Annotated in this window: 44 protein-coding genes (1 of these 44 running past the window's edge); 29 read left to right on the forward strand and 15 right to left on the reverse strand. The window is 72.6% G+C overall.

The annotated features are described in order from the left end of the window. A partial coding sequence (locus ACWENQ_RS05730; RefSeq protein WP_452412996.1) for an amino acid adenylation domain-containing protein occupies positions 1 to 8,339 on the reverse strand: 8,339 nt, incomplete at its 3' end. Between the two features lie 13 nt (positions 8,340 to 8,352). After that, positions 8,353 to 8,559, reverse strand: a complete 207-nt coding sequence (locus ACWENQ_RS05735) for an MbtH family protein (RefSeq protein ID WP_354923334.1) — start codon at positions 8,557 to 8,559, stop codon at positions 8,353 to 8,355. A 446-nt stretch (positions 8,560 to 9,005) separates the two neighbouring features. Between ACWENQ_RS05735 and ACWENQ_RS05740 the strand changes: the two genes are divergently transcribed. From ACWENQ_RS05740 to ACWENQ_RS05775, 8 genes are read left to right on the forward strand one after another with little or no spacing between them, the layout of a single operon-like run. After that, positions 9,006 to 10,103, forward strand: coding sequence for a hypothetical protein (locus tag ACWENQ_RS05740; protein ID WP_452412997.1), 1,098 nt, complete (start codon positions 9,006 to 9,008; stop codon positions 10,101 to 10,103). A gap of 16 nt (positions 10,104 to 10,119) precedes the next feature. Further along, positions 10,120 to 11,454, forward strand: a complete 1,335-nt coding sequence (locus ACWENQ_RS05745) for a DUF6002 family protein (protein ID WP_452412998.1) — start codon at positions 10,120 to 10,122, stop codon at positions 11,452 to 11,454. Continuing rightward, a complete protein-coding gene (locus tag ACWENQ_RS05750) occupies positions 11,454 to 13,145 on the forward strand; it encodes a beta-ketoacyl synthase N-terminal-like domain-containing protein (RefSeq protein ID WP_452412999.1) in 1,692 nt (563 codons plus the stop codon). Before ACWENQ_RS05745 ends, ACWENQ_RS05750 begins: the two co-directional genes overlap by 1 nt. After that, positions 13,142 to 13,873, forward strand: a complete 732-nt coding sequence (locus tag ACWENQ_RS05755; RefSeq protein ID WP_449915487.1) for a thioesterase II family protein — start codon at positions 13,142 to 13,144, stop codon at positions 13,871 to 13,873. Before ACWENQ_RS05750 ends, ACWENQ_RS05755 begins: the two co-directional genes overlap by 4 nt. Beyond that, complete coding sequence (locus ACWENQ_RS05760) at positions 13,870 to 16,194, forward strand: lantibiotic dehydratase (protein WP_452413000.1); 2,325 nt, start codon at positions 13,870 to 13,872, stop codon at positions 16,192 to 16,194. Before ACWENQ_RS05755 ends, ACWENQ_RS05760 begins: the two co-directional genes overlap by 4 nt. Then, positions 16,191 to 19,580, forward strand: coding sequence for an amino acid adenylation domain-containing protein (locus ACWENQ_RS05765; protein WP_452413001.1), 3,390 nt, complete (start codon positions 16,191 to 16,193; stop codon positions 19,578 to 19,580). Before ACWENQ_RS05760 ends, ACWENQ_RS05765 begins: the two co-directional genes overlap by 4 nt. After that, positions 19,577 to 24,868 carry an SDR family NAD(P)-dependent oxidoreductase gene (locus ACWENQ_RS05770; protein ID WP_452413002.1) on the forward strand — a complete coding sequence of 1,764 codons (5,292 nt, stop codon included), beginning with the start codon at positions 19,577 to 19,579 and terminating at the stop codon, positions 24,866 to 24,868. Before ACWENQ_RS05765 ends, ACWENQ_RS05770 begins: the two co-directional genes overlap by 4 nt. Positions 24,869 to 24,872: 4 nt before the next feature. Next, the gene (locus ACWENQ_RS05775) at positions 24,873 to 26,675 is read left to right on the forward strand and encodes an AMP-binding protein (RefSeq protein ID WP_449915496.1); all 1,803 of its coding nucleotides are present in this window, start codon (positions 24,873 to 24,875) and stop codon (positions 26,673 to 26,675) included. Positions 26,676 to 26,730: 55 nt separating this feature from the next. Here ACWENQ_RS05775 and ACWENQ_RS05780 read toward each other — a convergent pair whose 3' ends face one another. After that, on the reverse strand, positions 26,731 to 27,183 hold the full coding sequence (locus ACWENQ_RS05780) for a MarR family winged helix-turn-helix transcriptional regulator (protein WP_452413003.1): 453 nt from the start codon (positions 27,181 to 27,183) through the stop codon (positions 26,731 to 26,733). A gap of 62 nt (positions 27,184 to 27,245) precedes the next feature. Here ACWENQ_RS05780 and ACWENQ_RS05785 point away from each other — a divergent pair, with 62 nt between their 5' ends. From ACWENQ_RS05785 to ACWENQ_RS05840, 12 genes are all read left to right on the forward strand, one after another. Continuing rightward, positions 27,246 to 28,376: an FAD-dependent oxidoreductase gene (locus tag ACWENQ_RS05785; RefSeq protein ID WP_452413004.1), complete on the forward strand. Its 1,131-nt coding sequence runs from the start codon at positions 27,246 to 27,248 to the stop codon at positions 28,374 to 28,376. A gap of 267 nt (positions 28,377 to 28,643) precedes the next feature. Next, positions 28,644 to 29,255 (forward strand): hypothetical protein, encoded by a 612-nt coding sequence (locus tag ACWENQ_RS05790; RefSeq protein WP_449915503.1) that lies wholly within the window; start codon positions 28,644 to 28,646, stop codon positions 29,253 to 29,255. A 5-nt stretch (positions 29,256 to 29,260) separates the two neighbouring features. Next, entirely contained in the window at positions 29,261 to 30,457 is a 1,197-nt protein-coding gene (locus ACWENQ_RS05795; RefSeq protein WP_452413005.1) for an SRPBCC family protein, read from the forward strand. Positions 30,458 to 30,497: 40 nt separating this feature from the next. Then, a complete protein-coding gene (gvpJ, locus tag ACWENQ_RS05800; protein ID WP_452413006.1) occupies positions 30,498 to 30,959 on the forward strand; it encodes a gas vesicle protein GvpJ in 462 nt (153 codons plus the stop codon). Between the two features lies 1 nt (position 30,960). After that, positions 30,961 to 31,752, forward strand: coding sequence for a GvpL/GvpF family gas vesicle protein (locus ACWENQ_RS05805; protein ID WP_452413007.1), 792 nt, complete (start codon positions 30,961 to 30,963; stop codon positions 31,750 to 31,752). Continuing rightward, complete coding sequence (locus ACWENQ_RS05810) at positions 31,752 to 32,009, forward strand: gas vesicle protein GvpG (protein ID WP_449915511.1); 258 nt, start codon at positions 31,752 to 31,754, stop codon at positions 32,007 to 32,009. Before ACWENQ_RS05805 ends, ACWENQ_RS05810 begins: the two co-directional genes overlap by 1 nt. 4 nt (positions 32,010 to 32,013) lie before the next feature. After that, positions 32,014 to 32,355: a gas vesicle protein GvpO gene (gene gvpO / locus ACWENQ_RS05815; protein ID WP_452413008.1), complete on the forward strand. Its 342-nt coding sequence runs from the start codon at positions 32,014 to 32,016 to the stop codon at positions 32,353 to 32,355. A gap of 1 nt (position 32,356) precedes the next feature. After that, positions 32,357 to 32,773 (forward strand): gas vesicle protein GvpJ, encoded by a 417-nt coding sequence (gene gvpJ / locus ACWENQ_RS05820; protein WP_449915515.1) that lies wholly within the window; start codon positions 32,357 to 32,359, stop codon positions 32,771 to 32,773. Further along, positions 32,742 to 33,566, forward strand: coding sequence for a GvpL/GvpF family gas vesicle protein (locus ACWENQ_RS05825; RefSeq protein ID WP_449915517.1), 825 nt, complete (start codon positions 32,742 to 32,744; stop codon positions 33,564 to 33,566). The genes gvpJ (ACWENQ_RS05820) and ACWENQ_RS05825 overlap by 32 nt, the downstream gene beginning before the upstream one ends. Beyond that, positions 33,556 to 33,789: a gas vesicle protein gene (locus tag ACWENQ_RS05830; protein ID WP_449915519.1), complete on the forward strand. Its 234-nt coding sequence runs from the start codon at positions 33,556 to 33,558 to the stop codon at positions 33,787 to 33,789. Before ACWENQ_RS05825 ends, ACWENQ_RS05830 begins: the two co-directional genes overlap by 11 nt. A gap of 7 nt (positions 33,790 to 33,796) precedes the next feature. After that, positions 33,797 to 34,099, forward strand: coding sequence for a gas vesicle protein K (locus ACWENQ_RS05835; RefSeq protein WP_354921818.1), 303 nt, complete (start codon positions 33,797 to 33,799; stop codon positions 34,097 to 34,099). A 74-nt stretch (positions 34,100 to 34,173) separates the two neighbouring features. Then, complete coding sequence (locus tag ACWENQ_RS05840; protein WP_452413009.1) at positions 34,174 to 35,337, forward strand: ROK family protein; 1,164 nt, start codon at positions 34,174 to 34,176, stop codon at positions 35,335 to 35,337. 29 nt (positions 35,338 to 35,366) lie between these two features. Here ACWENQ_RS05840 and ACWENQ_RS05845 read toward each other — a convergent pair whose 3' ends face one another. Further along, positions 35,367 to 35,540: a CsbD family protein gene (locus ACWENQ_RS05845; RefSeq protein WP_354921823.1), complete on the reverse strand. Its 174-nt coding sequence runs from the start codon at positions 35,538 to 35,540 to the stop codon at positions 35,367 to 35,369. Positions 35,541 to 35,658: 118 nt separating this feature from the next. Here ACWENQ_RS05845 and ACWENQ_RS05850 point away from each other — a divergent pair, with 118 nt between their 5' ends. Next, positions 35,659 to 36,537 carry an alpha/beta fold hydrolase gene (locus ACWENQ_RS05850; RefSeq protein WP_354921889.1) on the forward strand — a complete coding sequence of 293 codons (879 nt, stop codon included), beginning with the start codon at positions 35,659 to 35,661 and terminating at the stop codon, positions 36,535 to 36,537. On the opposite strand, the gene fxsT is transcribed toward ACWENQ_RS05850, so the two are convergent. The 7 genes from fxsT to ACWENQ_RS05885 form a co-directional block, all read right to left on the reverse strand. Beyond that, positions 36,506 to 40,324, reverse strand: coding sequence for an FxSxx-COOH system tetratricopeptide repeat protein (fxsT, locus tag ACWENQ_RS05855; RefSeq protein WP_452413010.1), 3,819 nt, complete (start codon positions 40,322 to 40,324; stop codon positions 36,506 to 36,508). The two genes, ACWENQ_RS05850 and fxsT, sit on opposite strands and share 32 nt — an antisense overlap. Then, positions 40,321 to 41,403 carry a TIR-like protein FxsC gene (locus tag ACWENQ_RS05860; protein WP_449915526.1) on the reverse strand — a complete coding sequence of 361 codons (1,083 nt, stop codon included), beginning with the start codon at positions 41,401 to 41,403 and terminating at the stop codon, positions 40,321 to 40,323. Before ACWENQ_RS05860 ends, fxsT begins: the two co-directional genes overlap by 4 nt. 12 nt (positions 41,404 to 41,415) lie before the next feature. Then, entirely contained in the window at positions 41,416 to 42,168 is a 753-nt protein-coding gene (locus ACWENQ_RS05865; RefSeq protein ID WP_449915529.1) for an aminoglycoside N(3)-acetyltransferase, read from the reverse strand. Beyond that, complete coding sequence (locus ACWENQ_RS05870; protein ID WP_452413011.1) at positions 42,165 to 44,369, reverse strand: FxsB family cyclophane-forming radical SAM/SPASM peptide maturase; 2,205 nt, start codon at positions 44,367 to 44,369, stop codon at positions 42,165 to 42,167. The genes ACWENQ_RS05865 and ACWENQ_RS05870 overlap by 4 nt, the downstream gene beginning before the upstream one ends. 19 nt (positions 44,370 to 44,388) lie before the next feature. Further along, positions 44,389 to 44,559 carry a hypothetical protein gene (locus ACWENQ_RS05875; protein WP_354921837.1) on the reverse strand — a complete coding sequence of 57 codons (171 nt, stop codon included), beginning with the start codon at positions 44,557 to 44,559 and terminating at the stop codon, positions 44,389 to 44,391. 228 nt (positions 44,560 to 44,787) lie between these two features. After that, a complete protein-coding gene (locus ACWENQ_RS05880; protein WP_452413012.1) occupies positions 44,788 to 45,147 on the reverse strand; it encodes a hypothetical protein in 360 nt (119 codons plus the stop codon). A gap of 138 nt (positions 45,148 to 45,285) precedes the next feature. Beyond that, positions 45,286 to 46,023, reverse strand: coding sequence for a class I SAM-dependent methyltransferase (locus tag ACWENQ_RS05885; protein ID WP_449915537.1), 738 nt, complete (start codon positions 46,021 to 46,023; stop codon positions 45,286 to 45,288). A gap of 334 nt (positions 46,024 to 46,357) precedes the next feature. Here ACWENQ_RS05885 and trpD point away from each other — a divergent pair, with 334 nt between their 5' ends. From trpD to ACWENQ_RS05900, 3 genes are all read left to right on the forward strand, one after another. Further along, a complete protein-coding gene (gene trpD, locus ACWENQ_RS05890) occupies positions 46,358 to 47,374 on the forward strand; it encodes an anthranilate phosphoribosyltransferase (protein ID WP_452413013.1) in 1,017 nt (338 codons plus the stop codon). A 200-nt stretch (positions 47,375 to 47,574) separates the two neighbouring features. Continuing rightward, the gene (locus ACWENQ_RS05895) at positions 47,575 to 48,309 is read left to right on the forward strand and encodes a glycosyltransferase family 2 protein (protein WP_449915543.1); all 735 of its coding nucleotides are present in this window, start codon (positions 47,575 to 47,577) and stop codon (positions 48,307 to 48,309) included. Between the two features lie 143 nt (positions 48,310 to 48,452). After that, positions 48,453 to 48,875, forward strand: a complete 423-nt coding sequence (locus tag ACWENQ_RS05900) for a hypothetical protein (RefSeq protein WP_449915546.1) — start codon at positions 48,453 to 48,455, stop codon at positions 48,873 to 48,875. Here ACWENQ_RS05900 and ACWENQ_RS05905 read toward each other — a convergent pair. After that, a complete protein-coding gene (locus ACWENQ_RS05905; protein WP_452413014.1) occupies positions 48,839 to 49,273 on the reverse strand; it encodes a hypothetical protein in 435 nt (144 codons plus the stop codon). The two genes, ACWENQ_RS05900 and ACWENQ_RS05905, sit on opposite strands and share 37 nt — an antisense overlap. 44 nt (positions 49,274 to 49,317) lie before the next feature. Here ACWENQ_RS05905 and ACWENQ_RS05910 point away from each other — a divergent pair, with 44 nt between their 5' ends. Beyond that, positions 49,318 to 51,222 carry a sensor histidine kinase gene (locus ACWENQ_RS05910; RefSeq protein WP_449915550.1) on the forward strand — a complete coding sequence of 635 codons (1,905 nt, stop codon included), beginning with the start codon at positions 49,318 to 49,320 and terminating at the stop codon, positions 51,220 to 51,222. Here the strand turns inward: ACWENQ_RS05910 and ACWENQ_RS05915 are convergent. Continuing rightward, positions 51,195 to 51,668: an NUDIX domain-containing protein gene (locus ACWENQ_RS05915; protein WP_449915553.1), complete on the reverse strand. Its 474-nt coding sequence runs from the start codon at positions 51,666 to 51,668 to the stop codon at positions 51,195 to 51,197. The two genes, ACWENQ_RS05910 and ACWENQ_RS05915, sit on opposite strands and share 28 nt — an antisense overlap. A 92-nt stretch (positions 51,669 to 51,760) precedes the next feature. Here ACWENQ_RS05915 and ACWENQ_RS05920 point away from each other — a divergent pair, with 92 nt between their 5' ends. Beyond that, positions 51,761 to 53,044: an MFS transporter gene (locus ACWENQ_RS05920; protein ID WP_452413015.1), complete on the forward strand. Its 1,284-nt coding sequence runs from the start codon at positions 51,761 to 51,763 to the stop codon at positions 53,042 to 53,044. On the opposite strand, the gene ACWENQ_RS05925 is transcribed toward ACWENQ_RS05920, so the two are convergent. Both ACWENQ_RS05925 and ACWENQ_RS05930 read right to left on the reverse strand, forming a co-directional pair. Then, positions 52,937 to 53,629, reverse strand: a complete 693-nt coding sequence (locus ACWENQ_RS05925) for an MBL fold metallo-hydrolase (protein ID WP_452413016.1) — start codon at positions 53,627 to 53,629, stop codon at positions 52,937 to 52,939. The two genes, ACWENQ_RS05920 and ACWENQ_RS05925, sit on opposite strands and share 108 nt — an antisense overlap. Positions 53,630 to 53,639: 10 nt before the next feature. Then, a complete protein-coding gene (locus tag ACWENQ_RS05930; RefSeq protein ID WP_449915560.1) occupies positions 53,640 to 53,786 on the reverse strand; it encodes a hypothetical protein in 147 nt (48 codons plus the stop codon). A 275-nt stretch (positions 53,787 to 54,061) separates the two neighbouring features. Between ACWENQ_RS05930 and rho the strand changes: the two genes are divergently transcribed. From rho to ACWENQ_RS05945, 3 genes are all read left to right on the forward strand, one after another. Beyond that, positions 54,062 to 55,192 (forward strand): transcription termination factor Rho, encoded by a 1,131-nt coding sequence (gene rho / locus ACWENQ_RS05935; protein ID WP_452413017.1) that lies wholly within the window; start codon positions 54,062 to 54,064, stop codon positions 55,190 to 55,192. A gap of 179 nt (positions 55,193 to 55,371) precedes the next feature. Further along, a complete protein-coding gene (locus tag ACWENQ_RS05940; RefSeq protein ID WP_452413018.1) occupies positions 55,372 to 56,439 on the forward strand; it encodes a putative RNA methyltransferase in 1,068 nt (355 codons plus the stop codon). Between the two features lie 120 nt (positions 56,440 to 56,559). Next, positions 56,560 to 57,671, forward strand: the 5' portion of a protein-coding gene (locus ACWENQ_RS05945) for a prolyl oligopeptidase family serine peptidase (protein ID WP_452413019.1). 664 nt of this gene lie beyond the right edge of the window; the window shows 1,112 of its 1,776 coding nt (coding positions 1-1,112); it begins with the start codon at positions 56,560 to 56,562; its stop codon lies beyond the right edge, outside the window.

Below are 57,671 nucleotides of genomic sequence, written 5' to 3' on the forward strand. Positions count from 1 at the left end.
TGCACCCGCGCCACCAGCGCCGACGGCAACGCCTCACCCGAACACACCACCCGCCGCAACGACGGCACCGCCAGCTCCGGCTCCTCCACCAGCGCATCCAGCATCGACGGCACGAAGTGCACCATCGACACGTTCTGCTCCCGCATGAGTGCGAGCAGCCCGGCGGTGTCCCGCTGCATCCCCGGTGGTGCCACCACCAGCCCGGCCCCCTCCATCAGGGGCCAGAACAGCTCCCACACCGACACGTCGAAGGTGAACGGCGTCTTGTGCAGCACCCGGTCGCCCGCGCCGAGCGGGAACGCCTCGCCCATCCACACCAGGCGGTTCGCGATGGCCGCGTGGGAGACGAGCACGCCCTTCGGGGTGCCGGTGGAACCGGAGGTGTAGATCAGGTAGGCGGGAGCGCTGGGCGGGATCGGGATGCCCGGCGGCGCCGGGTCACCGGACACTCCTGGTTCGACGGCGGTCAGTCCCGGGAAGCGGTCAGGCTGCTCGGTGATCACCACCCGCGCCCCTGCGTCAGCGGCCATGAACGCCAGGCGCTCGTCCGGGTACTCCGGCTCCAGCGGCAGATACGCGGCTCCCGCCGTCATCACCGCGTGCACGGCCACGACCAGGTCGACGCTCCTCGGCAGGCACACACCCACCACGTCACCCAGCCCGACACCCCGCCCCCGCAACACCGAGGCCAGCCCGTTCACCCGCGCACCGAACTCGGCATACGACAACCAGACACCGTCGCCGCCACAGATCGCCGGAGCGTCCGGCACCTCGGCCACCCGCCGCGCCACCACCTCCGGCAACGCCACGAACTCCCGCGCCCCACCCGTCGCGTTCCACCCCTCCACTGCCGCCACGTCGGCGGCCAGGAGCGGAAGCCGGGAGACGGGAAGGTCGGGGTCGGCGACGGCGGCGGAGAGAAGAGCGACGAAGTGCTCGGCCATCCGCGCGATCGCGTCGGCGTCGAACAGGTCGGCGCGGTACTCGAAGATGCCGCCGAGCTGTCCGGGGAAGCGCTGCAGGTACAGCGACAGGTCGAACTTGGCGGTGGTCGTGCCGGAGGTCACCCACTCGGCCTCCAGGTCGCCGAGGCGCGGTTCGGTCCGTTCGGCGTCCTCGAGGCTGAACAGCGCCTGGACCAGCGGCGTGCTGCCGAGGTCGCGACGCGGCTGCAGGTCCTCGACCAGCGCCTCGAAGGGCACCTCCGAGTTGGCGAAGGCGCCGAGCGTGGTGTTCCTGGCCCGGCCGATCAGCTCACGGAAGGTGGGGTCGCCGGAGCAGTCGGTGCGCAGCACGAGCGTGTTGAGGAAGAAGCCGATCAACGGCTCCAGCTCGGGCCGGGGCCGCTCGGCCGCGGGGGTGCCGACCACGATGTCCCGCTGGCCGGTGTGCCGCGCCAGCAGGACGGTGAAGGCGGCCAGGAGCGTCATGAACAGGGAGGCGTTCTCGGCGGCGCCGAGCAGCCGGAGGCGTTCGGAGACCTCCGGGGAGACCATGAACGGGACGTTGCCGCCCTCGTGGCCCCTGCGGGCCGGGCGGGGCCTGCTGGTCGGCAGCTCCAGGCGTTCGGGCATGCCCGCCAGCCGCTCGCGCCAGTAGGCCAGCTGGGTGTCGCGCAGCTCACCCTCGACCCGGTCATGCTGCCAGGCCGCGTAGTCGGCGTACTGCACGGTCAGTTCCGGCAGCGCCGCGCCCCGGCCCGCGTAGCACTCGCCGAGCTCCCGGGCGAACAGGACCGCCGACCAGGCGTCGTTGGCCACATGGTGAATCGTCACCAGCAACTCGTGGTCGTCGGCCGCGTGCCGTACCAGAGCGGCCCGGAGCGGGGGCTCCGCCGTCAGGTCGAAGCGGCGGGCGGCGAACGCCTCCAACGCGCCCTGCTCCACCGTCTCCAACGGCACGTCCGCCTCGGCCGCCACCGTCACCAGTACGTCGTCGTCACGCTGGACGAACCGCGACCGCAGCACCTCGTGCCGGGCGGCCACCATCGTCAGCGCCCGTTCCAGCGCCGCCACGTCCAGCGGACCGCGCAACCGCAGCCGGACGTGCGTGTTGTACACCGCCAGCTCCGGCTCCAGCTGGTCCAGGAACCACAGCCGCCGCTGGCCGTACGACACGGGCAGCAGCCCGTCGCGCGGGACCGGCACCACCTCGGGAACCGGGGTGGCGGCTTCGAGCCGCGCGGCGGCGATGCGCTCGGCCAGACCGGCCACGGTCGGCGCTTCGAACAGCGCCCGGACCGGGAGGTCGATCCCGAAAGCGCTTCGCAGCCGAGTGACGATCTTGATGGCGAGCAGCGAGTGGCCGCCGAGGGTGAAGAAGCCGTCCTCCCTGCCGAGGGGACCGCTCTCGAGCACCGACTCGAACAGTGCCGCGACCAGCTCCTCCACCGGGCCCTGCGGCGGCGTGCCCGCGGAGTCCTGCCGCGCCTCCCCTGGCTCGGGCAGGGCGGCGCGGTCGAGCTTGCCGTTGGCGTTGGTCGGAAGCTCGTCGAGGAAGGTGAACGACGCCGGGATCATGTGGTCGGGCAGCCGCTCGCGCAGCAGGCCGGCGAGCGCCGCCGGGTCGGCCCGGCCGTCCCCTGACGGCACGACGTAGGCGGCCAGCGTGCCCCGCACGGGCTGCACCACCGCGGTCCTGACCGAGGGGTGGGCGGCCAGGAGCGACTCGATCTCGCCGGGCTCGACGCGCATGCCCCGGATCTTGACCTGGCCGTCCATCCGGCCCAGGTAGTCGACCTCACCCTCCGGCAGCCAGCGGGCCAGGTCGCCGGTGCGGTACATGCGCGCGCCGGCCGGGCCGTACGGGTCGGGCACGAACTGCTGCGCGGTCAGCCCGGGCCGCCGCGCGTAGCCGTGGGCCACGCCGATGCCGGCGATGCACAGCTCGCCGGGCGTGCCGACGGGCACGCGGCGCAGGTCGGCGTCCAGGATCTCGATCCTGATGCCCCTGATGGGCGCGCCGATCGGGGTGCGGGACTCGCCGGGCTCGCACCTGTGCCAGGTCACCTCGATGGCGGCCTCGGTGGGGCCGTAGAGGTTGTGCAGTTCGACGCCCGGGAGCCGCTCGTGCAGGCGGGCCGCCAGCGTGGCCGGGAGGGCCTCGCCCGAGCAGTACACCCTGCGCAGCGCGGGCAGGTCGAGGACCGCTTCGTCCAGGAGCGCGTCCAGCATCGACGGCACGAAGTGCACGGTGGTGACGCGGTGGGCGGCGAGCAGCCGCACCAGCGCGGCCGGGTCGCGGTGCGCGTCGGGGGTGGCGACCACCAGACCGGCTCCGGCGATGAGCGGCCAGAACAGCTCCCAGACCGACACGTCGAAGGTGAAGGTCGTCTTCAGCAGGACCCGGTCCTCGGCGGTGAGCGTGAAGGCGTGATCGGTCCAGGTCAGCCGGTTGCCGATGGCTTCGTGGGAGACGAACACGCCCTTCGGGGTGCCGGTGGAACCGGAGGTGTAGATCAGATAGGCGGGCGCGCTGGGCGGGATCGGGACGCCCAGCGGCGCGCCGTCTCCCGGCACCGCGGGATCGACGGTGGTCGTTCCCGGGAAGCGGTCCGGCTGGTCCGTGACCACCACGCCCGCTCGGGCGTCCTCGGCCATGAATGCCAGCCGCTGGTCGGGGTATCCGGGGTCGAGCGGCAGGTAGGCCGCTCCGGCGGCCACCACCGCGTGCACGGCCACGACCAGGTCGACGCTCCTCGGCAGGCACACGCCCACCACGTCACCCAGCCCGACACCCCGCTCCCGCAGCACCGAGGCCAGCGCGTTCACCCGCGCGCCGAACTCGGCATACGTCAACCAGGCGCCCTCCGCGTCACAGATCGCCGGGGCGTCCGGCGTCCGCGCCACCCGCCGCGCGAGCAGTTCGGCGAGGGAGGCGTACCCCTCCGGCGCGCCCGTGTCGTTCCACCGCTCCACCAGCGCGTCGTCGGCGGCCGGCAGCGAGGGCAGGCCCGACATCCGCTGCTCAGGGCCGGCCGCGACGGCGGTCAGCACCTCGGTGTAGAGCGCCGCGATGCGCTCGGCGGTGGCCTCGTCGAACAGGTCGGTGCGGTATTCCAGGATGCCGCCGACACCGCCGGACTCCCGGCGCAGGTACATGGTGAGGTCGAACTTGGCCGTCGAGGTGCCGACGCCCCGCCACTCCATGGTCAGGCCGCCCGCGCTGACCGCCGGACGGTCCGCGTCCTCCAGGCTGAACAGCACCTGGACCAGAGGCGTCGCGCCCAGGTCGCGCTCGGGCTGCAGCTCCTCGATGAGCGCCTCGAAGGGCACCTCGGAGTTGGCGAAGGCCTCCAGTGTTGTGGCCCTGACCTGCTTGAGCAGATCACGGAAGGTGGGGTCGCCGGAGCAGTCGGTGCGCAGCACCAGCGTGTTGAGGAAGCAGCCGATCAGCGACTCCAGCTCGGGCCGGGGCCGCTCGGCCGCGGGCGTGCCGACCACGATGTCCCGCTGCCCGGTCGCCCGGGAGAGCGCGACCGAGAGCGCCGCGGCCATGGTCATGAACAGGGAGGCGTTCTCCTCCGCGCCCAGGGACCGCAGCCGCTCCACGACCTGGCCGGGGACGGTGATCGGGACGTACGCGCCGACGTAGTCGCGGCGCGCCGGGCGCGGGCGGTCTGCCGGGAGCTCCAGGCGTTCGGGCATGCCGGCGAGCCGCTCGCGCCAGTAGGCCAGCTGGGTGTCGCGCAGCTCGCCCTCGACCCTGTCACGCTGCCAGACCGCGAAGTCGGCGTACTGCACGGCCGGCTCGGGCAGCGCCGCGCCCCGGCCCGCGTAGCACTCGCCCAGCTCCTGGGCGAACAGCACCGCGGACCACGCGTCGGTGACGACGTGATGGATCGTCACCAGCAGCTCGTGGTCGTCCGCGGCGTGACGCGCCAGAGCGGCCCGCAGCGGCGGCTCGGCCGTCAGGTCGAACCGGCGGGCGCCGAAGGCCGCCAGCGCCTCCGGCTCCACCACCTCGAACGGCACGAACGCCTCGGCCGCCACCGACACGAACAGGTCGTCATCGCGTTGCACGAACCGCGACCGCAACACCTCGTGACGAGCGGCCACCATCGTCAGGGCGTGCTCCAGCGCCGCCACGTCCAGGGCGCCGCGCAACCGTAGCCGCACATGGGTGTTGTAGACGGCCAGCTCCGGCTCCAGCTGATCCAGGAACCACAGCCGGCGCTGCGAGTAGGAGGCGGGGAGCAGGCCGTCGCGTGGCACCGGGAGGACCGGCGGGATCTGGTCGGCGCCCCTGCCCTGTGCCGCGGCCACCAGGTCGGCGATCCCGGCGACGGTGGGCGACTCGAACAGCGCCTTGGGGGAGAGCCCGACGCCGAACGCCTTGCGCAGGCGGCCCATCAGCTTGATGGCCAGCAGGGAGTGGCCGCCCAGCGCGAAGAAGCCGTCGTCCCGGCCGACGGGACCGCTCTCGAGCAGCGCCTCGAACAGGGCCGCCACCAGCTCCTCCACCGGGCCGCGCGGGGGCACCCGCTCGGCCTCCACGGTGTCCGGCGGGTCGGGCAGCCTGGATCGGTCGACCTTGCCGTGCGCGGCCAGGGGCAGCGCGGGCAGCTCCACCAGGTGGGCGGGAATCAGGTAGGTGGGCAGGCGCTCGGCCAGGTAGCCGGGCAGCTGCCGGGTGTCGCCGACGACGTAGGCCACCAGCTCGGGCTTGTCCTGCCCGCGCACGACCACCACGCAGTCGGTGACCGCGGGATGGGCCGCCAGCACGGCCTGCACCTCTCCGGGTTCGACCCGGTGCCCGCGGATCTTGACCTGGCCGTCCGCGCGGCCGAGGAACTCGATGGCGCCGTCCGGTAACCGCCGCGCCCGGTCGCCGGTGCGGTAGATGCGGGCGCCGGGCGCGCCGTACGGGTGGGGGACGAAGGCGGCGGCGGTCTGTCCGGGGCGGCCCAGGTAGCCGCGCGCGACGGTGGTTCCGCCGATGCACAGCTCGCCGACGACCCCGTCGGGTACCGGGCGCAGGTCCTCGTCCAGGATGTAGGCCTCGGCGTGGGGCAGCGGGAAGCCGATGGGGGTGACCGCGCCGGCTCCGGCCGGCTCCTGGTCGCCCGCCAGGCCGAGCACGCCGACGGTGGTTTCGGTCGGACCGTAGTGGTTGACGACCGCGGGGCCGCCGGGGCGCGAGCGCAGCTGCCGTACCCAGTCCCATCGTGACGCTTCGCCGCCGAACACCAGCGTACGGCCGGGCAGCAGGTCGGCCTCGTCGGCGTGCAGGGCGGCCAGGTGTGAGGGCGTGATCTTCATCAGGTCGATGCGGTCGCGCCTGAGGTGCTCGGCGACCCAGGCGGCGTCCGTCGCGTGCTCGCGTGGGACCAGGTGCAGGGTGCCGCCGGTGAGGAGCGCGCCGTGGAAGACGGTGACGCTGAAGTCGAAGGTCAGCGGCTGCAGCATCGAGTGGCGCAGCCCGGGCGCCAGGTCGAGCAGACCGCCGACCCCGGCCACGTAGGCGGTGAGCTGCCGGTCGGCGATGCCCACCCCCTTGGGCCGGCCGGTCGAGCCGGAGGTGTAGATCACGTAGGCGAGCGTGTCCGGGTGCCGGGTGATCTCGGGGGCGGTCTCCGGCTGCTCGTCCGCCTCGCCCAGGTCGATGACCGGAAGTCCGGTCTCGGGCGGGCCGAGCTCCGCCCGGGTGATGACGGCCGTCGCCCCCGAGTCCGCCAGCAGCTCGCGCAGCCGCTCCACGGGATGCTCCAGGTCCAGCGACAGGTAGGCGGCGCCCGCCTTGAGCACGGCGAGGACGGCCACGGCGAGCTCGACGTCGGTGTCCAGGAAGAGCGCCACCGGGGTGTCAGGGCGGGCCACCCCGGCCAGGCGGTGGGCCAGCCGGTTGGATCTGCGGTCCAGCTCGGCGTAGGTCAGGGTGCGTCCCGCGGCGTCGGCCACCGCCACCTGGTCCGGGCGGGCGGCCACCTGGGCCGCGAAGGCCCCGGTCACGGTGTCGGACGCGGGGGCGGACCCGGCGCGGAACGGCGAGGTGGCCGTGGTGAGGCGCTCCTCCTCGCCGGGCAGCAGGAACGGCAGGTCGGCCAGGGACGTCTGCGGCTCGGCCAGCGCGGCGTCGAGCAGGCCGCGGTAGCGGGCGGCGAAGTCCCTCGTCCAGGCCTCGTCGAACAGCGCGGTGGCGTACTCGATGCGCCCGTCGATGCGCCCGTCCACCTCGGCGAGGTCGATCAGCAGGTCGACCTTGGCGGTGCCGTTGCGCACCTGCCCGTTGGTGACCAGGGAGGGCAGGAGGTTGAACACGACCTGGTGCAGCGGCGTGCCCACACCTTCCGCACGGTCCGGCCTGAGCTCCTCGACGAGCCGCTCGTAGGGCACCTCGGCGTGGTCGAGGGCGTCGAAGACCGCGGTCCGCACCCGGTCGACCAGCTCGGCGAAGGTCGCCTCACGCGCGCAGTCGGTGCGCAGCAGCAGGGTGTTGACGAAGTTGCCGATCAGCGGCTCCAGCTCGGGCAGCGGCCGCCCGCCCACCGGGGAGCCGACCACCACGTCCGCCCGCCCGGCCAGCCGGGACAGCAGGGCTTTGAGCCCGGCGAGCAGCACCACGAAGGGCGTGGTGCGCCGCTCCTTGGCCATCCGGTGCACGCCCTGCACGGTGAGGGCGGGCAGCTCGAAGCCGATGTCGCCGCCGGTGTGCCGCGGCAGGCCCGGATCGGGCGCTCGGGGTGACAGGCGCAGCGGCTCGGGCAGGTCGGCGAGCTGCTTGCGCCAGTAGCCGAGCTGGTCGGCCAGCTCGCCGCCGTCCCACCTGCCGCGCTGCCAGGCGGCGAAGTCGCCGTACTGGATCGGCAGCTCGGGGAGCTCGCTCTCCCCGTTCCCCGTGACGGCACGGTAGGCGGCCTGGAACTCCCGCTGGAAGATCGCCACGGAGGCGGCGTCGAAGGCGACGTGATGCACGGTGAAGAAGAGGCGGTCGGCCTCATCCGTGCGGATCAGGCGCGCCCGCCACAGCGGAGCCCGGTCGAGCGGAACAGAGCGGGCGGCCTCGGCGTCATACACCTCGGCGAGCCGTGCCTGCCGTTCCTCGGGTGGGAGCCCTCGCAGGTCCGTGACAGGCACGTCGACCGGCACCTCGGGCAGCACGACCTGGGTCGGCACGCCGTCGCGGGCCTCCAGCGCGGTACGCAGCACCTCGTGGCGGGCGACGACCCTGGCCAGGGCGGCTGCCACCGCGGAGGGCACGGCGGCAGCGTCGGTACCGGCAGGCAGGCGGGTACCGAAGGGGATGTTGTAGACGGCGAGCCCAGGTTCCAGCTGGTCCACAAACCAGAGCCGTTCCTGCGCGAAAGAGGCGGGGAGCTCGAAACCGTTCGCCGGGTCCATAGGCGCGCTCACGCTATTCGGCCCGCTCGTACTCCTGCATGGCCTCGCGCAGGCTGCGGGGCCTCATGTCCGTCCACACCTTGTCGATGTACTCGAGGCAGTCTTTACGGTCGCCCGAAAAGCCTTCCTCGCGCCAGCCGGCCGGGAAGGGGCGGTCGGCTGCCCAGATCGAGTATTGCTCTTCGTGGTTGATCACTACCTTGTAGTCGCCACTGGGCATGGATCCGCCTACTCCCTTTCGCGGCGCCAGGGGTTGCCCGACACGCCAAAGAACAATGTGGGACTTTGGGCCGCAAAATCTGGCAAGTTACGGCCCGTAATGGAGCAGCAGCGCACCTTATCCGGCTCTGACAGCCCCTGTAGTCGTTTTCACAGAAGCGTCGCCGATTGAAGTAGATGGGCGCCCGGCGAGTCAAGACATGTCGGAAGAACAGCATCTAACGATCACTGACAGTGTTCATGACAAGAATCGTGCATTGACACCGCCCCGAGGCTCGGTGAAATATTGGCCGGGCCCAAACTCGTCACCACGACTTGGGCGGCAACAGACCATACGTCCGTTTTACGGGGTTCTCCTTCATTCCGCGCTCACCCAGTGCGGAGAGAGGTTCAGTCCAGCATGGCGGTGCACAGCTCCCTCCCCTACCTGCAGACGACCCGAACGGCATGACCACCCGGCCCTCGCTGGCGGTCATCGGCACCGGCGGCCTGGCCAGAGCCGTCTGCTACGCCCTGGCCGTGATCGGGCCGCCGGCCCATGTCACCGTGATCGGGCGCGACCCGGCCCGTACCGCCGATCTATGCCATGTCGGTATGGCCAGAGCCGCACTGTCCGGCACCGGCGTCAGCTTCCGCCCCCAGACCGCGGACCCTTCCAGCGAGGACGCCCTCGCGGAGGCGCTGGCGGCCGCCGCTCCGGCGGGCGTGCTGCTGGCCGCCTCCAGCCAGTCCCCCTGGGAGTCGCTCAGCTCGCCCTCGGCATGGACCGCCCTGCTGCGGCGCGGAGGTTTCGGGCTCACGCTGCCCTTCCAGGCGGAGTCCGCCGTCCGCGCGGGCGAGGCGCTCGCCTCGGCCTGCCCCGGCTCGTGGTTCGTCAACGCCTGCTTCCCCGACGCGGTCAATCCCGTGCTGGCCGCCGGCGGCACCCAGGTGCTGTGCGGCATCGGCAACGCCGGCCTGCTGGCCGCCAGCCTCCAGGCCGCGCTCGGCCTGCCTGACCAGCGAGAGCTGCAGGTGCTCGCACACCACGCGCACCTGTACACCCCGGCCTCCCCCGAGACCGAGGCGCGGGCCTGGCACCAGGGCCGCCCGCTCGCCGACGTCGGCACGCTGCTGGCCGGCCAGCGGGCCACCTCCCGAACCGAGCTCAACCACGTCACCGGCCTGACCGCCGCCCGCGTGCTGGGCTGCCTGCTCACCGGCGGCGACCTGGACACCTCACTGCCGGGCCCGCTCGGACTGCCGGGCGGCTACCCGGTACGGCTCGCGGCCGGCCGGCTGAGCCTGCGCCTGCCGCCCGGAGTGGACCGTGCCGACGCCGTCGCGTTCAACCAGCGCTCCGCCGTACAGGACGGGGTGGTCGTGGACGGGACGCGCGTCACCTTCGGCCCCGCCGCCCAGCAGGAGCTGGCGCGGGTCGCCCCCGATCTCGCCGACGGCTTCCACGTCGCGGACCTGGCGCCCGTGACCAAGGCGTTCGCCCAGCTCCGGGACCGGCTCCGCGACCTGCCCGCAGACTCACCCAGCCCCGCCGACAACCCGTAACGAGGTGCGCCCGACGATGCACGCAGCGAACCTGCTTATCGACTACTACGACCGCCTCCCCGCCTCGATCGCGGCCTGCGTCGACGACCTGGAGCCGGTCAGGTCCGACACCGGCTTCTCCCCCGGCTACCACCTGCCCGCCCTCGACGCGGACGTGGAACGTTTCCTGTCCGTGGCCACCGCCCGCTGGCAGCCGCTCGGCGCGTACGGCGAGCACCGGCTGACCCTGCTCGACCTCACGGGCAACCCCGCCACGGGAACCACCAAGACCTTCGCCTCGCTGCTGATCGTCGCGCGCGCGGTGGAGTACATCAGGCGGTACGGCGAAGCCGTCACGATCTTCTCGCCCACCTCGGCCAACAAGGGCGTCGCGCTGCGCGACGCGGTGCTGCGCGCGATCGAGGCCGGCCTGGTCGAGGCCGACCAGCTGCGCACGGTGATCCTGGCGCCCCGCTCGTGCCTGGCCAAGCTCCGCTCCAGCCGGCTGTCCACCGATCCCGCGCTGCGCGCGCTCAACCCGATGCTGATCTACAGCGGGCCCGAGCCTGAGCAGGTCAAGGCGCTCGGCCGGGCCTTCGCCGACAAGTTCGCCGGTGACCTGCGGGCCAGGGGCGAGAACCTGTGGTACTCGCTGGACCTGGCCAACTACCTGGTGGCCGACACCGCGAGGGCGTACTTCGAACACGCGGCGGCCCCCGTCACAGGGCCCCGGCTGCACGCGCACGCGGTGTCCAGCGCCTTCGGCCTGCTCGGCTACCACCGTGGCCGGGACGTGCTGGAGGACTCCGGGGCCTCGAGCCCTGAGCACCGGCCGGCCAGCCTGCTCGTGCAGCATCTCGGCACCCCCGACATGGTGCTCAACCTGCGCCACGGCGACTTCGAACGCGCCAACCTGCCCGCCTACGAGGCCCTCGACGGGCTCTACCGGCAGTCGTCCGACCCGCGCTTCCCCCAGGTGACCTACGACCCCGACGAGGTGCTCGACCCGACCTTCTACACCCACCGGCCCGCCACGTCCCCCGCGATGAACGCGATCATCGAGCGGGCCGGCGGCGACGGCATCGTGGTCTCGCTGGCCGAGTGCGTGGCCCGCTATCCGCAGGTGCGCGAACTGCTCGCCGGGTCCGGCTGCGAGCTGCCCGCCGACTTCCGGCAGCTCAGGGAATGGTCCCTGGTCATGGCCATGACGGGCGTGCTCAACGCCGTGGACCGCGGCCTGGCCGACGACTGGCGGGACGTGGTCGTGCACGGGTCGGGCCGCTACACCTCGGCCGAGTACGTGCCGCTCGAACTCGAGGCGATGACCGAGGTGGCGAACGTCGAGGACGTCGCCGCGGTGGTCTGCCGCTGATGTCGCTCCCTGAAGACGCGATCGCCGTCGTCGGGATGGCCGGGCGCTTCCCCGGCGCTCCCGACGTGGCCTCGCTCTGGCGCAACCTGCTCGACGGTGTGGACGCCGTGCACGACCACACCGAGGCCGAGCTGCGCGCGCTCGGGGTGGGCGAGCGCCTGCTGACCGACCCGGCGCACGTGCGGGCCGGCGGGCGGCTGCCCGACGTGACGGCGTTCGACGCCGAGTTCTTCGGCATGCCGATGGACGAGGCCGCCGCCATGGACCCCCAGCAGCGGCTCTTCCTGGAGCAGTCCTGGGCCGCCCTGGAGGACGCGGGCTGCGACCCGGCGGCCTTCGACGGGCTGATCGGCGTCTTCGGCGGAGCCTCGGTCAACAGGCATTTCCTCTACCGGCAGTTCACCGGCGACCCGGACGAGCCGCTGGTCCCGGGTTTCGCGCCGGACTACCTGGCCGCCCAGACGGCCTACCGCCTGGGGCTGACCGGCCCCGCGATGGCCGTGCAGACCGCCTGCTCCAGCTCGCTCACCGCGGTGTGCGTGGCCGCCCAGCACCTGCTCGACTACCGCTGCGACCTGGCGCTCGCGGGCGGCGTGAGCGTCACCGAGCCCCGGTTCCTGCACACGCCCGGCGGCCTGGTCTCGCCCGACGGCCGCTGCCGCGCCTTCGACGCCGCCGGCCAGGGCGGCGCCTACAGCAGCGGTGTGGCCGTGCTGGCGCTCAAGCGCCTGGAGGACGCGGTCGAGGCCCAGGACCGGGTCCTCGCCGTGCTCAGGGGCTGGGCGGTGGTCAACGACGGCGCCCGCCGCGCCGGGTTCGCCGCCCCCGGGCTGGAGGGCCAGGCGAGAGTGGTGGCCGAGGCGCTGGCGGACGCCGGCCTGCCGCCCGCCGCGATCGGTTTCGTCGAGGCGCACGGCAGCGGCACCGCGGTCGGGGACGCGATCGAGCTCACCGCCCTGGCCCAGGCCTTCTCCGACGAACCGCTGCCGCCGGCCTCCGTCGCCCTCGGGTCGGTCAAGACCAACCTCGGCAACCTGGACACGGCGGCGGGCGCGGCCGGGCTGATCAAGGCCGTGCTGGCGGTACGGCACGGCGTCATCCCGGCCAACCTCCACTTCGAGCGGCCCCATCCGGACGTCGACTTCGCCTCGCTGCCCTTCTACGTGCCGGTCAAGAACGTGGCGTGGGACGCGGAGACCCGGCGGGCCGGGGTCAGCTCCTTCGGCCTTGGCGGGACCAACGCGCACGTGATCGTCGAGCAGGCCCCGGCCGGCCCGCCGCGCCCGGCCGCCGCCGGCTGGCGCGTCCTGCCCGTCTCGGCCAGGACGCCCGAGGCGCTGCGCCAGGCCCGCACGCGGCTGGCCGACCACCTGGAGGTGGCTCCCGGCACGGACCTGGACGACGTCGCCCACACGCTGACCGCCGGACGGCGGGCCTTCACGTGCCGGGCGGCGATCGTCTGCCGCGACCTGACCCAGGCCGTCGCCGGGCTGCGCGACCTGGCCGAACCTGTCACCCCGCCGCACGACCCGGCAGGGGGACGCGGCGGCCTGCCGTACGACGCTCCCGATGACCTGCTGCGGGCGGCCGCCGCCTGGGTGAACGGCGGCGGGCCCGCCTGGCCGCCGCCGGGCGGCCGCATCGTCTCGCTACCGGCCTATCCGTTCCAACGGGAGGAGGTCCGATCATGAGACCCGACACCAGCTCGCTCGACCGCTGGTTCTCCACCCCGCAGCCCCGGCCCACGGCGCCCAGGCAGCTGTTCTGCCTGCCGTGGGCCGGTGCGGGGGCGGGAGCCTTCCAGGGCTGGGCCGCGGCGGCGGGACCGGAGCTCGAGGTGTTACCCGTGGTCCTCCCCGGACGGGAAGGCCGCTTCTCCGAACCCTTCGACCTCGACATCGCGGAGCTGGCCGACGCCGTCTCGGCCCGGGCCGACCGCCCGTACGCCTTCTACGGGCACTCCATGGGCGGCAGGCTGGGTTTCGAGGTGATCCGCGAGCTGACAAGGCGGGGCGAGCGGCTGCCGCGGCGGCTGTACCTCGGCGCGTGCCGTCCCCCGGACCTCGTGGAACCGCTGGCGGCGCTGTCGGAGGTGTCCGACGAGGAACTGCTCGGCAGGCTCATCGAGCTCGGCGGTCTGCCGGAGGAGCTGCTGGCCGAACCGGAGCTGTGCGAACTCGTGCTGCCGGTGCTGCGGGCGGACTTCACCTGGCTGCACGAGTACGTCTACGAGCCGGGACCACCGATCGGGGTGCCCATCGAGGCCTTCGCCGGAGCCGAGGACAAGTCGGTCTCCGTCTCGGCCATGCGGGGCTGGTCCAGGCACACGAGCGCCGGATTCACCCTCAGCGTCCAGCCGGGCGGCCACTTCTTCCTGCGCGAGCGGCGGGATCACATCTTGGACAGGGTGCGGGGATGAGCGGAACCGGCACGGGCGGACACCGCATGCCGCTCGGCGAGACCGGCTGGTGGGTGTGGCGCGAGGCGCTGCTGCGCAGCACCGGCTTCCCGGCCGACGGCCTGGACCGGCTGGCCGCCCCCGACTGCGGGCGGGCGGCCGACGCGCTGCTCTCGGGCGAGCTCGGGGACGCCGACTTCGACAAGATCCTCGCGGAGGCCTGCCACGACGTCGCGAGGGAACTGAGCGAGATCGCCGCCGATCCGCTCTTCCGCGAGGCGATCACCTGGCAGAACAGGGGCGCCCTGGTCTCGCTGGACGCCCTGGCGCGGGGCGGGGCCGATCAGCGTCGCGACAGCAGGCGGCGCGAACGCGAGCGCATCGCCGTCAAGTACTGGCAGCGTTACAGCGCCAAGAACGAGACCGTGGGCTTCTTCGGGCCGGTGACCTGGGTGCGGTGCACGCAGGACGAGCCCGCGCTGAGCGTGCGGCCCGGCGAGCGGCTGCTGTCGGAGCGGCGCGTCTTCTTCGAGGACTGGGCGCTGCGCGCGTACGCGGCGAAGCTGGCCGAGGATCCGGCGGTGCGCCGCTGGCTGCCGCCCGCCCTGCAACCCCAGCTGACCTTGGACGGCCGCCAGGTACGGCGGCCGGCGCACCCGCCCGTCCCGGTGTCGGCCGCCGAGGCTCTGCTGCTGTCCCGGTGCGACGGCAGGCGCCGGGCGGTGGACGTGGCCGGCGAGGTGGCGGGACAGGCCGGCATCCGCACCGAAGGCGACGCCTACCTGCTGCTGGACCTCCTGGTCGAGCGCGGCCTGCTGACCTGGCAGGGCGACCTGCCGCAGTCCCCGCACGCCGAGGAGCGCCTGCGGCTGCTGCTGTCCTGCATCGAGGACGCGCCCGTGCGCGAGCGGGCCCAGGCGGGGCTGGAGCGGCTCGCGTCGGCCCGGCGGGAGGTCGCGCGCGCCGCCGGCGACCCGGACGCCCTGCTGGCCGCCCTGGACGCGCTCAGCACGGTGTTCACCGAGGTCACCGGCGCCGGCTCGGTCCGCAGGACCGGCCAGACGTATGCCGGCCGCGGTCTCGTCTACGAGGACACCACGCGCGACGTGACCGTGAGCGTGGGCGGGCCGCTGCTCGACGGCATCGCCGAGCCGCTGGCGCTGATGCTCGGGGCCGCCCGGTGGCTGACGGCCGAGCTGGCCGCGGCCTACGGCCAGGCGCTGCGGGACCTGTACGAGGAACTGCGCGCCGACGGCCCGGTGCTGCTGTCCGACCTGTGGTACCTCGCCCAGGGCATGTTGTTCGGCTCCGGGCCCAGACCCGTCGACGCCATAGCCGAGGAGTTCGCCCGCCGCTGGGCGGAGCTGTTCGGCCTGGACAGCGTGGCGCCGGAGACCGCCGAGCTGACCTTCAGCACCCGCGAGCTGGCCGCCTCCGACGCGTTCGCCGCCACCGGCCCCGGCTGGTCCGCCGGCCGGCTGCACAGCCCCGACCTGCAGATCTGCGCCGACAGCGTCGAGGCGGTCAACCGCGGCGACTACCTGGTGGTCATGGGCGAGATGCACGCGGCCTGGGCGACCTTCGACTGCTCCGTCTTCACCCTCGCCCACCCCGACTCCGGCGCCCTGCGCGACGCGCTGGCCGAGGACCTGGGAACGGGCCGGGTCAGGCCGCTCTACCCGGTGGACTGGCCGCGCTACACCGGCCGCGTGTCGTACTCGCTGGACCACCCGACCGACAGCGAGCTGGCCTGGACCGCCGCCCCCGGCGCGGACCCCGACCGGCTCATGCCCGCCACGGGCGTCCTGGTCGGCGAGGTGGACGGGGAACTGGTCGCCACCGCCCCCGACGGCCGGAGCCGGCCGCTGCTGGAGGTCTTCTCGCAACTGCTGTCCATGCACGCGGTGGACGGCTTCAAGCTCGTCGGGGCCGGACCGAACCAGCACACCCCGAGGATCACCATCGACCGGCTGGTGGTGGCCCGCCGGACCTGGCGGACCACCGCCGACGCGACGGGGCTGACCGACGTCGGCGGCGAGCGCGCCCGCTACCTGGCCGTACGCCGCTGGCGACGCGAGCTCGGCCTGCCCGAACGGGTCTTCGTCAAGCTGTCCACGGAGATCAAGCCGCTGTACGTCGACCTCACCAGCCCGGTCTTCGCCGACCTGCTCTGCTCGATGGTGCGCTCGGCGCGCCTCACCGCCGGGCAGGACGTGCGGCTGGTGGTCTCGGAGATGCTGCCCACCCCCGACCAGACGTGGCTGCTCGACGCCGAGGGCCGCCGCTACTTCACCGAACTGCGCATGCACATGGTCGATCCCCTTCCTGGAGGCGCGGGATGACGCTGCCCGATCTGGTGCTGGCCCACGCCGCGCGCCGCCCGTGGGCGCCGGCCGTACGGCAGTGGCAGGACGTGCTCACCTACGGCGAGCTGGCCGAGCAGGCGGGCGGTCTGGCCGCCCGGCTGCCGGACATGGGGCCGGAACGCCTGGTGGGGGTGTGCCTGCGGCGCACGCCCAGCATGGTCGCCGGGGTGCTCGGCGTACTGCTGGCCGGGGGCGCGTACGTGCCCCTCGACCCCGACGGCCCCGCCGCGCGCCGGGAGCAGATCATCCGGAGCGCGGGCCTCGACGTCGTCGTGGTCGACGAGTCCACCGCCGGCCTGTTCGACGGGGTGCGGGTGGTCCCGGTGGAGGGTCCGCCCGCCGCGCCGGGTCACTGCCCCGCGCTGCCCGACAACGCGGCCTACGTGCTGCACACCTCGGGATCCACCGGCACGCCCAAGGGGGTGGTGATCAGCCATCGGAGCGCGCGCGCGTACGCCACCAGGCAGATCGAAGTGATGGGCCTCGACGAGCACGCGCGCGGCTTCGCCTTCGCCTCGCTCGGCTTCGACGTGTCGGTGCACGACCTGTTCGTGCACCTGGGCGCCGGCGCCACCGTCATGCTGCTGGGCGAGGCGGACCGGCGCGACCCCGTACGGCTGCAGCGCTTCTGCGAGGAGCATCGCATCACGACCGGCTGCGTGCCGGTCTCCCTGCTGCCCGTGCTGGAGCCGGCACGTCTGCCCGAGTGGCGGACCCTGGTCACCGGGGCCGAGGCGCCGGGGCCGGAGCAGGTGGAACGCTGGTCAGGCGCGCGCTTCCTCAACAACTACGGGCCCACCGAGACGACGGTGGCGGTCACCCTCTTCGAGGCCGAGGGGAGCTGGGACCGGCCGCTGCCGATCGGCGTTCCCAAGGGCGGGCACCGCGCGCACGTCGTGGACGAGGAGCTGCGGGAGGTCCCGGCGGGCGTGCCCGGCGAGCTGCTGATCGGCGGGGTGGGCCTGGCCCGGGGGTACCTGGGCCGGCCAGGGCTGACCGCCGAGCGTTTCCTGCCCGACCCGTTCGCCGGCGGCGGTGAGCGGCTCTACCGGACCGGCGACCTGGTGGTGCGCCAGCCCGACGGGAACCTGCTGTTCCTGGGCAGGACCGACCGCCAGGTCAAGATCCGCGGGCAGCGCGTGGAGATCGGCGAGGTGGAGACCGTGCTGCGCGGCCACCCGCAGGTCGGGCATGCCGTGGTGGAGGCCGTCGAGGGGCCGGGCGGGCTCCGGCTGGTGGCCTTCTGCACCGCTGACGGCGCGAGTCCCGGCCTGCTGCGGGAGCACTGCGCGGAGCGGCTGCCCGAGGTGATGGTGCCGGCCGAGGTGCTCGTCCTGCCGAGCCTGCCGATGTCGTCGTCGGGCAAGGTCGACATCCAGGCCTTGCTGGCGCTGGTGCCCGACGCGCCGCCCGCGGGCGGGGGCACACCGCCGGAATCGCCGACCGAGCGCGCGGTGGCCGAGGTCTGGTCGCGGGTGCTCGGCCGGACCCCCGGGCTGGAGGACGACTTCTTCGCCTCCGGTGGGCATTCCATCAGCGCCATGCGCCTGGTCAGCGGCCTGCGCGAGGCGCTGGGGCGGGAGCTGGCGGTGGAGGACGTCTTCGCCGCGCGCACCCTCGGCGCGCTTGCGGCACGGGTGGACGGCGCGCCGCCCGCGGCCGAACGGCTGCCCTCCGGCAGCTCACCCGCGCTGACCGCGTCGCAGCGGCGCCTGTGGTTCCTCGAGCGGCTCTCCCCCGGCAACGTCGCCTACAACATCGCGGTCGCCGAGCGCCTGCGCGGAACGCTCGACGTGGCGGCGCTGGAGCGGGCGCTGTCCGCCGTGGCCGCGCGGCACGAGGTGCTGCGCTGGCGGGTGCCCGACGCCGGCGGCGTGCCCCGCGTGGAGGTGTCCGCGCCCGAACCCGTGCACCTGGAGGTCGAGGCCCTGGACGGCGACTTCCAGGGCCAGGCGCAGCGGCTCCGCGCCTGGCTGGACGAGGCCGCCGCCCATCGCTTCGACCTGGCCCGCGGCCCGCTGTGGCAGGCCAGACTGGCCAGGCTCGGCCCGGACGACCACGTGCTGTCGGTGACCTTCCAGCACGCGGTCTTCGACGGCTGGTCGCAGCGGCCCTTCTTCGACGATCTGGCCCGTGCCTACGTCGGCGAGGTCCTGGCCGAACCCCCGACCACCTTCTCCGACTACGCCGCGTGGCGCGCGGAGCGGAACAGCAGGCGGGCCGAGCAGGACCTGGCCTGGTGGACCCGGTCGCTGTCCGACGCTCCCACGACGCTCGACCTGCCCAGGGACAACCCGCGGCCCGACGTGCAGAGCCATGCAGGGGCCCTGGCCACGGCAGCGCTGACGCCGGAGACCACCGCCGGCATCCGCGCGCTGGCGGTACGCCTGGGCACCACCACCCCGAGCGTGCTGCTGGCCGCCTTCGCCGAACTGGTCCGGCGCATCACCGGCCGCGACGACATCGTGGTCGGCACCCCGGCGGCGGACCGCAGGCACGAGGCGTTCCAGGACCTGATCGGGTTCTTCGTCGACATCGTGCCGATCCGGTTGCGTTCGGCCGGGTCGGCCACCTTCGCCGAGCGGGTGCGTGGCTGCTCGGACGCGGTCATCGACGCGTTGGCCAGGCCCGGCGCCGCCATCGAGGACATCGTCGGCGCCCTGGCGGTACGGCGTGAGCCGAGCCGGGCCCCGCTGGTGCAGGTGCTCTTCAACGTCTACAACTTCCCCGAGCCGCGGCTGGAGCTGAAGGGGCTGAGCTCCACCGGCATCGTGCCCGCGCCCGCCGGCTCCCCGTTCGACCTGACGGTCTACGTCGTGGAGCGGGACGGGCGCTACGCGGTGGACATCGTCTACAACACCGACCTCTACGCCGCCGAACGCATCGAGCTGCTGCTGCGGGCGTTCGCCGACCTGCTCGACCAGGCCGTGGCCGACCCCGGCGCCCCCGCGGCCGGCTTCGAGCTGAGGGGCGTCGACGTGCTCGCGCGGGGGGTGGCCGACGACCCGGCCGACGCCGTACGAGCCGAGCCCGTGGCGGCCGGGGCGCGCGCGGAGCCCGTCACCGACACCGAGCGGCTGCTGGCCGGGATCTGGCGGGACGTGCTCGGCCGGGCCGAGGTGACCGCGACCGACAACTTCTTCGACGTCGGCGGCACCTCCATGGCCGTCGTCGTGGTGCGGGACCGGCTGGCCGCCCTGACCGGGCGACAGGTGACGGTCGTCGACCTGTTCCGCTACCCGACCGTACGCGCGCTGGCCGCCCACCTCGACGGCGAGGCCGCGAATCCGGAACTGAGCCGCGCCGACCGGCGTGCCGACACACGCCGCCAGCTGCGGGACAAGCGCAGGAGGAGACAGTGACAGAGTTGTCGAACGACTCGGGCGCCGAGCCCATCGCCATCATCGGCATGAGCGCCCGCGTGCCGGGCGCCAACGACCTCGACCAGTTCTGGCGCAACCTGGTCGACGGGGTGGAATCGGTGACCTTCTTCACCGACGAGGAGCAGCTCGCCAGAGGGGCGACCCCGGAGCAGCTGGCCAGCACCTCCTTCGTCAGGGCCGCGCCCATCATGATCGACATGGAGGGCTTCGACCACCGCCTGTTCGGCATGAGCGCCCGCGAGGCGGAGCTGGCCGACCCGCAGCAGCGGGTCTTCCTGGAGCAGGCGCACGCCGCGCTGCAGGACGCCGGCTACGACCCGACCACCTACGACGGCGCCATCGGCGTCTACGGCGGCTCGGGGCCCAGCCAGTACCAGTGGCTCAACCTGCAGACCAACCCCGACCTGGACAGCAACGCGCTCAAGCTCGGCATGTCGATCGGCAACAACATCGACTACGTCGCCACCACGGTCTCCTACCGGCTGAACCTGCGCGGGCCGGCCATGACCGTGACCACCGCCTGCTCGTCCTCGCTGGTCGCCCTGCACCTGGCGTGCGAGTCGCTGCGCGGCGGGGAATGCGACATGGCGCTGGCCGGCGGGGTCTGCGTGGAGCTGCCGCACGGCGTCGGATACCCGGCCATGGACGGCTTCACCTCCTCCGACGGGCACGTCAAGCCGTTCGACGCCCGCGCCGACGGCACCATCTGGGGCAGCGGCGTCGGCGTGATCGTGCTCAAGCGCCTGGAGGACGCGCTGGCCGACGGCGACCACATCCGCGCCCTGGTCCTGGGGAACGCCGTCAACAACGACGGCAGCAACAAGATCGGCTTCTCCGCGCCGAGCCACGCGGGCCAGACCGAGGTGATCGTGGAGGCCCTCGGCGTGGCCGGGGTGGATCCGCGCACCATCAGCTACGTGGAGGCGCACGGCACCGGCACCGCCCTCGGCGACCCCATCGAGGTGGCCGCCCTGAGCGAGGTCTACCGGCGCGACACCGACGATCGCGGCTGGTGCGGCATCGGCTCGGTGAAGTCCAACATCGGCCACCTCAGCCAGGCCTCCGGCGTGGTCGGCGTGATCAAGACGGTGCTCGCGATGGAGCACGGGCTGATCCCGCCCAGCATCAACTTCGAGCGGCCCAACCCGGCCATCGACTTCGACTCCAGCCCCTTCTACGTGGTCTCCGCCCCGTCGAAGTGGGAGGGCGACGAGGCCGACCCGCGCCGCGCGGCGGTGAGCTCCTTCGGCATCGGCGGCACCAACGCCCACGTGATCCTCCAGCAGGCTCCGCCGGCCGCCGCCGCCACGCGCGCCGACGGCCCGCACCTGCTGCGGCTCTCGGCCCGGACGGAGAGCGCGCTGGAGGCCATGCGCGCCCAGCTCGCCGACCACCTCAACGCGCACCCCGAGCTCTCGCTCGCCGACGTCGCCCACACGCTGCGGGTGGGCCGGCCGGAACAGCGGCATCGTGTCGCCGTGGTCGCCGACGACGTGGCGGGCGCGGTGAGCGCGCTGACCGACCGCAAGCGTCACCCGGCCGGGTCGGCCGTCGGGGCCCCGCCCAAGGTGGCCTTCCTGTTCTCCGGGCAGGGCGCGCAGTACGCGGGCATGGGAGCCGCGCTCTACGCGGCCGAGCCGTCCTTCGCCGCCGCCGTGGACGAGTGCGCGGAGCTGCTGCGCGCCGAGCTCGGCGAGGACATCAGGCAGCTGATGTTCGCCGAGGGCGGCGACGACAAGCTGCGCGAGACCCGCTTCACCCAGCCCGCGCTGTTCACCGTGGAGTACGCGCTGGCCAGGCTCTGGCAGGAGCGCGGCGTCCGGCCCTCGGGCATGATCGGGCACTCCGTCGGGGAGTACGTCGCCGCCACGCTCGCCGGGGTGTTCACCCTGCCCGACGCGCTGCGCCTGGTGACCGCCCGCGGGCGGCTGATGCAGTCGATGCCCTCGGGTTCGATGCTCGCGGTGATGAAGGACGAGCAGGAGATCGCCGAGCTGCTCGTCGACGGGGTGAGCATCGCCACCGTGAACGGCCCGGGCACCTGCGTGGTCGCCGGGACGGACGAGGCGATCACCGCGTTCGCCGAACTGCTCGACGGCAAGGGCGTCAAGGCCACCCGGCTGCGCACCTCGCACGCCTTCCACTCCCCGATGATGGACCCCATCCTGGCCGACTTCGAGGCCCTCGTGGCGTCCGTGCCGCGCCAGGAGCCCCGCCTGCCGTTCCTGTCGAACGTGACCGGCGGCTGGATCACCGCCGAGCAGGCCGTCGACCCCGCCTACTGGGCCGGGCACATCCGCCGCCCGGTGCGCTTCGGCGACTGCGTCGCCCGGCTGGTGGCCGAGAAGGACTGGGTGATGCTGGAGTGCGGGCCGGGCAAGCAGCTGACCGGGCTCGCCCGCATGCAGCTGCGCGGCGCCAAGGACGCGCTCCCGCCGCTCGCCAGCCTGCCCGGCCCCGCCGAGGGCACCGGCGACCTGCACGTCCTGTACGGCTCCGCCGCCCGGCTGTGGTCGGCGGGAGTGCCGGTCACCATGGCGGACGGCCAGGAGGCCGGCCGCAGGGTGCCGTTGCCCGGCTACCCCTACGAGCGGGAGTACCGGTTCGTCCCGCCGGGCGAGGGCAGGGCCACGCCCGCCGCCCAGCCGTCCGGCCCGCGGGCGCTGGAGGACTGGTTCGAGGTCCCGGCGTGGCAGCAGCTCGCGCCTTCCACGCCCGGCGAGCCGATCACCCGCTGCCTGGCCTTCGTGAGCGGCAGGCGCGGCGAGGAACTGGTGGCGGCGATCCTGGCCGAGGGCGGCGAGGTGGTGACGGTCCGCCCCGGCACGGAGTACGCGGGCGGCGGCGAGTTCACCGTGCGTCCCGGCGAGCGCGCCGACTACGACGCCCTCGTCGCGGCGCTCGGCGACTCCCTGCCCTCGCGCATCGTGCACGCCTGGGCCCTGGACAGCGACCCCGCGCAGGCGCAGGAGCACGGCTTCTTCAGCCTGCTCTCCCTCGTCCAGGCGCTGGCCGCCGAGCAGCGGGCCGACGGGGTCCACCTCGACGTGCTCACCACGGGCACCGAGGACCCGCTGGGCGGCGCCGACGTGACCCGGCCTGAGTACGCGCTCGTCGCGGGCATCGCCCGGGTCGTCCCGCTGGAGGTCGACGGCCTGCGGGTGCGCCACCTCGACCTCGAGCCCGACGAGCTCGGACGCGGCGGCACCCCCGCCGGGAGCGCCCTGGCCGAGCTGCGCAGGGAACCGGCGGGCGACGTGCTGGCCCTGCGGGGCGGGCGCCGGTGGGTCCGCGAGTTCCAGCCGGTCCGGCTGGCCGGCGGCGCGGGCCACTCGGGGCTGCGCGAGGAGGGCGTCTACCTGATCACCGGCGGGCTGGGCGGCATCGGCCTCACGCTCGCCGAGCACCTCGGCACCCGGCTGCGGGCCCGAGTTGTGCTGCTCGGCCGCGGCGGCACGGTGACGCCGAGGGCCGCCCTCGCGATCACACGGATCGAGCAGGCGGGCGGCAAGGTGACCGTCCTGGCCGCGGACGTCACCGACCCCGCCCGGTTGCGCGAGGTCAGGGACGAGGTGGTGGCCACCTACGGCGGGCTGCACGGCATCGTGCACGCCGCGGGCCTGCCGGGCGGCGGCATGGCCGAGATCAAGGAGCGGGCCGTGGCGCAGGCCGTGCTCGACCCCAAGCTGGCCGGCACCATCGCGCTGCTCGACGTCTTCGGCGACCTGGGGCTGGACTTCGTCGCCCTGTGCTCCTCGGTCACCAGCGTCAGCGGCGGGTTCGGGCAGGTCGACTACTGCGCGGCGAACGCGTACCTGGACGCCCGCGCCCGCGCCGCCCACGGCACCCGCGTCCTGAGCCTCAACTGGGGCGCGTGGCTCGAGGTGGGCATGGCCGCCAACGCCACCGGGCTCACCGGCGGCGCCACCGGCCTCACCGCCGCCGTCGCAGGGGGCACGCCCGTCGACCATCCGGTCGTGCGCAGCCGTACCGACGGCAGGGCGTCGGGGCCGCTGGCCGCCGACAGCCACTGGGTGCTGGACGAGCACCGCATCGGCGGCGTGCCCGTGCTGCCGGCGACCGGACAGCTGGAATGCGCGCGGGCCGCCTTCGCGGCCGTCGTGCCGGCGCCGGGCGAAGGCCACGCGGTGGAACTGCGCGACGTGGTCTTCCTCGAGCCGCTCGCCGTACCCGACGACACCACCACCGAGCTCGTCGTCGCCTTCCCCGACGCCCCCGACGGCACGGCCTTCGAGGTGCGCGCGGGCGGGCGGCTGCACACCCAGGGCGCGGCGGCATGGGTACGGCCCGCGCCCGCCGCGGCCGTGGACGTGGCGGAGGTGAAGGCCAGGATGGAGCCGGTGGCCGAGCAGGACGGCGAGTACGCCGGAGTGCTGACCTTCGGTCCCCGCTGGCGCTCGCCCGAGCTCATCTGGCGGGCCGAGGAGGAGGAGCTCGCCTTCGTCGAGGGCACCGAGCAGGTCGCGGAGGAGGTCGGCCGCTGGGGCCTGCATCCCGCGCTCCTCGACGTGGCCACGTCCTTCGGCCGGGGCAACGGCGGCGGCGCCTACCTGCCGCTGAGCTACGGGCGGCTGCTGGTCAGGTCGCCGCTGCCGGACCGCTTCTACAGCCACCTGAAGCGCAGGGGCGACGGCGGCGCCGAGGTCGTCACCGCCGACCTGACCCTGATGGACGAGTCGGGCACGGTGCTCGTGGAGATCGAGGAGTTCGTGCTGCGGCGCATCGACGCCTCGGCGGTGACGGGCTCGCTGAGCGCCGGGGACCCGCAGCCCGGCGCCGGCATCCGCCCCGCCGACGGCGCCGAGGCGTTCTTCCGCGTGCTGGCCGCGGCCGAGCTCGGTTCGCAGGTCGTCATCAGCGCGACCTCGCTCGCCGAGATCACCCGGCGGGAGCGGCTGACCCGCGAGAGCCTCGAAGCCCAGGCCCCGGCGGCCAGGACCGAGGACTTCGTCGCGCCGGAGGGCGAGGTGGAGGCGGCGCTGGCCCGCGTGTGGAGCGAGATCCTGGGCGTGCCCGAGGTGGGCGCCGACGACGACTTCTTCGAGCTCGGCGGCAACTCGCTCATCGCCGTCCAGCTGATCGCGCAGGCTCGGGCCGCGGTCGGCGTCAAGCTGCCGATGCGCACGCTCTTCGAGGCCCCGTCCGTGCGCCAGATGGCCGCCAGGGTCGAGCAGGTCCGCGCGGAGCAGCAGGCCGCCGAGGCCCCCGCGTCCACCACGATCCCGCGCGTGGCGCGAGGAAGGTAGCCCGATGCGCGCCGAGCATCGCGAGTTCCGGGCGGACTGGCTCGAGGAGTCCATCGCCGCCCGGTTCTGGGCCGTCGTCGCCGAGCATCCCGACCGGGTCGCGGTGCTCGGCGAGGAGGGACCGCTCACCTACGCCGAGCTCGCCCGGGAGGTCCAGGCCGTGGCCGCGGCCGTGCACGGGGCCTCCCGGGTCGGGCTCCTGGTCGGTCACGGTCCCAGGATGGTGGCCGCCATCCTGGGGGTGCTCACGGCCGGCGCCACCTACGTGCCCCTCGATCCGGCCTACCCGCGGGCACGCCTGGAGCGCATGGCCGAGCTGGCCCGGCCGGAGCTGGTCGTGACCCTGCCCGAGCACAAGGACGTGCTCGACGGCGACCTCGTCGACCTCACCTCGGTGCCGCCGGCGCCGGGCTTCCGGCCCGTCGCCGTGGACCCGGACGCGCCGGCGTACATCCTGTTCACCTCAGGGTCCACGGGCCGGCCCAAGGGGGTCGTGCAGAGCCACCGGGGAGCGTTGTTCCAGATCCGGACGCATACCAACAACCTGCGTATCGGGCCCTCGGACCGGATCAGTGTCGTCTCCTCCTTCAGCTACGACATGGCCGTGACGGACGGCTTCTCCGCGCTGCTCAACGGAGCCGCCGTGGTGCCGGTCGACCTCCGGCTGCACGGGCTGGGACGGCTGCGGGAAGCCCTCGTCAGCGGATCGGTCACGATCTATCACTCGACCCCGACCGTTTACCGGTATCTGCTCGACTCCCTTTCCCCTGACGAGGTGCTGCCGGACATCCGGGTCGTCGTGCTGGGCGGCGAGGAGGTCGTCCGCCACGACCTCGACCGCTTCCGACGGCATTTCCCCTCCTCCTGCGTCTTCGTCAACGGTTACGGGGCCACCGAGATCTCCTTCGTCGCGCAGAACCACCTGACGGCCGCCGGCCTGGGCGACGACCCGGTCGTGCCCATCGGGCGGCCCCTGGACGGTGTGGAGATCGAACTCCGCGCCCCGCGACCGGACCCGGCGGAGGGCGAGATCGTCATCCGCAGCCGGTACCTGGCCGGCTACCTGGGCGCCTCGGAACGGGACCAGGCCAGGTTCGGCGTCGATCCGGACGGCATGCGGTACTACCGCACCGGCGACCTCGGGCGGTGGCTTCCCGACGGCCGCCTCGCCTACCTGGGCCGCCTCGACCGGCAGGTCAAGATCCGCGGCCACCGCGTCGAGCTGGGCGAGGTCGAAGCCGTGCTGGCCACGCTGGTGCCCCGGGCCGCCGTCGTCACCCGTGAGGTCAGGGGCGAGCCCCAGATCGTGGCCTACGTCCTGGGCGCCGACGCCGCCGGGCTGCGCGAGCGGCTGGCCGAGGAGTTGCCCGACTTCATGGTTCCCTCCGTGATCGTCCAGGTCGACACCCTGCCCCTGACCCCGACCGGGAAGATCGACACCGCCGCCCTGCCGGACCCGAGCCCCGGACCCGCCCCCGTGCGAACGGCGAGCCTGCCGCGGCCCGTGGCCGAGCTCGCCACCCAGATCGCGGGCGCCTGGGGAGCCGTGCTCGACCTGCGGGAGGTCGACTGGGAGCGGTCGTTCTTCGACCAGGGAGGGCACTCGCTGCTCATGGCGAAGGTCCAGCAGCGGCTCGAAAGCGTCCTGGGCCGGCGCGTCCCGCTGACCACCCTCTACGCCCATGCCACCGTCGAGTCCCTCGCGCGCCACCTCGCGTCAGGGGACGAGCGGGCGGCCGAGGCGGGCGCGCCGAGCGACGCCCCCGCCGTCCGCGCGGCCCTGCGCCGCCGGCGCCGCCGGCCCTGACCAGGCTCCTGCCCGCCCGCGCGCGAGGAAAGGGCCGGTCAGGACGGGCAGGCGTTCAGGACGCGCCCTCTCGCAGTTCCCTGGCGGCCGCCCGATAGCCCTGGGCGACGCGGCCGAACATGTCCAGCAGTACCCCGACCTGTTCCGGCCGGTAGTCCAGGCTGACCGCCTCCAGGTGGCGCCTGGACGACGCGCAGGCGGCGTCGTAATCGTCCATGCCGCCCTCGACCAGTTCGACGGTGACCGTACGCCGGTCACGTTCCCCGCGCACCCGGCGCGCGTAGCCGGCCTTCTCCAGCCTGTCGATCAACCGGGTGGTCGAGGCGGACGGCAGCCCGAGCTCATCGGAGATCGCCCCCACGGCGAGCGGTCCGCGCGTCTCCAGCAGCATGAGGGCGGCGACGTCGGCCGGTTGCAGGCCGAGCCGTTCGGCGACCGCCTCGTTGTGCAGGAGGACCGCGATCAGGAACTCGCGGAACCCGGCCTCTCCCGGGTGTTTATGGGCCACTTTCACAACCTACTCCACGGCGATATATCTTCATATCGGAGATACTCCGATTTGGAGGAGATATGGAGATCCTTGTCATCGGCGCCGGCGTGGGCGGACTCGCGGTGTCCCGCGCGTTACTGGCCGCCGGGCACCGCGTGCGGGTTTACGAGCAGGCTCCGGCCCGGCGGACAGGAGGTAAGGCGCTGCTCGTCTGGAGCAACGGCAACGCCGTCCTCGACGATCTCGGCATCAGCCTGGACGGCGTCGGCGCCCGCATCGACAGGATCGACGCGATGACCGACGACGGGCGGCTGCGCACCAGCATGGACATCGCCCACGCGGCCGGCCGCTTCGGCTTCGCCACCCAGGCGATCCCCCGCCGGCACCTGCTGGAACGCCTGGGTGACGGGCTGCCCGACGACCTCGTCCGCTACGGCACGAGCTGCCAGGGCGTGAGCCAGGACGACGACCGGGTCACGGTGACCTTCAGCGACGGGTCGACGGCCACGGGAGACCTGCTCGTCGGAGCCGACGGCCACCACTCGGCCGTCCGGCGCCACCTGTGGGGCGACGGCTCGGTCCAGCCGGCCACCTTCGGCACGTGGCAGGGCCTCAGCCCGATCGACATCGACCTCACCGGCACGCACCGCCATCTCATGATCACCGGGCCGGAGGGCGCGTGCGGGCTCATGCCCGCCGGCGACGGTCTGCTGCAGTGGTGGTTCGACGTGCGGTGGTCACCCACCGACCCCCGGCCCGCCGCCCCGCTGGCCGAGCTGCGGCGCAGGTTCGGGCGGTGGGCCTCGCCCGTCCCCGAGGTGCTCGCCGCCGCCACCGAGGACGACCTCGAGTTCTTCGGCCACCACTGGAACAAGGTCCGCCCGGTATGGGGAGAGGGCCGCATCACCCTGGTCGGCGACGCCGCCCACACCATGCCGCCCACCCTGGGACAGGGCGCCAACCAGACCCTCGAGGACGCGTGGGTGCTCGGCCGCGAGCTCGCCAGGGGCGGCGACCCTACGGTACGGCTGCGCGCCTACGAGAAGGCCCGCTACCCGCACATCTCCCTGGTGTCCAGGCTGGCCAAGCGCAACCCCGCCAACTGGCGCATCCCGCCGCTGCTCGGCCGGCTGATCCCGGAAACGTCCCAGACGGGAATGCTCGCCCGCTTCAGCAACCGCCTCACCACGCCTGCCGTCCGATCCGCCTGACGCGGCCGCCGGTCGCGCCGTGCCGCCCGCCCCTTCCGCGACGAACCTGCCGGTGTCCGGCGCCCACCAGGCCGGATAGCGATCGTCAAGTTTGTACCTCTTTTTCGGCTATATGCGTGTTTGTCAGATTTTCGGGGCAGAAGGGGGACCGATTCACGGCTCGGGAGAGGCGCCTCCAGGAGCAGATCGCCGTTCGAGCGGATGCTTCGCCGGTGCGGCCCTGCCGGGTGGTCGAGGTCGAGGCAGGAACGGCAAGGAGCGCTCATCATGAAGGACCGAACACGGGTAGCGCTGGCTGTGATCGCCGGCTACTACCTCGGTCGGCGGCACAAGCTGGGGCTGGCCATGGCGCTGGCGGCCGCCGGGCTGGCGAGCGGGATGACTCGGGGCGAGGGCGGCGGCGGACTGCTCCAGCTGGGGAGCAAGCTGCTCGGCGAAAGCCCCGAGTTGCAACAGCTGACCGGACGCCTGCGGGGCGAGCTGGTGGAGGTCGGCAAGGCCGCGGCGGTGGCCGCGACCAGCAGGCAGATCGACTCGTTGAGCTCGCGCCTGCACGACCGCGCCGAATCCCTGCGGCAGCCCGGCGGCGGCAGGGGCGCCGGCGAGCAGGCCGGTGCCGAGGAGCAGACCGGCGACGGAGAAGGCGAGCGGACCGCCGGCGGAGCGGGCAGGAGCCGCGGCGCGGAGGAGACAACGGACCGTGGCGCGGGCGGCCGGGCCGGCCCGGAGGCCGACGAGGAAGACCAGTACGACGAGGACGAGTACGACTACGTCGAGGAGCCCTACGACGAGGAGGAACAAGAGCCTCCTGAGGAGGAGCCCACACCACCGCCGAGGCGTCAGCGTCCCGTCCGGCCGGTCTCCAGGACGCGGAGGTGACGTCGATGGCCGCGCCGAAGACAGCAGTCACCGAGAAGGTGGCGGAGAAGATCGCGCAGGCCGTGCCCACGGACCGGCTCGCCCAGGAGATGCAGAACCTCGTCCAGGCCATGGCCGAGCGGGCGCTGCTTTCCCTGACCGGCAAGGTCGAGGGCATGGCCGGCCGGCTGACCGACTTCGCGGCGGGGGGCGGAACAAGCCTGATCAGCGCCATCACCGGGTCGGAACCCGGCGGTTCCGGGCTGGCCAAGGCGGCTGAGGCCGTCAAGGGCGGCATCGGGAGCACGGGCCAGAAGCTCGGGGGCGTGAGGCAGAAGCTCGGGAAGGCGGGCCAGAAGAGCGCCAAGCCCAAGATGACCAACATCGTCGAATCCGTCGACGTCGGTGCTCCCGTGCGCGTCGTCTACAACCAGTGGACGCGCTTCCAGGACTTCCCCGGCTTCATGAAGAAGGTCGAGAGCGTCGAGCAGGAGTCCGAGGAGCAGGTGAGCTGGAAGGCGCAGATCTTCTGGTCGCATCGGACGTGGCAGGCCAAGGTGATCGAGCAGGTGCCCGACAAGCTGATCATCTGGCGTTCGGAGGGAAACAAGGGATATGTCGACGGCGCGGTGACCTTCCACGCGCTCACCCCTGATCTCACCCGCGTGGTGCTCGTCCTCGAGTACCACCCGCAGGGCGTGGTCGAGCGGGTCGGGAACATGTGGCGCGCGCAGGGGCGGCGGGCGCGGCTGGAGCTCAAGCACTTCGTCCGGCACGTCATGACGCAGACGATGCTGCACCCCGAGGAGATGGCCGAGGACGGCTGGCGGGGCGAGATCCACGACGGCGAGGTGGTGAAGGACCACGAGACGGCGCTCCAGGAGGAGCAGGAGCGGGAGGAGCCCGCGGACGAGAGGGCCGAGGAGAAGCCCGCGGAGGAGCCCGAGGAAGAGCCCGAGGAGGAACGCGAGGACGAGAGGGCCGAGGAGGAACAGCCGGAGGAGGAACCCGAGGAAGAGGAGGAGGAAGAAGAGGAAGGACCCCAGCGGGAGACCGCCGAGGAGGAGGAAGAGGAGCCCGAGGAGGCTTCCCGGCCCGCCGTCGCCAGGGAGCGGTCGACGGGAACGGGCGCCGCGCGTCCGGTACGGCGGCGCCGCGAGGCTGAGGAGGACCAGCCGTCCTCCCCGGCGCGCAGAAGGACGGGCTCGACGCGCACCAGGTGACGGGCCACGCAAGCAACGACCATCAAGGAAGAGGCAGGGCATGACGGTGCAGCCTGCGGGAGGCGGCGGGGTGACCAGCCGTCCTTCCGGAACGAGTCTGGCCGATGTCGTCGACACGATCCTCGACAAAGGGCTCGTCATCGACGCCTACGTCAGCGTCTCGCTGATCGGCATCGAGATCCTGAGCATCGACGCGCGGATCGTCGTGGCGAGCGTCGACACGTATCTGCGTTTCGCCGAGGCGACGGATCGGCTGGATCTCACCAAGTCCAGGAAACCTGGGCTTCCGGAGGTCGTGCAGAGCGTGACGGGCGGCGGGGACCAGCAAGCGGCGGCGGAGCAGATCCAGGCCGAACAGGTGCAGGCGGAGCAGGTGCCGTCCGAGGACGACGAGCGCCCCTCGCTGGAGGCCGCCGGCAAGAGGCTGGAGGACCTGATCGGCGACCGCGACGAGGAGCGGGAGCCTGCCCGGTCGCGCGGGAGCAAGAAGGAGGAGGGCTGACATGGGCCAGACCACCGAGACGACCGAACAGCCCGCCACCGAGCAGAAGACCGGGTGCTACCTCTACGGCATCGTGCCCGCGGACGTGGAGGTCGACCCGGAGGCCCAGGGCGTGGCGGAGGCGCGGATACGCACGGTACAGCACGGCGACCTGGCCGCGCTGGTGAGCGAGATCACCCTCGACCGCCCGCTCGGCACCCCCGCCGACCTGCGCGCGCACGAGCAGCTGCTCGACGCGACCGCCGCCGAGGTGCCGGTGCTGCCGATCCGCTTCGGCGCCGTGCTGGCGACCTGCGACGCGGCGGTCGAGGAACTGCTGGCCCCCTATCACGACGAGTTCGCCGCCGCGCTGCGGGAGCTGGAGGGACGCGCGCAGTTCGCGGTGAAGGGCCGCTACGCCGAGGAGACGGTGCTCGGCGAGGTGCTCGAGGAGAACCCCGAGATCGAGCGGCTCCGGGAGGAGATCCACGGCCTGCCGGAGGACGCCACGCGGAACCAGCGCATCCAGCTCGGCGAGCTGATCAACACGGCGGTCGCCGCCAAGCGCGACGCGGACACCGCGGCGCTGCTCGAAGCCGTCAAGACGGTCGTCGTCATGTCGTCCCTCCGCGAGCCGTCACACGAGCTGGACGCCATGAACGTGGCGCTCCTCGTCGAGACCGACCGCGAGGGCGAGCTGGCGCAGGTCGTGGAGGAGCTCGGACGGCAATGGGCCGGGCGGGTCGAGCTGCGCCTGCTCGGGCCGATGGCGCCCTACGACTTCGTGGTGAGCGGCGGCCAGGGTGGTGGGTGATGGGACTGCTCACCATGGTCGTGGGCCTTCCGCTCGCGCCGCTCAAAGGACTGATCAAGCTCGCGGAGGTGCTGCGGGACGAGGCGGACCGCCAGCTGTACGACCCCTCGGTGGCCAAGCGCGAGCTCGAGGAGATCGAGAACGCCAGGGACGCCGGCGAGATCTCCGAGGAGGAGGCGGAGGAGGCCATGGAGCGGGTCCTGCTACGGATCACCGGCCAGGCCACCGACCCGCCCGATGACACGGAGGGGAGGTGACTTCGTGCCTGCCAAGCGCAGGGTCGCACGTCCCGAGGAAGACCGGAACGACCGGCCCGCCGCGCGCCGTACAGGTGACATGACGGCCGCGTCGGCGGGCCAGGCAGGCCTGCGCCACATCATCGACCTGACCGGGCGAGAAGCCGAGGGCGTCACGATGGTGGAACCGGCGGAGGACGGCTGGGTGGTGGAGGTCGAGGTCGTCGAGGACCGCCGCATCCCCTCGGCCGGCGACATCCTGGCCCTCTACGAGGTGGACCTCGACGAGGAGGGCAACCTTCTCGCCTACCGGAGGAAGGGACGGTACCGGCGGGGCACAGGCGACAGAGCGTACGAGGAGTCATGACATGACCGATCCGCGTTCCGCGCCTGCCGTACGACCGATGTCCTCTCCCGCGCGACAGGGCGGGCGCGAGCCCGCCAACCTCGGCGACATCCTGGAGCGCGTGCTCGACAGGGGGGTGGTGATCGCGGGCGACATCCGGGTGAACCTGCTGGACATCGAACTGCTCACGATCAAGTTGCGGCTGGTGATCGCCTCCGTCGACACGGCCAGGGAGATGGGTATCGACTGGTGGGAGCACGACCCATGGCTCACGGGCGACAGCCGGGGCCTCCTGGAGGAGAACCGCAGGCTGCGCGCCAGGCTCGAGGCGCTGGAGGAGCGCGAGTCCCTGGGCGCGGGCCGAGAGGAGCGCCAGTCCCTGCGGGCCGGACGATCGGACGAGCAGCGTGAACGACACAGCCAACGAGACACCGAATGACACCCTGCGGGACACGGGGACCTACCTCTACGCCGTGACCCGCGACCTCGGTCTCAAGGTGCCTGAGGGCCTGGTCGGTGTGGCCGGCACGCCGGTGCGGGCCGTCGCGCACGCCGGGCTGGTGGCCTACGTGAGCACCGTCCCGCTGAGCCTGTTCGGGGCGGAGCCGCTGCGGCGGTCGATGGAGGACCTCGACTGGCTCGGCCGGACCGCGAGGGCCCACCATCACGTCGTGGAGGCGGTCGCGGAGGGCTGCCCGGCCGCGCCGGTCCGGCTGGTCACCGTCTACAGCGGCGACGACCAGATCAGGCAGCTCCTCAGCCGCAGGCACGACGACTTCGTGGAGGTGCTCGCCCGCATCGCCGACCGGCAGGAGTGGGGCGTGAAGGCCTACGTCGACCTGTCCGCCGCCGCTCCCCCCGAGGAGGAGACGGTGCAGGCGGGCGGCCCGGGAGCGGCCTACCTCAGGCGGCGCCGGCAGAGCATTCGCGGTCGCGAGGAGTCGTGGCGCAAGGCCGCCGCGCGCGCGGAGGAGATCCACGAGGCGCTCTCGTCCCTCGCCATCGGGAGCCGGCGGCACCGCGCCCAGGACCCGCAGCTGTCGGGCCGCAGCGAGCTCATGATCCTCAACGGCGCCTACCTCGTCGAGCGGGACCGCGCCGGCGAGTTCACCCGCGCCGTCGAGGGGTTGCGCGGGCAGGGTGTGGACGTCGAGCTGACCGGTCCTTGGGCGCCCTACTCCTTCACCGATCTGGCCGATCCGGCGGAGCCGGAGGTGCTCGGTGACGCTTGAGGAGCCGCGCGGTGCCCAGCTGGCCAGGGAGGGCCGCCTTCCCCCCGAACGGGTGGCGCTGGTCGACCTGCTGGACCGGCTGCTGGCCGGCGGGGTGGTCGTGAGCGGCGACCTGGTCCTGTCCATCGCCGACATCGACCTCGTCCGGATCTCCGTACGGGCGTTGATCATGTCCGTGCGGGAGTGCGACACGACGGCGGGCGACGACACCGGCTGGAGGTGAGAACGCGATGGAACCACGTCATACGGCGCGCACGAGCAGGGTGCGCATCGAGACCGACCGCGAGGCCATGGAACGCGACCTCTCCCGCCTGGTGCTGACCCTGGTCGAGCTCGTCCGCCAGCTGGTGGAGCGCCAGTGCGTGCGGCGGATGGAGCAGGGGGACCTGTCGGACGAGCAGATCGAGGTGCTCGGGCTGACGCTGATGCGGCTGGAGGAGGCGATGACCGAGCTGTGCGACCGGTTCGGCCTGACCCCGGCCGATCTCAACCTCGACCTCGGACCGCTCGGGACCCTGCTTCCCGAGGACTGATCAGGTGCCGCTCACGCGCCGCCGGCGACTAATAATGGAGTCCTGCATTAGTGGGCCGGTCGGCGAGGTGGGCTGTGAACATCGGTGGCGGAGATCTCCGGCGGCTGCGCCATCTCAACTCGCTGGCCTGCCTCCGGGTGCTGCGCGGGACCGATCCGCTGACGCTCGCCGAGGTGGCCAGGCGCACCGGGCTGTCCAGGGCGTCGGCCGTCGAGGTGGTCGCCGACCTGTGCGAGCGCGGCTGGATCATGGAGGTGCCGCCCACGCGGGGTGCCATGGGCAGGCCCGCGCGCCGCTACCGCTTCCGTTTCGAGGCCGGTCACGTCCTCGGGCTCGACATCGGCGTGCACAAGGTGCTGGCCGCGATCACCGACCTGGACGGCCGGGTCGTCGCCAGCGGCAGGACCCCGGTCAGCCCCGACGTGCCGCGCCCTGAGCGGCTGGCCGCCGTGGACCGTGCCGTCGCCGCCTGCATGGAGACGGCGGGCCTGGCGCCCGGCGAGGTCTGGGCGGTCACCGCCGGGACGGTGGGCGTGGTCGACCGTAAAGGCCAGGTGACCGCCGTCCACGCGATACCCGACTGGGCGGGCGTGGACCTGATCGCGCACCTCGGGGCCACCTTCGACGCGCCGGTCCTGGTGTGCAACGACAGCAGGCTGGCGGCGCTGGCCGAGCAGCGGATGGGCGTGGCCCGCGACGTGCGCGACCTGGTCTACCTGCACGCCGGTCGGCGGCCCGGCGCCGCCGTCGTCCTGGACGGCAGGCTCCACCACGGGTTCGGCGGCGCGGCGGGCGAGGTGGGCATGCTGGACGCGGTGGGCTGGCTGCGCATGGGCGAGCACCTGGAGCGGTCGCCGTCGTTCGCGGGAGCGGCGCCCGACGAGGTGGCCGGACTGGTCTTCGGCGCGGCGCGGCAGGGCGACGCCGGCGCGCTGGCGGCCGTCGAGCGGTACGCCGCGGACCTGGCGGTGGGCACGGCGGCCATGGTGCTCACCCTCGACCCCGAAGTGGTCGTGCTGGGCGGTGGCCTGTCCCGCTCGGGCGACGTGCTGCTGGAGCCGCTGCGCCGCGCGCTGGAGCCGCTGTGCCTGCGGATGCCGGAGATCCGCCTGTCGATCCTGGGCGAGAACTGCGTGGTGCTGGGCGCGGCGTGCATGGCCATCGACGAGGTCGACGCGCTGACGCTGTCCGCCGACGACCCGCTGGAGCGCGCCCGGCACACGTCGATGGCCCCCTGAGCGTAAGACCGGACGGTCTTTCGCCGTGGTCACTTCCTGAAGGCGTCCTTCGTCTTCTCAGCGGCCAGTCTGAGACTGCCCTTGACCTTTTCGGCTTTTCCCTTCGCCTGCAGCGAACGGTTGCCGGTCATCTCGCCGAATCTCTGCTTGACCTTGCCTTTCGTCTCCTGGATCTTGGCCTTGGCCTTTTCGGTCCTCCCCATGGCCGCGCCTCCCCCCGCGTGACGAATTGTTGCTGTCCACAATAGGTCGCGGGTGACGACGAGCCGCCGCGGCCCACATAAGTTCACCGTTCTGGGCATAACCGGAGCTGTGACGACAATGGTGCGCACCTCCGGGGGCAGGAAGCTCGCCGTCGAGGAATGGGGGTCCCCCACCGGCCATCCCGTCTTCCTGCTGCACGGCACTCCGGGCAGCAGGCTCGGCCCCAGACCCAGAGCCTCGGTGCTGTACCGGCTCGGCGTACGGCTGATCACCTTCGACCGTCCCGGCTACGGCGGGTCGGATCCCGCGCGCGGGCGCCGGGTCAGCGACGCGGTCGAGGACGTCAGCGCGGTCGCCGACTCGCTCGGCCTCGACACCTTCGCCGTCGTGGGCCGCTCGGGCGGCGGGCCGCACGCGCTGGCCTGCGCCGCGCTGCTGCCCGGACGGACGTCGAAGGCCGCGGTGCTCGTCGGCCTGGCGCCGCGCACCGCCGAGGGCCTCGACTGGTTCGAGGGGATGGCCGAGTCGAACGTGGTGGAGTACAGCGCCGCCTGCGCCGGCTACGACGTGATCGCCGAACGGCTCGGCGCGGCGGCCAGGCGGATCAGGGCCAACCCCGCCCAGCTCGTCGCGGGGCTGTTCCACGAGTTACCGGAGGCCGACCGCAGGGTGGTGGCCGACGACGGCATCAGGACGATGCTGTGGCGCAACTTCGCCGAGGGCCTGCGCCACTCGGCCGACGGCTGGGTGGACGACGCCATGGCGTTCATCCGGCCGTGGGGATTCGACCCCGCCGTGATCGAGACGCCCACGCTGTTGTGGCACGGCGAGGACGACGTGTTCTCCCCCGTCGCGCACTGCCGCTGGCTCGGCGAGCGGATCCCCGGCGCGGTCGTGGCCGTGGAGCGCGGGGCGGCGCACTTCGGCGCGCTGTCGGTGCTGCCCGACGTGCTGCGCTGGCTGGTCACGTCGGCTGAGGTTCGAGGTCCCTGTTGATGCGCCGCCACTCGCGCAGCGACTCGATGTTGGGGTGTCCAGGGCCCAGCACGTCTCTCATCAGGCCGATGACCTCGCGCTGCTGACCCGTCGAGTGCAGGGTGACGGCGAGGTTTGCACGGCAGGCGAGCGTGTCGGGGTGCTGCGCGCCGAGCACGCCCCTGAGCAGGGCGGCGGTGTCGCGCTCGAGCGATTCGGCGGCGGCCAGGTCGCCGAGGTCGCCCAGGCAGTTGGCGTAGTTGACGGCGCACGACAGGGAGAAGGGGTGGTCGGCGGCCAGCCGTACCCTGAAGGCCTCCAGGGTCTGCTCGCCCAGCTCGCACGCCTCCCGCACCGCGCCGGTGCCGCGCAGGTAGGTGATCAGGTTGTTGGCGACGACGAGCGTGTAGGGGTGGGTGGCGCCGAGGCCGGCGCGGAACTCCTCGAGGATCCCCGTGGCGATGCGCCGCGCCTGCGGCTTGTTGTCCAGCGCCGACAGGCAGCAGGCGTACTCCAGCTCGGCCGCCCTGGTCTCGGGGGAGGCGGGGAAGTGCTGGACGTAGCGGTCGTAGGTGTCCTTGGCCAGTTCGAGCGCCTCGCTCTGCGCTCCGGCCTTGCGCAGCGAGACCGCCAGGCTCTTGGCGGTGCGCAGCGTGTCGAGGAAGTCGTCGCCGAGCACGTCCTGGTACTTCTCCAGCGTGTCGCGCAGCAGCTCGACCGACACCCGGAACTCGCCCGCCTCCCGGTGGTCGCGCGCCAGGTTGGCCTGCGAGAACAGCGTGTAGGGGTGGGTGGCGCCGAGCACCGACCTGCGCCGCTCCAGCGTCTCCTGGTCGATCCGCCGGGCCGAGAAGCAGTCGCCGACCAGCCGGTAGGAGACGGCCAGGTTGTTGGCGGCGGCGAGGGTACGCGGGTGCTCCTCGCCGAACAGCTCCTTGAACTGGGCGTAGGTGTTCTGGTCGAGCGCGAGCGCCTGCCTGAACTCGCCGAGGCCGCGCAGGTCGGCGGCGAGGCTGCCCGAGGTCATGAGCGTGTGCGGGTGCCGCCCGCCGAGCGTGGCCTTCTGCAGAGCCATGACCTGCTCGTCCTCCTCCTTCGCCGCCTTGTAGCGGCCCTGTGACCGCAGCACGTTGGCCAGGTGGAAGCGCAGGTAGAGCGTCTGCCAGTGGTCGGGCCCGTACGAGTCGAGCCAGGCCCGCTCCAGCTGCCGGCCGCGCTCCAGCGCCCGCTCGAAGTTGCCGCGCTTCCAGGTGTAGCGGACCGAGTCGATGAGGAGCTGGCGGGTGTCCTCGTCCCCGCACTCGGCGGCCCGCGACGGCGTCAGGTGCGGCCAGATCAGGCTGTAGCGCGGCCAGTTCTCCGGGTCGTCGACGTCGCCCTGGCGCGGCCGGGCGCCCACGAGCACGGTGTGCACGTCATGGCAGGCGCGCGTCTGGGCCTCGTCGTCCATCTGGCTGCGGATCACCGCCTGCACGAGGCGGTGCACCTGGATGGTGTTGTCGCCCTGGTCCACCCGCGCCAGCGCGAACCTGCTGATCTCCCTGATGACGCTGCCGAGCATGAGCTTCTCGCGCAGGGTGTCGTCGTGCTCGCGCAGCAGCCGCACCATCTCGTCGCTGTAGATCATGGTCATCGAGATGGGCTCGGCGGAGAAGAACGCGCACAGCTGCAGCAGCCGCACCGCCGCGGGCGAGCGGCGCCTGAGCTGTTCGAGCGAGACGCTCCAGGTGGCGGCGACCGGCTTGGGGCCGCGGAAGGTGGGCAGCGCCCTGGTCAGCTCGCTCTCGAGCAGCTCGACGTAGTCGCCCGCGGGCATGCCCGTCTCCCGCAGCCACGCGCCCGCCTGGTCGACGGCCAGCGGCAGGAACCCCAGCGCCGCGGCCACCTTCTCGGCGTCGCTCTCGGCCAGCCCCGGCACCTGCCCGCGCAGGTGCTCGACGCTCTCGTCGCGGCTGAAGACGTCCACCTCCAGCGGCGCGGCCACGCTCGACCAGGCGGGGTTGCGCGAGGTGATCAGCACGTGCCCGGCGGGGCTCACCGGAAGATAGTCGGTGAGCTCGGCCAGCTCGGTGGCGTTGTCGAAGATCAACAGCCACCTCGGGTACGGCTCGCCGCGCCGCAGCCCCTCCAGCACGGCTCTGACCGTGGCGTCCTCCGGCTTGAGCCCCAGCCTGGGCGCCAGCTCGTCGAGGAAGTTGTCGGAGATGGCGGCGGACTCCTCCGCCGACACCCACCACACGAGGTCGTAGTCGGCCATGAAGCGGTAGGCGTACTCCAGCGCGACCTGCGTCTTGCCGACGCCGCCGAGGCCGTACAGGGCCATCGGCAGGACGACCGCCTGGCCGGTGCCGACGAGCTGGTTGCGCAGCTCCTCCAGCACGGCCGCGCGCCCGGTGAAGGCGGCGTTGCGGGGCGGCAGGTTGGAGACCCTGGGCGGCGTGCCGGGGAAGCGCGGGCCGATCGGGGCGGGCTCGGCGGGGTGCTCGGGCGTGTGGCCGGCCCTGCCGAAGGCGTGCAGGAGCAGCTGCGCCGCCTCACCCTCGACGAGCTGGTCGATGCGGACGCCCTCCTGGGTGGGCACGTCGCCGACGCAGACGGCGACGTAGGGAGGCGGTTGCGCGACGAAGTGCCTGGTCCTCGGCGAGCGCTGGAAGGCGGGCGAGACCACGGCGGCGGTCCTGGCCGCGCCCGGCAGCGCCTGCTCCCAGTCGGGCAGGTCGGCGCTGACCTGCAGGACCTTCATACCGCTCCGGCGCAGCAGCGCGGCGACCCAGTCGGCCCACATCCGGTCCTCGGGGACGTAGGCGAGCGCCAGCGTCCCTTCCTCCTCCGGCTCGGGCGGCCTGCGCTCGAACAGCGCCAGGACGTGGGCGCGGACCTCCTCGGTGACCGGCGGCAGCCCGTTGACGTCGCCGTCGGTGACCGCGCCGGCCAGCCGCTCGTAGGCGGACAGGATGGACGTCGGCGAGGAGGCGACCTCGCCGAAGGTGGCCAGCGTCTCCTCGTAGGCGTAGAAGGGCACGTAGGGGATCTCGATGGCGGCCCAGTACTCCTCGGCGTCGGTCCCTTTGGGGAATCCGGCGAAGCGCCTGCGCGCCAGCGCCCGCCCGGCGTCGAGCTTCTTCTTCTCGCCCGACTCGATGCGCATCGGGACCGGCAGGATCCTGATGCCCCTGTCGCCGTAGCGCTGGTCGATGTGCCTGGCCACGGCCGCCGCGCCGTCGATGCTCTGGTCGCTGAGCGTGAAGCAGTCGACGAGGACGTCGGGGAAGTGCACGGTGCAGATGTCGGCGATGTCGCTGAGCCCGGTGCGGCTGTCGATCAGCACGTAGTCGTAGTGGCGCCGCATGTCGGCGCGCAGCGCGTCGAGGAAGACGCCGCCGCCGAGCCGTTCGTAGAAGTTGTCCCAGTCGAAGGTGGACAGCAGCGAGGAGTAGTCGCGGTTCTGCCGCCCCGCCGAGATGAAGTCGATGGTGCCGCTGCCCGGGAAGTGGTCGTACTCCAGGGACACCGCGCGCGGCAGCACCTGGGTGTACTCCAGGTGCCAGTCGGCCGCGCGCTCGACCGGCTGCAACGCGGCGAAGGCGTAGTCGGTGATCAGCTCGATGACGCCGGGCGTCGCGCTGATCACCCCCGCGTCCAGGAAGGGGTGGAAGAACCTGTGCAGGCCGGGCGATTCCAGGTCCCAGTCGAGCGCCAGGACCTTCCTGCCGTTGGCGGCGAGGATCCAGGCCACGTTGGCCAGCGCCATCGTGCGTCCCGTGCCGCCCTTGTAGGAGTAGAACGTGATGATCCTGCCCTCGCTCATGACCACTCCTCGGGACCGCTCAACCTCGGTTTCTCGCTCGACGGGCCAGGCGGTGGATAGCCGGGCGCCTCGCGCAGCCGCCGCCACTCCGCCTGCCTGATCAGGTCGGCCAGCGCGTCCAGGTCGGAGATCGGCCTGGCCTGGACCGTCTCGCGCAGCGCGCCCTCCAGCCGCTCACGCTCAGCCGCGCTCTGCGTGTCACCCGCGGGCCAGGGCACGAGCACGGGCGCGGTCAGCCGCGACACCGCCTCGCGCACCCCCGCGTCGGCCAGCGCCCACGGGTCGAGGAGCACCACCCCCTGCTCGCCGTCGAGCCCGCCGGCCTCCTCCAGCGTGCCGACGACGGGGCGCAGCCCCTGCCGCCTGACGACCTCGGCCGCCGCCTCGGCGAGCGTGCCGGGGCCCGCGAAGGGGTTCCAGTCGAGCGGCGACCTGCCGTAGAAGCCGGGGTCGCGGTCACCCGGCAGCGCGCTCAGGGACGGCGCCACCACCGTCACGTGGTACGGCCTGCCGGTCTCGATGGTCGCGAACGCGTTCGGCTGCTCCCGGTAGTCGGGGATGGCCTGGTAGGGCACCTGGACCGTCCTGCCGACCTCGATGATCCTGCGCGCCAGCCACCAGACGCCCTCCTTGTACGCCTCGCGGAAGCGGCGCAGTTTCATGACCCCGTAGATGCCGCTTCTGGCGTACTCCTTGCCGAAGGCGGCGTGCTCGTAGTTGAGCACGCCCGCGCACTCCGGCACCGGCGTGTCGTACAGCGGCGCCCACAGCACCGGCAGGATGGCCTCGGAGCCGGGACCGCAACGCCGGCTGAAGGCGCCCCACTCCTTGCCGCAGTGCTCGCTGTCGAAGTAGCTCATGGAGTAGACGGGCACGAAGACCCTGCAGGTGGACAGCGCCTGGGAGACATGTGATGGCCAGATCCCGCCGATCGGCACCTGCCGGTCCATGAAGCCCGGCTGCTCCACGTTGACGACGGCGCGCACGTCGTCGGACAGGTGTTTGAAGAAGCGAGCGACCCAGAGGTCGCTCACGTCGTTGCGCCGGTAGCTCAGAAAGAAGTACGGGGATTCGGGCAACCCGCCTCCTTCCTATTTCACGGCAAGCCAATTCACTGCGAAATCCACCATCGGCGCAAGAGGCAGTAGACGACATTCTGCCCGGCCAACACCGCCTTTCCGCGAGAAATCCGTTTTGTCGAGATCGGCACCCAGTTCCGTCAGGTGAGCGTCCTGGAGGTCCACGTCCTGGTATTCCCACCAGCCTTCCTCCACCACACATCGGTAGGTCCTGAGCGGCGGGTCAGGCAGGCGGTACTCCGCGAGGTGCAGAGCCGTACAGGCGGTGTAACCCACGCCGAGCAGCAGGATCCACGCGTTCGCCTCGTACAGCCGGGCCAGCGGGGAGTGCTCGCCGAGGTGGCAGTCGCGGGCGTGGCCGTCCATCAGCTTGGCGGCCATGGGGCCCAGCGCGGCGAAGGAGGTCTGCGGGTGCGCGCTGCGCACCGCCCCCTCGGTGGTCCTGACGTGCTCGGCCAGCCGTCCCATGCCGGTGGACGGCGTGGTCAGCGGGTCGAAGGGCGGCATCGTCGCGCGGAAGGCGGCGACCTGCCCGGGGGACATGCCCGCGATCCGCTCCAGGTGCTCGCGCGAGGTGTCGGAGTTGCCGGCCGTCTGCGTGGGCACGACCAGCGTGCCCTCCTCGCCCAGCACGTCGCGCAGCGCCGCCGCGGCGGTCGCCGCCGTGACGTCGCCGACCCTGCGCAGCGCGCTGTGGACGAGCAGGACCTGGCCGGCCGCCACCCCCAGCCGGCTGAGCTGGCCGGACAGCTCCCGCCTGGTCATCCGAACCTGCCGCGGTGGGCCGCCCGCTCCTCCTGCGCGGCACGCTCGGCCGTCTCGGGCACCGGTTCGTCCAGCCACGGCATGACGCTCCGCCGCATGCCCGCCACGAACGCCACGCCCAGCGGGGTCAGCGTGCCCGCGCCGAGCAGCGTCTCGACGGCCATGGCGGTGTCCGCCCGCCAGCGGGCGAAGGCGCGGGCGTCGCGCCGGCGCCAGAAGTCGGTGACGGCCAGATGCGCGTAGGCGCCCTGCAGCAGTCCCTCCAGCGGGCGGGGATCGTCACGCCACGGCGCGTAGAAGAGCCGGGCGTCGCGCGCGTCGAACAGGTCGAACAGGTCGAGCACCGCGCCCAGCTTCACGTGCTGGAACTCGTGCAGGAGCAGCAGAGCCAGACTCTCCCCCTCGTCCGGCAGCGTGGTGGCGATCGCGCCGAACGCGTGCCTGGAGGCCGAACTGGTGGCGCCGCCGACCGTGCTGAGCGGGGTCAGCGTGGTCAGCCCCGCCCTGATCGCGGGCAGGTAGGCGGGATGGTCGCGCTCGATCACCCGGACGGCCGCGGCGAACCGCTCCTGCCACGCCCGCGCCTGCTCGCCGGTCAGCCGCGGCGCCGGCGACCACTGGTGGCAGTCGCGGTAGGGGTCCAGGTCCTCCACCGCCACCTCCATCCCCCCTGCCGAGAGCCGCCGCAACGGCTCCCAGGCTGCCCCGCCCGCCTCGGCGCCCCCGCCGTCTAGGCGCACCACGGTGCCGGTCATGCCGGTGAAGGCGCCGAGGCCGGGCAGGTAGCCGACGCCGCCACGCACCTCCACCTCGACCTCGGCCGTGACACCTGCCCTGAGCGCGGCGGCCGCCGCGATGTTGCCGAGGTGGGCGGGGCCTGCCGTACCGGCCAGGCGTCCGGCCGCCCACGCCAGCACGTACGGGTGGTCCAGCACGGCGGCCAGCGCGGCGGGATGCTCGGCGTCGATCCTGGTCAGCAGGCGCCACGCGGCGCCCGGCGCGGCGGCCTTCGTCAGCGCCAGCCTGCGCAGGCTGGCCTGGCCCGCGGCCAGCGCCGCGACCGTCTCCGCGCTCCCGTGCCCCGCGGCCAGCTCGCCGAGCTGCGCCGACGTCAGCTCGTGCGTACGGCGCAGCCGCCCCCGCACATGCGTGATCAGCTTGAGCAGGTCGGCGCAGTAGACGCTCGGATTGGCGAAGCCGCCCCCCTTGTAGCGGTGCGGGTAGAGGCCCCCGCCGCAACTGCCGACCACAGGGCAGCGCCGGCACGCCTCGGCCAGCCCGTCGATCCCGCGCTGCCGCGCCACGATCCCCGGATGCCCGGCCACCTCGTCGAGCGGGTGGGAGAACACGTCGAGCCCGGTCGCCGGGGCGCCGTCGTAGGCGGTCTTCAGCGAGTCGACCTGCTCGTAGGCGCCGTCGGTCTCGATGACCACCAGGTCGCTGGGCTCCAGGCCGAGCGCTTCGGTGGTGCTCGGGCCACCCCTCGACGTCGACTCGATCGACTCGAACAGCCGCACGGACATCGGCCTGCCGTCGGCCACCCACCTGTCGAAGACGGCGACGAGCCAGTCGCCCGCCCCGCGCTCCGGCGGGTCGTCCCAGGTGGCGTGCTTGAGCAGGAAGTCGACCCGCGGTGGCGCCTGCCGGGCCAGCGCCTCGTAGACGGCGATCGGGTCGTTGGCCACGTCCACCGTGCACAGCAACCCCGCGTAGAGGTGCGGACGCCTGCGCAGCAGGGCCAGCCTGCCGACCACCCTGTCGTGGCTGCCCCTGCCGTCGGCGTAGCGCCGGTGGCGGTCGTGGGCGGCCCGGTCGCCGTCGAGCGAGACCCCCACCTTGATGCCGTGTTCCTCGAACAGGTCGAGGAAGTCGTCGTCCAGCAGCAGCCCGTTGGTGTGCAGGCGCAGGTCGAGGCGGCACGTGCCGGCCAGCGCCGACTCGATCGCCTCGGCGACGGCCCGCAGCCTGGCGTGGCCGGCCAGGAGCGGCTCGCCGCCGTGGAGGACGACCGTGATCCGGTCGAGGGCGTGGCTCTTGACGTGCTCGGCGATGCGCAACGCGCTCCAGGCGATCGTCTCGGCGGACATCACCCTGGGCCGTCGGCGCCAGCTCCGGTCGGCGTGCTCGTACACGTAGCAGTGGTCGCAGGCCAGGTCGCACCTGCTGTGGACCTTGAGGACGAACTGGCGGAACGGCACCATCGCCGCCCTCCCGTCAGATTCAGATGGCGGAGTTGAACGCCGCGACGGAGACCCTCGGGGTGTCGGGAACGACGCGGCGCAGCATGCCCTCCAGCTCCGCGTCGCACATGTCGTTCTCACACAGACTGCTCAGCGGGACGTCACGCACATCGACGACGCCCGAAATAACCGCTGTGGCCTCTTTGTCCATGTCTGTTCCATCGCTCGGAAAACCCTGCAGGGATTCAAGGGGAGTGTAATCCTGGCGATCCCCGTGGCTTCCGACCGCCCGCGGCAAAACTCCCCTCGAGTTTTCCCTCATCTCTGGATACGTCCCGGCAGCGGCACCCGCCTCATACCTTTTCCGCCCCTGGGAAGCGCGGTCAGGAGAACGCGGTCAGGAGAACGCGGTCAGGAGAACGCGGTCAGGAGAACGCGGTCAGGAGAACAGGGCCTCGGACACGTCGAGCCTGAGGCCCGGCACGGCAGCCTCGGCCTGCATCGCGGCCAGGAAGAAGATCAGCGCACTCGGCTCGCCCTCGGCCTTGCGCTCGACGGCCAGCGCCAATGCCGCCTTGGCCAGTTTGACCCCGCGCAGCCGCAACTCCGCGGCCTCGGCGACCTTGCCCGTCGCCCGGCGCAGCCAGTGGGTCGCCGCCTCCAGCCACGCCTCACTGTCGCGGTCGCCCTTCGCGGCCTCGCAGGCCAGCAGCACGGCCACCTCGTAGGCCGCGCCCGCGTTCCCCTCCCGCGCGCTGTCGAGCAGTTCCAGGCCAACCGCGCCGTAGCTGGCAGGCATGCGATGCGCGGCCGGGCCCAACGCGCCGGCGGACGCCTCACCGGGGACAGACGACTTCCCCAGCCCCGGTCACCTCGCGGCCGCGGTCACCTCGCAGGCGCGGCCAAGGGGAGAGCGTGGTCGCGCAACGCCGCCGTGTCAGCCGATGGCCGTGGCGGTGCGGAGTTCGGTGAGGTAGCGCTTGACGACGCGCCCGCCGTACCGGGAGGAGACGAGCGCCCCGACGCAGTCGAGCAGGGCGGCGCGCGCGGGCAACGCGCGGAGACCCGAGTAGGTCGACAGCAGGTCGAGGTACTCCTCGGTGGTGTAGGCCAGCTCCCACTCCCAGCGCTCGAAGACGGGGGCGGCGAACCCGGGCAGTGCCTCGCCGTCGGGCGGGACGGCGGCGGCGGGCCGGAGCCGCAGGCCCGGCGTCGTGGCGGGGTCGAACCGTTCGTAGCACTCCTGGACCTCGGCGAAGAAGGCCGCGGTGCCGCCCGCCACGTGGTGCGTGGCCACGGTGGCGAGCAGCCCGCCAGGGCGGAGCGCGGCCCGCGCCCTGGCCACCCGCGTGGCCGGGTCGAGCCAGTGGAAGGAGGTGGCCGCGAACACCACGTCGTACGGCTCGGCCGGCAGCGGCCACGTCTCGAAGTCGGCGTTGACCACCTCGACGGACGGCATGCGGGCCCGCGCCAGCGCCGCCAGCGCGGGCCCCAGCTCGACGGCGGTGACGACGCAGCCGCGGCCGAGCAGGCCGCGGGTGGCCTGCCCGGTGCCGCAGCCGATCTCCAGTACGCGCGACGCCACGGGGATGCGGGTGAACAGTTCGGCCGGGTAGCCGGGCCTGGCCCTGTCGTAGAGCTCCGCGTCCTCGTCGAACGTTCGCCTCAGATCCACGGCCGCTCCCTTCGCGGTGTCTCCTGCGGCGGCACGGCCCCGATCCGGCGGCGCGTGCCCGCGGGACCGGTACAGATCCGGCGACGCGTGCGCGCGGGGCCGGCCCCGATCCGGCGACGCGTGCGCGCGGGGCCGGTGCCGGCCGCGGCGGCGGCGCCGACCGCTGTGTCCCGGAGGGGGGAGAGCACCGACATGCCGGTAGCATGTCATGTCATGATCGCGCTTTCCTGGTGGCCGGCCTTCTAGGCGGTCCCTGCGCGATGTCCGATGACCGCCCTTCGCGAGGCGGTCATCGATGGTTGGCCTCCTCGTCCGCACGACTGGAGGCTCGAACATGACGACCTGGTCCACTCTGCTCGGCACGCTGCTCGACGGTCGATCGCTGCGCGCGCGGGACACCGCGTGGGCGATGGGCCAGATCATGGCCGGCGCGGCGACCGACGCGCAGATCGCCGGGTTCGCCGTCGCGCTGCGCGCCAAGGGCGAGACCGTCGAGGAGGTGTCGGGGCTGGCGACGGCGCTGCTCGACGGCGCCGCCCCGCTGGAGGTGCCCGGCGACGCGGTCGATCTCGTCGGAACGGGCGGCGACCAGGCCCACACCGTGAACGTCTCCACCATGGCCGCGATCGTCGCCGCCGCGGCGGGGGCGAAGGTCGTCAAGCACGGCGGGAGGGCGGCCTCGTCGTCCACGGGCGCCGCCGACGTGCTGGAGGCGCTCGGCGTCGTGGTCGACCTGTCCCCCACGCGCGCGGCGGGGGTCGCGGCGGAGGTGGGGATCACCTTCCTGTTCGCCGCGCGGCACCATCCGGCCTTCCGGCACACCACCGGGCCGCGCAGGCAGCTCGGCGTGCCGACGGTCTTCAACGTGCTAGGGCCGCTGGTCAACCCGGCCAGGCCGGCGGCGCAGGCGGTGGGGGTGTTCCACGCGCACCTGGCGCCGGTCGTCGCGGGGGTGCTGGCGGCGCGGGGCTGCTCGTCGCTGGTGTTCAGGGGCGACGACGGCCTGGACGAGCTGACCACGACAGGGCCGTCCACCATCTGGGAGGTCAGGGACGGGACGGTCACGTCGAGCCGCTTCGACCCGCTGTCGCTGGGCATCGCCCGGGCGTCCGTCGACGACCTCAGGGGCGCGGACGCCGCGTACAACGCCGAGGTCGCGCGGGAGGTGCTGGGCGGCGCTCCGGGGCCGGTGCGCGACATCGTCTGCCTGAACGCCGCCGCGGCGCTGGCGGCGGCCGGGCGGGAGGGGGTGCGCGGGCTGGCGGCGGCCTACGGACGCGCGTGCGCGGCGATCGACTCGGGCGCGGCCGCGGCGCTCCTGGAGCGCTGGGCGGCGGCCACCCGGCGCTGATTCCATACATTTTCCTAACACGATGTCAAGAGACGGCAAGTGGATCATTACCTTTGGAGCCGTGGAACGCGCGAAAGAGACAACATCGCAGGTCACCGGGAGCCCCAGAAACACGGGGTTTCGTCCCGAATGCGGTAGATCATCACCAGCTGCAAGGGGATGTCAAGCGAGTTGCAGGTGTGATCGTGGACCTTGGTTCCATGAACACAGGCCCCTTCGCGGCGAGCGTCACTGTTGTTGTTCCCGCACTCAACGAAGCCGACAACCTGCCACACGTCTTCGCGACGTTGCCCACCTGGATCGACGAGGTGATCCTGGTGGACGGCAACTCCGTCGACGACACGGTGGCCGTGGCTCGCAGCCTCCGCCCGGACCTGCGTGTCGTCACGCAGACCAGGCGGGGCAAGGGCAACGCGCTGACCGAGGGTTTCGCCGCCGCCAAGGGCGACATCATCGTCATGATCGACGCCGACGGGTCGACCGACGGCCGGGAGATCGGCCGGTTCGTGCAGGCCCTGGTCGACGGCGCGGACTTCGCCAAGGGCTCCCGCTACATCGAGGGCGGCGGCTCGGACGACATCAGCCCCGTCCGCTCGTTGGGCAACAAGGTGCTGACGTTCGCCACCAACGCCCTGTACGGCACGCGTTACACCGACCTGTGCTACGGCTACAACGCCTTCTGGGCCCACCACCTGGACGCCATGGCGCTCGACTGCGACGGGTTCGAGATCGAGACGCAGATGAACGTCAGGGCCGCGAAGGCGGGGCTGGACATCCGCGAGGTGCCCAGCCACGAGCGCTCGCGCATCCACGGGGCCAGCAACCTGCACGCCGTCCGCGACGGGTGGCGGGTGCTCAAGACGATCTGGCGTGAGCGGGGAAAAGCCGCCCCCGTCCTGAGCGGCGACATGCTTGATCCCTGCATGACGCCGTGAGCCGGACGGGGCGGTCGGCCACAGACCGCATGTTGTCCACAGGGTGTGGACAACATGGCCGTGACGCCACCGGCCCGCGTCCGGCCGCATGACTCCATCGTTCAGGGGCAGAGGAAGCGCCGTCTTGAAAGAGAGGTGAGCTCATGATCGTGTTGGGGCTGATCCTGGTCCTGATCGCAGCCGCGACCATCTACCTCGTCGCGATGGAACCCGATACCACCTACACCGTTGTCGGCTACACCTTCCAGCCGTCCCACCTGGAGATGTTCCTGGTGGGCGCGGCCACCGCGGGAGTCCTGCTCCTCGGCGTCTCGATGATCGGCTCAGGTTCGCGCCGGTCGCTCCTGCGGCGCCGCGCGCTGCGCGACGTCCGGGTCCAGGCCGACGACCGGGTCGCCAAGCTGGAGGACGAGAAGCGGGCGCTGGAGCGGAAGCTCAACGACAACACCCCCGACAGCACCCACGACGACACCCACGACGCCGCCGGGGAGACGCGGACGATCCCCCGCCAGGCCCCGCACCCCGACGATCACCTGGTCGCGGGGCGCCGTTCCGACGAGCGCTGAAACAGCTTGCCCTCGCGCCACAGCGCGAGGCCGGTGACCAGGGCGCCGAGCCCCTCCCACACCCCCACGCCCACGAACTCGGCGGGTGCGGCGCCCGTCACCACCAGCGTGGTGAACACCACGAACGTCACCGTCCTCCACGGGACGGTCCACCGGAAGAACGGTGTCCAGTCGGTGGCCGCGGCCAGCAGGTAGTAGACGCCCATGTTGACCGCGGCCATCGACGAGGCCGCCATGTACACCTTCGTGTAGTCACCGGCTCCGCGCCTCTCCACGACCTCGAATCCCAGCAGGCCGAGCAGATCGTCCGATCTCAGCAGGCCGAACAGGCCCAGGGCGAAAGCAAGGAAGCCGAAGACGGCGATGGTCCATCCGGATATCGATCGCGGCAAGCGCATGGGAAACCTCCCAAAAGGGGTGTGATCTGCGAGACGATCTCACCATGAAAAGGCGCTTCACCCGCCCCGGCCGCCCCATCGCGCTCAAGCTGCTCGTCCTGCTCTCGGTCCCGCTGATCTCGCTGGTCGGGCTGTGGACGTTCGCGGCCGCGTTGACCGGTGGTGACGGGTTGCGCCTGCTGGAGATCAACAACCTGGTCACCAACCTGGCCGACCCGTCGGAGCAGATGAACATCCAGCTCCAGCGCGAGCGGCTGTCGTCGGCCGAGTTCCTGTCGTCCGCCAGGCCGTACCGGGAGCTGATCAACCAGCGCAGCAGGACGGACACCGCCGTGGCGGCCTTCCGCCGGCGCGCCGCCCTGCAGGAGAACGTCACACCGGAGATGGCCGAGCAGCTCAAGGCGCTCTACCGCGAGCTGAACCGCCTCCCCGAGCTGCGCAGAGGCGTCGACGCGCGCTCGGTCGGCGCCATCCAGACGATCACCGTCTACAGCGACATCGTGGACGCCTCCTTCCGCATGTACGACCAGATGATCCTGGTGCCCGACATGGCGCTCTACCGGCTGGCCAGGTCGGTCACCATGCTCGGCGAGGCCAAGGAGCTCCTGTCCAGGGAGCGGGCGATGATCGTGCACGTGCTCGCGACCCGCGAGGTCGGCCCCTCCGACCGGGCGCTGTTCACCCGGATGTCGGCCACCCGCCGCCTCCTCTACTCCCAGGCGCTCGCCCACCTCGACGACGACCTCGGCGCCGCCTACCGCGGGCTGGCCGGCTCCGCCGCCTACCGCGACTTCGTCGCGATCGAGGACGCCATCCGCGGCCAGGCGACCGCCAACGGACTGCCCGCGACCTCCGCGACCTGGGTGTCGCGGGGCGACGACCTCGCCGCCGCCGTCGAGCGCAACCAGTCCGAGGCCGTGCAGGGCCTGGTCGACCGGGTCAACCCGACCGCCACCGCCATCCTGATCAAGATCGGCGTCGCAGGGGGCATCGGCCTCGTCGCCGTCGTCGCCTCCATCGTGCTCTCCCTGCGCTTCCGCGGCCGGCTGGTGCGCGAGCTGGCGGGCCTCCGCGACGCCGCGACCGGCTTCGCGGAGGTACGGCTGGCGGGCGTCGTCGATCAGCTGCGCGCCGGCGGCGCCAAGCCCGAGGTCGAACCGCTCGACACCGGAGCGCAGACCACCGAGGTGCGCGACATCGTCCAGGCGTTCAACTCCGTCCAGTCCACGGCGGTCGGAGCCGCCGTCGACCAGGCGAAGCTGCGCGACGGCGTGCGCCAGGTCTTCGTCAGCCTGGCCAGGCGCAACCAGTCGCTGCTGCACCGCCAGCTGCTCCAGCTGGACGGCATGCAGCGGCGCACCCACGACCCGGTCATCCTCGACGACCTGTTCAAGCTCGACCACCTCACCACCCGCATGCGCAGGCACGCCGAGAGCCTGATCATCCTGTCGGACCAGACGCCGGGCCGGGGCTGGCGCAACCCGGTGCCGGCCGTGGACGTGCTCAGGGCGGCCGTGGCCGAGGTGGAGGAGTACGCCAGGGTCGAGGTGCCGCAGCCGCCGAACGTGGCGGTGATGGGTTCGGCCGTGACCGACGTCGTGCATCTGGTGGCCGAGCTGGTGGAGAACGCCACCCTCTTCTCGCCCCCGCAGACCAGGGTGGACGTGCGGGCGGTCGGCGTGCCGGAGGGGCTTCAGGTCGACATCGAGGACCGGGGGCTCGGGCTGCCCGAGGAGGAGCTGAGCCAGCTCAACGCCAGGCTGGCCGAGCCGCCCGAGTTCGACCTGGCCGAGAGCGACAGGCTCGGGCTGTTCGTGGTGGCCAGGCTCGCGGCCAGGCACGGGATCAGGGTGCGGCTGCGGCCCTCGCCGTACGGGGGGATCACGGCGACGGTGACGCTGCCCGCGGCCCTGCTCTCCGATCAGCCGGCGCTGACGGGCGGCAGGTAGCGGCTCCAGCCGCTGGCCCTGGCGGCGGCCGCGGCGGGCACCCGGTCGCCGGCCCACGGCGGGAGCAGCTTCCTGGCCTCGGCCTCGGTGAAGAAGCCGTAGTCGTCGAGCTCCTCCGCCTGCAGGGTGATCGGGGTGTCGGCGGGGATGGTGCCGCAGTCGAACAGGAAGTTGACCAGCGGCAGCGGCCGGACGTCCAGCGGGCCCACCCACTGCACGACCAGCAGGTCGCCGACGGGCAGCGTGAGGCCGAGCTCCTCGGCGACCTCCCTGGCGCAGGCCTGCGCGGGGTCCTCGCCCTCGTCGACGTGGCCGCCAGCGAAGCCCCAGTGGTCGCGGTAGTTGGGCTTGACCAGCAGCGTTCTTCCTCCGGGGTCGGTGATGTAGGCGCCCGCCCCGGCCAGCACCTTGCTCAGCGACGCCCAGAACTCCGTGTCCACGCTCACGTGATCAACCTACAACGTCGTCCCGGACGCGGAACGTCCGGCGCCGGGGCCAGTGATGGGAACATCCTACGAAAAAGATAGGATTTGTCCCCGTGACACGACGCGCGTTGATCTTCTGGGCGACGGGCGTCCTGGCCTACTTCGTCGCGGTCTTCCACCGCCAGTCCCTCGGTGTCGCGAGCCTGGCGGCCGCCGCCCGTCTCGACGTCGGCGCGTCGGGTCTGGCGACCCTCGCGATGCTCCAGCTCCTCGTCTACGCCGTGATGCAGATCCCCGTCGGCGTGCTGGTCGACAGGTTCGGCTCCAAACGCATGCTGCTCATCGGGGCGCTGATCATGTCGTGCGGCCAGGTCGTCTTCGCCTTCGCCGACGACCTGCTGCTCGGCCTGGCCGCCAGGACCCTGGTGGGCGCGGGCGACGCCATGACGTTCATCAGCGTGATCAGGCTGGTCAACCTGTCCTTCCCGGCCCGCCGCAACCCGGTGATCGTGCAGCTGACCGGCATCCTCGGCCAGTTCGGCGCCATCGCGTCGACCGTGCCGATCATCGGATCGTTGCGCGCGTACGGCTGGACGCCGACCTTCCTCGGCGCCGCCGGGGTCGGCGTGCTGGCCACGGTCCTCGTCGCGGCCGTCCTGCGCGACGGGCGTCCCTCGGCCGACCGGCGCGCACCGGGGTTGAAGGCCGCGTGGATGCAGCCGGGCACCAGGCTGGGCATGTGGACCCACGCCGCCACCCAGTGCTCGGCCGCGGCGTTCCTGCTGCTGTGGGGCTACCCGTACCTGGTGCAGGGCCAGGGACTCGCGCCCGGGACCGCGGGCGTGCTGCTGTCGGCGCTGACCGCCGTCGGCATGGTGTGCGGCCCGATCCTCGGCTACCTGGCCGGCCGCTTCCCGCTGCGCCGATCGTGGCTGGTGCTGGCCGTCACCGGGTCGACCGCCACCGCGTGGACGGCGGTGCTGCTGTGGCCGGGCGGCCGGGCTCCGCTGTGGCTGCTGGTGGTCCTGGTCGTCGTGCTCGCCACGAACGGCCCCGGATCGATGATCGGCTTCGACTACGCCAGGACGTTCAACCCCGCGGGCCGCATCGGCGCGGCCACCGGCATCGTGAACGGCGGCGGCTTCCTGGCCTCGATGTCGGTGATCGCGCTGATCGGCGTGACGATGGACCTGACCGGCGACCACCGCTGGGCGATGGCCGTGCAGTACCCGGTCTGGCTGCTCGGCGTGGTGCAGGTGCTGCGTTACCGCGCCAAGGCCCGCGCGCTGCTAGCCCAGCTCGACGAACGGCTCGGGGAAGTGGGAGGTGCCGAGCAGCCGGCCCTGCGCGCGCAGTCCGGCGACCAGGTCGAGCCTGGTCTTGGCGGCCAGATCTGAGTCGCCGTCGTAGACGTAGCGGATCGTCGGGTCGGCCAGCTGCACCGGGTGGTGCAGGACGTCACCGGCCATGGTGAACTCGCCGACCTCGACGCTCTGGTGTCCGGGGGTGTGGCCGGGCGTCAGCCGTACGACCACGCCGGGGGCGACCTCCGCGTCGCCGTCGACCACCTGCAGCAGCTCCCTGACCGGGTCGAGGACGGACGTCGCCTCGATCTCGGCCCGCTGGACGACGTGGCGCGCGTTGGGGAACACCGGCCGGCCGTCGACGATCGTGCCGCCGAAGTGGTCGCTGTGCAGGTGCGTGATGATCAGCGTGTCGACGTCGCCGGGCGCGACACCCGCGGCGGCCAGCTCGCCCGGCAGCGCGCCAGGGGCGGGAGCCCAGCTGGAGGTGGGCCCGATGCCGGTGTCGATCAGGGTGACGTGGCCGTCGCGGTCACGCAGGAGGAAGCAGTGGAAGTGAAGGATCCACTCGCCCTCGTCGACCTCCGCGCCGAGAAAGGTCTCGAGGAACGGCAGGCGAAGCGAGGGCCCCATCGGGCCGATGGCATCACACAACGGGGTGATCTCGACATCGGCCACGATTCTTGACTTATGCGGCATCCGACAACGCTAGCCGGGTGACGTACTCGTTCTCCAGGTCTGCGGCGAACACGGCGCGACGGCAGCACGCGCAGCGGTACATGATCGGACCCTCGTCGAGGGTGGTGTGACACGTCGGGCACTGGGTCTTCTTCATGACATCCCCCTTGGGCTCACACCTCCATGAGAGCCTCCGACGATTGCAGGAGCCCTGCAGCCGGCTTGACGGATCCCGCTCCGGGAGATGTGGGCGGCTTGGGGCGACGGGAACAGAACCCTTGCCGTCCACGTTGACTGTGATATCTTGCGAACCAGCGTTGAGCGTCCACCTGCTCCGCTGATTTCCCTGAAGGGCCCGTGCTGAGGGCCCGTCCCGTGTTCTCTCACCCACCGCCTGCGTTTTTCCAGGCGTGCCCTCGAGGAGGGTTCATCATGTCTGTTTCCACCGTGTCTTCTGTTCCCACGGTCCCCCGCCCCCGCACCGCCGCCGCACCCGCCCGGCAGGTCACCGGACTGCTGGACGTGCGCGACAAGAGCGCGTTCCTGCGCCTGTCCGGCTACCGGCCCGGCCCCGACGACGTACGGCTGCCGCTGGACCGGATCAAACACCTCGGCCTGCGCGCCGGCGACCAGGTGACCGCCACCGTCGCGGGCGCCAAGCTGGTCTCCGTCGAGCAGGTGAACGGCCGCGCCGACTGGCGCGAGCGTCCCCACTTCGCCGACCTGACCCCCGTCCACCCGGAGGAGCGGCTGACGATCGAGACCGAGTCGCTGACCACCAGGGTCGTCGACCTGTTCGCCCCCATCGGCAAGGGCCAGCGCGGGCTGATCGTCGCCCCGCCCAAGGCCGGCAAGACCATGGTCCTGCAGGCGCTGGCCGCGGCCGTCTCCCGCAACCATCCCGACACGCACCTCATGGTCGTCCTGGTCGGCGAGCGACCCGAAGAGGTCACCGACATGCGCCAGACCATCGCGGGCGAGGTGGCCGCCTCCACCTTCGACCGGCCCGACAAGGAGCACGTCGCGGTCGCCGAGCTGGCACTCCAACGCGCCAAGCGCCTGGTCGAGCAGGGCCAGGACGTCGTGCTGCTGCTCGACTCGCTCACCAGGCTCGGCCGCGCCTACAACAACCTCGCGCCGGCCGGCGGGCGCGTCCTGTCGGGCGGCATCGACGCCGGCGCCATCTACCCGCCCAAGCGCTTCTTCGGCGCCGCCCGCAACCTCCAGGACGGCGGCTCGCTCACCATCCTCGCCACTGCGCTCGTCGAGACCGGCTCGCGCATGGACGACTCCTTCTTCGAGGAGTTCAAGGGCACCGGCAACATGGAGCTGCGGCTCAACCGCGCCCTGGCCGAGCGCCGGCTGTTCCCCGCCGTCGACCTCGGGGCGTCCAGCACCCGCCGCGAGGAGATGCTGCTGCACCCCGCCGAGCGGCAGGTGGTGTGGCGGCTGCGCCGCATGCTCGGTGGCCTGGACCCGCAGCAGGGCCTGGAGCTGCTGGTCGGCCGGCTCCGCGAGACCCCGTCGAACGCCGCCTTCCTCACACTGGCCGAATCCGCCTGACGCTCACCGGTGCCGCACGTAGGTCGCGCGTTTCCCGGAACCGCCGGGAAAGACCGGCTCCTCCGCGGGGCGGCGGGACGGCGCACGTCCACAGCAGGACGGTTGACCGTCGGAGCGGACAATCATCCCGGGCATCACCGGCATCACGGGCATGCCGGCTGACCCGCGATGATGGGGGGATGCTGGCTGACATCGTCGAACACCTGCGCTGCCCCGTCTGCCGTGAAGGGGTGCGGCTCGACGCGGGGGCCGTGCGGTGCGGGCATGGGCACGCCTTCGACGTGGCCAGGCAGGGATACGTGAGCCTGCTGACCGGATCGCAGGCGCCCGGCACGGCCGACAGCTCCGCCATGGTGGCGGCCAGGGCCGACTTCCTGGGCAGGGGGCACTACGCGCCGCTGGCCCGGGCGCTCGCCGAGACCGCGGCGGCCTGTCTCGCGCCCGCCACGCCGTCCCGCAACGCCGGCGCGGGCCGCGAGTCCGCCGGTCCGGCAGGCGCGACCGCGCTCGACCCTTACCCCGACACGGGCCGGGAATCCGCCGATCCGGCAGGCGCGACCGCGCTCGACCCTTACGCCTGCGCGGGCCGGGAATCCGCCGATCCGGCGGACGCGACCGAGCTCGGCCCTTACGCCGCCGGCGGGCCGGGGACGGGCGCGCCGGTGATCGTGGACGCGGGGGCGGGGACCGGCTACTACCTCGGGGCGGTGCTCGACGCCGTGCCCCATGCCACCGGCATCGCGTTCGACATCTCCAAGCACGCGGTCAAACGGGCGGCCAGGGCGCACGAGCGCGCGGGCGCGTTCGTGGCGGACGCGTGGCGGCCGCTGCCGCTCGGGGACGCGGTCGCCGACGTGGTGATGAACGTGTTCGCTCCGCGCAACGGCACCGAGTTCGCCAGAGTCCTGCGACCGGGCGGCCACCTGATCGTGGTCATCCCGGCAGGCGACCACCTCAGCCCGCTGGTGCGAGAGTTGGGCCTGCTGTCGGTCGACGAGGCGAAGGAGCATCGGGTCGCCGAGAGCCTGCGGGGCTTCGAGGAGACGAGCAGGCGGGAGGTGAGGTTCGAGATGTCGCTGACGCGGGAAGATGTCGGCTTGGTGGTGGGCATGGGTCCGAGCGCGTGGCACAAGGACCCCGACCACCTCCACCACCAAATCCGGAAATTTCCGGAATGGACCTCAGCAATTGCGAGTTTTCGCCTGTCTATCTTCACCGCGCCCACGCAATCAAGGCCCATTCCTTGACGCACCTCCGGGACTCATGTTACTGATGGGGCATTTAGTCCGAAATTCCCTCACATTCCTCAGGTATTTCATCCACCCAGACGCAATACTGGACGGCAACTGAGGAGGGGGAGGCAGCGGATGAAGGCGGAGGAACGCTGGCAGGCCAGGTTCCGGGCGCCCAGCATGACGCTGCCCGAGTGGGCACGCCAGGCGCCGAACCGCTCCCTCTACCGCTCGAACGCCTCGGGCGTGTGGGAGATCTACGCGTGGGACCGTACGACCGGCATCACCCGCCAGGTCACCAACCAGCCGTACGGCACCAGCCACGCCGCCCTCGACCCGACGGGCCACTGGATCTACTGGTTCGCCGGCAGCGACCGCGACGAGCTCGGCGTCTGGATGCGCCAGCGCTTCGCCGGCGGCGTCCACGAGGTCATCGCCCCCGACCTGCCGCCCAGCGAGCCCGGCGGCATCGCGTTGTCCGCCACCGGCCTCGCGGCCGTCAGCCTGGCCCGCGCCGGCACGTTCAGCACCTACCTGGTCCGGCCAGGGGAGTCCGCCCGCCTGCTCTACGAGCATTCCGAGGCCTCCTGGGTCACCGACATGTCGCTCGACGGCGAGCTGGTCGCCCTCAACCACAGCGAGCACGGTGACTTCCGGCACCCTGCGCTGCGCGTGCTCAAGCAGAACGGCGACGTGGTCGGCGAGCTGGCCGACGGTCCCGGCAGGGGCGTGATCGGCCTGCGCTTCGGCCCCCTCCCCGGCGACCGCCGCCTGCTCACCCTGCACGAACGCCGCCAGCGCCACGAGCCGCTGGTCTGGGACCCGAAGACCGGCGAGCAGCGCGAGATCTGGCTGAAGGACCCCGGCGAGCTGACCGCCGAGTGGTACGACGACGGCCGCGCCCTGCTGATCGTCAGGGACGACCGGGGCCGCACCCATCTGCACCGCTACGACCTCGGCGGCGGCGGCATGTCCCTGATCGACACGCCCCACGGCGTGATCGGCGCGGCCAGGCCCAGGCCGGGCGGCCACGTGGAGTACGCGTGGTCGAGCGCCTCCCGCCCACCGGTGATCCGGTCGAGCAGCGGCCACGTGGTCATGAACGCGATCGGCCCCGCCGCCCCCACCAGCGTCCCCGTCGAGGACATCGACGTCTCCGGTCCAGGCGGGCGCATCCACGCGCTGGTCTCCAGGCCCGAGATGGGCTCGGCCCCCTTCCCCGCCGTCTTCCTGCTGCACAGCGGCCC

The sequence above is a fragment of the Nonomuraea sp. NPDC004354 genome (assembly GCF_053602555.1).

What these genes read in the sequence shown, in the direction of transcription:
- ACWENQ_RS05735 (WP_354923334.1), bottom strand. Translation starts at nt 8,559, where the DNA reads ATGCCCAGTGGCGACTACAAGGTAGTGATCAACCACGAAGAGCAATAC.
- ACWENQ_RS05740 (WP_452412997.1), top strand. Translation starts at nt 9,006, where the DNA reads ATGACCACCCGGCCCTCGCTGGCGGTCATCGGCACCGGCGGCCTGGCC.
- ACWENQ_RS05745 (WP_452412998.1), top strand. Translation starts at nt 10,120, where the DNA reads ATGCACGCAGCGAACCTGCTTATCGACTACTACGACCGCCTCCCCGCC.
- ACWENQ_RS05750 (WP_452412999.1), top strand. Translation starts at nt 11,454, where the DNA reads ATGTCGCTCCCTGAAGACGCGATCGCCGTCGTCGGGATGGCCGGGCGC.
- ACWENQ_RS05755 (WP_449915487.1), top strand. Translation starts at nt 13,142, where the DNA reads ATGAGACCCGACACCAGCTCGCTCGACCGCTGGTTCTCCACCCCGCAG.
- ACWENQ_RS05760 (WP_452413000.1), top strand. Translation starts at nt 13,870, where the DNA reads ATGAGCGGAACCGGCACGGGCGGACACCGCATGCCGCTCGGCGAGACC.
- ACWENQ_RS05765 (WP_452413001.1), top strand. Translation starts at nt 16,191, where the DNA reads ATGACGCTGCCCGATCTGGTGCTGGCCCACGCCGCGCGCCGCCCGTGG.
- ACWENQ_RS05775 (WP_449915496.1), top strand. Translation starts at nt 24,873, where the DNA reads ATGCGCGCCGAGCATCGCGAGTTCCGGGCGGACTGGCTCGAGGAGTCC.
- ACWENQ_RS05785 (WP_452413004.1), top strand. Translation starts at nt 27,246, where the DNA reads ATGGAGATCCTTGTCATCGGCGCCGGCGTGGGCGGACTCGCGGTGTCC.
- ACWENQ_RS05790 (WP_449915503.1), top strand. Translation starts at nt 28,644, where the DNA reads ATGAAGGACCGAACACGGGTAGCGCTGGCTGTGATCGCCGGCTACTAC.
- ACWENQ_RS05795 (WP_452413005.1), top strand. Translation starts at nt 29,261, where the DNA reads ATGGCCGCGCCGAAGACAGCAGTCACCGAGAAGGTGGCGGAGAAGATC.
- gvpJ (WP_452413006.1), top strand. Translation starts at nt 30,498, where the DNA reads ATGACGGTGCAGCCTGCGGGAGGCGGCGGGGTGACCAGCCGTCCTTCC.
- ACWENQ_RS05805 (WP_452413007.1), top strand. Translation starts at nt 30,961, where the DNA reads ATGGGCCAGACCACCGAGACGACCGAACAGCCCGCCACCGAGCAGAAG.
- ACWENQ_RS05810 (WP_449915511.1), top strand. Translation starts at nt 31,752, where the DNA reads ATGGGACTGCTCACCATGGTCGTGGGCCTTCCGCTCGCGCCGCTCAAA.
- gvpJ (WP_449915515.1), top strand. Translation starts at nt 32,357, where the DNA reads ATGACCGATCCGCGTTCCGCGCCTGCCGTACGACCGATGTCCTCTCCC.
- ACWENQ_RS05835 (WP_354921818.1), top strand. Translation starts at nt 33,797, where the DNA reads ATGGAACCACGTCATACGGCGCGCACGAGCAGGGTGCGCATCGAGACC.
- ACWENQ_RS05845 (WP_354921823.1), bottom strand. Translation starts at nt 35,540, where the DNA reads ATGGGGAGGACCGAAAAGGCCAAGGCCAAGATCCAGGAGACGAAAGGC.
- ACWENQ_RS05850 (WP_354921889.1), top strand. Translation starts at nt 35,659, where the DNA reads ATGGTGCGCACCTCCGGGGGCAGGAAGCTCGCCGTCGAGGAATGGGGG.
- fxsT (WP_452413010.1), bottom strand. Translation starts at nt 40,324, where the DNA reads ATGAGCGAGGGCAGGATCATCACGTTCTACTCCTACAAGGGCGGCACG.
- ACWENQ_RS05865 (WP_449915529.1), bottom strand. Translation starts at nt 42,168, where the DNA reads ATGACCAGGCGGGAGCTGTCCGGCCAGCTCAGCCGGCTGGGGGTGGCG.
- ACWENQ_RS05870 (WP_452413011.1), bottom strand. Translation starts at nt 44,369, where the DNA reads ATGGTGCCGTTCCGCCAGTTCGTCCTCAAGGTCCACAGCAGGTGCGAC.
- ACWENQ_RS05875 (WP_354921837.1), bottom strand. Translation starts at nt 44,559, where the DNA reads ATGGACAAAGAGGCCACAGCGGTTATTTCGGGCGTCGTCGATGTGCGT.
- ACWENQ_RS05880 (WP_452413012.1), bottom strand. Translation starts at nt 45,147, where the DNA reads ATGCCTGCCAGCTACGGCGCGGTTGGCCTGGAACTGCTCGACAGCGCG.
- trpD (WP_452413013.1), top strand. Translation starts at nt 46,358, where the DNA reads ATGACGACCTGGTCCACTCTGCTCGGCACGCTGCTCGACGGTCGATCG.
- ACWENQ_RS05895 (WP_449915543.1), top strand. Translation starts at nt 47,575, where the DNA reads ATGAACACAGGCCCCTTCGCGGCGAGCGTCACTGTTGTTGTTCCCGCA.
- ACWENQ_RS05900 (WP_449915546.1), top strand. Translation starts at nt 48,453, where the DNA reads ATGATCGTGTTGGGGCTGATCCTGGTCCTGATCGCAGCCGCGACCATC.
- ACWENQ_RS05905 (WP_452413014.1), bottom strand. Translation starts at nt 49,273, where the DNA reads ATGCGCTTGCCGCGATCGATATCCGGATGGACCATCGCCGTCTTCGGC.
- ACWENQ_RS05910 (WP_449915550.1), top strand. Translation starts at nt 49,318, where the DNA reads ATGAAAAGGCGCTTCACCCGCCCCGGCCGCCCCATCGCGCTCAAGCTG.
- ACWENQ_RS05930 (WP_449915560.1), bottom strand. Translation starts at nt 53,786, where the DNA reads ATGAAGAAGACCCAGTGCCCGACGTGTCACACCACCCTCGACGAGGGT.
- rho (WP_452413017.1), top strand. Translation starts at nt 54,062, where the DNA reads ATGTCTGTTTCCACCGTGTCTTCTGTTCCCACGGTCCCCCGCCCCCGC.
- ACWENQ_RS05940 (WP_452413018.1), top strand. Translation starts at nt 55,372, where the DNA reads ATGCTGGCTGACATCGTCGAACACCTGCGCTGCCCCGTCTGCCGTGAA.